The following is a 54,634-nucleotide window of genomic DNA, read 5'->3' on the forward strand; positions in this document are numbered from 1 at the left end:
TGCGGCTAGCTTCCTAGTTTGCTTTTTGATTTTCATTGAGTATTACTTTCTATGAGCTAGGTATTTGATAAGAATATCAAGATAAGAAAAAACAGCCGAGGGTAATCCTTTCGGCTGTTTTTGATGGGGGAAACTAAAGTGTGATGCTATTGCTTTTAGAGATTTTCATAAACAAGAGCAAGGAGCCTACTGTTAGAACAGTCAAGATAGTTGACAAGGCTGCGGCTACACCGTAATTCCCTCTGAGAACCTCTGTATAAATAGCTACAGTCATTGTTCTTGTTTTGACATTGTAGAGGAGGATAGAAGTAGAGAGTTCTGAAATCATTGTGACCCAAGATAGGATGGCTCCAGAAATAATACCAGATAGCATCATTGGAGTTGTAATCTTGGCAAAGGTATTGAGACGGCTACTTCCTAAGCTTTCCGCGGCTTCTTCAATACTTGGGGCTATTTGTTGCAAACTAGCAACAGATGAGCGAATTGTATAAGGTAATCTTCTGACAGATAGTGACATAATCAAGATGAAAGCAGTTCCTGTAATCATAAGAAATCCACTTCCAAATAGACCAGTATTGAAGGAAGAAATGAAGGCAATCCCTAGAACGGTTCCTGGTACAATATAAGGAACCATACTGAGGCTGTCAATTAAGTTTGTAAACAAATTCCGTTTTCTAACGGCTAGGTAGGAGATAAATGTTGCGAATAGGACAACTAGGACTAAGGCAATCAAAGGGATACGAATGGTATTGAAAATAGCAGAGCCCATACGATTGAAAGCTACCTTGTAACTGTTTAGAGAATAACCTTTGACAAATACCATACCTGATGTTTTTAGAAAAGAAGTATAAATCAAGTAAATTTGAGGTAAAACAGAGATAAAGATAATTCCGTAGACTGTTGCATAAATGGCAGCCATTTTTCCTTTTGTAGTTTTTTTAGGCTCAATTGGATGGAGCGAATTCATGCTGAAACTGTAGCGATTTGCAATGTATTTTTGGATAAGGAAAATTGCCAAGGCAATGATAATCGCCATAATGGCTAAAGCAGATGCAAAAGCAGAATTTCCTCCAACCTCGCTAATGAATTGGGTATAAATCAAGACGGGGAAAGTCCGATATCCTTCACCAATTAACATAGGCGTTCCAAAGTCTGAGAATGCTCTCATAAATACAAGCAAGGCAGCAGCTAGTAAGGTTGGAACGAGGAGAGGTAAAACAACCGTTACGATACGCTTAAATCCGAAGGACCCCATGCTTTCAGCAGCTTCAAGTAGAGAATTGTCAATACTTTTCATTGTCCCAGCAACGTATAGAAATACCAGTGGGAATAGTTGCAGTGTAAAGACAAGTACAATTCCTTTGAATCCATAAATATCGATAGCTGGAAGATGAAGGGCATTTGTCAGGAATTTAGTAATGACCCCGTTTCGTCCCAGTAAGAGAATCCAGGAGTAGGCTCCCACGAAAGGAGCTGACATGGAAGCAATGATAATCAATATTTGTAGAAATTTCTTCCCCTTGAAGTCATACATAGAGAAGAGATAAGCTAATAGGGTTCCTACAACTAAGGAAGTGACAGTAGCGGTAATGGAAACCTTGAAACTGTTGACAAGTGTCTCAGAGTAGTAGGCTTTACCAAAGAAAGTGACAAAATTAGCTAGTGAGAATTGCCCTTCATGTATAAGTGCTTGCTTGAGCACGGTAACGATAGGATAAACGAGAAAGACAAGATAGGTAAGAAAGATGAAGAAAGAGGAGGCTGTCCAAATATTTAGTTTTTTACGTTCCATGGTTGACTCCTTTTATCAGGTTTTGGGAACCATCTGCAGAAAAGACGTTTAATTTTTGAGTATTGATTCGTAGACGAATACGATCGCCTTTTTGTAGATCTTCTTCAAAAGTTGATTCTTCGCTAACTTGAATTTTTGAGGCAAAGCCTGTTTCAATGAAATACTCCGTATTTAGTCCAAGATAGACGCTATCACTAATAGTTCCTTCAATATCTCCAGATTCATCTTTGATAAACTCTTCAGGACGAATACTTACATGAATAGCTTGTTCCTCAGCCTGATCAAGAGCTGGTATTCGAAGGGCATAGCCATCTGAAAAGACGATATAAGCGCCGTCGCTCCGTTTTTCAAGATTAGCAGGGATAATATTTGTGCGTCCGATAAAGGTTGCTACAAACTCATTAGCTGGTTTATGATAGAGTTCTTTTGGCCGACCGATTTGTTGGATCACCCCATCTTTCATAACAGCAATTTGGTCTGAAATCGCCATGGCTTCTTCTTGGTCGTGGGTCACATAGACGGTTGTAATTCCCACTTCGTGTTGGATTTCTCGAATGGCTTGACGCATATCCAAGCGAAGTTTGGCATCCAGATTACTAAGTGGCTCGTCCATGAGGAGAACACTTGGATTAACAGCTAAGGCGCGTGCCAAGGCGACACGTTGTTGTTGTCCACCACTGAGTTTATCGGGCTTCCGATCCGCATATTGAGCAATTTGCATGAGTTCAAGATACTTGTTGGTCTGTTGAATCAATTCTTCTTTTGGAACCTTCTTTTGCTTGAGACCAAAAGCGACATTATCTCGGACAGTCAAATGTGGGAAAATAGCGTAGTTTTGGAAAACCATCCCGATATTGCGTTTGCTGGGTTCCATATTATTGATTTTTGTATCATCGAAGTAAAATTCTCCACCTTCGATACTGTTGAAACCTGCAATCATACGAAGAAGGGTCGTTTTCCCACACCCTGAAGGCCCAAGAAGGGTAAAGAGACTTCCTTTTGGAATTGTAATGTTCAAATTCTCAATAACAGGGACATCGTGGTAGATTTTTTTGGCGTTAATAATTCTGATCTCACTCATAGTGAACCTCTTTTACTGTTTAGATTGGATATCTGTAAAGACTTCGTTGTATTTCTTAACGATATCTGATTTATTTTTGATGACATAATCATAATCTTCAGTGAGTGTTTTGATTTTGTCAATTGGTTTCATGTTTTCGCTTGTTTTGGCATTTTTACGAACAGGACGGTTAGTAGTGGTTGTACCAAGTGTATCTTGTACTTCTTGAGAGATAATAAAATCGATAAATTTCTTGGCATTTTCCATATTTTTCGCTTTTTTAACGATAGCAGCACTAGCAGGTAGGAAGACGGTTCCTTCTTTTGGATAGACTACCTTGATATTAGCTCCGTCATTTAAGAGTTTAACTGCTGGATCTTCATAAGAGAGACCAACAGCCATTTCTCCGTCAGCGACTGCTTTATAGACACCAGATGAGCTTGAACCGATTTTCCCATCAATAAGTGTGAAGAGATCTTTTACATAAGACCAAGCCTTATCGTCTTTGTAACCACCTTGAGCTTGTAGCATATTTGTTAATTGAGCAAAGGCGCTAGAAGAGTTTGCTGGGTCAGCAGTTGCAATTTTTCCTTTTAGTTCAGGTTTGAGAAGGTCGCTATATCCTTCGATGTTCATGCCTTTCGTTAAATCAGGATTGACGATTAAAACACTACCATCTAGTGTATAAGGAGTAGAGTAGCCAGTTGTGTTTTGATATTCTTTGATAACATTATCATTTTCTTTTGAAGTATAGTTTTCAAAGAGTTCTCCGTGGGTAGCATATTGTGTATAAGAACCACCAAAGATGACATCAGCTACAGGAGCTTCTTTTTCTGACTCCAGTTTTTTGAAAAGTTCTCCAGTACCAGCTTGAATCAGTTCTACTTTGATACCATATTTTTCTTCAAAGGCAGGAATAGTTGCTCCGATTAAGCCCTCTGAGTTTGGTGAATAAACGACTAGCGAACCGCCGTCTCCTTTATCAGATGAACCGCCATCGGCAGATTCATTAGAAGAACAAGCAGCAAGACCAAAAAGGGCTAGTCCGCAAGCAGCATAATACATCCATTTCTTTTTCATGATGGATACCTCCGTTGTGTTATTTAAGTTTATTTTAAAACAATATAAGCGTTTTTAAAACCGACAATTCTATTCTATTAGAGTAAAATTCTCTACAAAAAGAAGAATAGCTTATTTTACTATTCTTCCGAGTGATTTCAATTCCTTTGGGGAAATATGGAGATACTTTTTAAATACTTTGGCAAAATATTTATAGTCTGAAAATCCAACTTGATCAGAGATGTCGCTTAGAGGGGAGTTGGGAGATTCAGCCATCTTATCTATAGCTTGTTTCAGACGATATTGTAAGATATATTCATTTAGAGTCATGGGGAAGTCTTCTTTGATAACTTTATATAGATAGCTTTCGCTATAGTTTAAAGCTTCAGCAATAGTCGCAATCGTAAAATGCTCTGCATAATGCTTGTGGACAAAGGAAATAATTTGTTGAATGATTTGGTTTTGTGTATCAACCTGTTGGATAGAGGTGAGTAAAGTTTGATATTCTTCTAAAAAAGGAGTTTCTTGATAGGTACTACCTTGTAATCGCAAAACAATGTTTTGAAGACATTCTGTCAATTCCTTGGTATCAATTGGCTTGGATAAGAAATCAACTGCTCCGTATTGCATGGCTTTTTTGGCATTTTGAAAATCGTTATAACCTGATAAGATAACTTTTTCATAGGAAAGGGTACGAGTGGCTTCGAACATCATAAAAGCATCCATAATTGGCATGGTGATGTCTGTTAAGACAATATGAGGTTCTTTTTCTTGGATGAGTTTCATTCCCTCTTGACCGTGACTGGCAGTTCCTACGACTTGGATACCTACGGCAGAGTAGTCTACGGCAATCTCTAGCCATTTTCGGATGAGGTGTTCGTCTTCTACGATAATGAGCTTAAACATGAGTTAGTCCTTTCGTTATAAATTTGACCCAAGTTTCTCCTTGGCGATTGACTCCTAAATCTAGCTGGACATCAGAAAAGAAATTGCTCAATCGTTTGTAGCTGTTCACGATGCCATGCTGGGTATGAGGGCTTTCTAAAGAGTCTAAAATAGCGAGTCGCTCTTGTTTTGTGAGCCCTCCGGCATTATCCTTGATTAAAAAAGTCAGAGAATCTGCTTCCAAGGTAATTTGGATATCAATATGAAGATCAATACGGTATTGCATCCCATATTTTATAGCATTTTCTACTAGAGGAAGTAAGAAAAGTTTAGGGATAGGCTGATTATCGACAGTTTCTGGACAGACAATATCATAAGAAAAGTGCTCAAAACGAATCTTATGAATCATAAGGTAATCCTCTATAATCTTTAAATCCTGACAAATGGTTGTTTCTTTTTCTAAATCCGTGATACTGTAGCGAAGAATGCGCGTGAGATTTTGAATTAGGTCTTGTGTGAGGGCGGCATCCATTAAAGAAGTGATTTTAATCGTCTCAAGTGTATTGTAGAGAAAATGAGGATTGAACTGAGCTTCCAGCATTTTTCTTTCAAAAATCCATTTTTCTTTTTCTATGGTCAACATTTTTTGATGAAGTTGATCTAATTCGTACAACATATTGTTGATTTTTTCTGCCATAAACTCAAACTCATCACCTGTTTGTAGAGAAAGCCTTTTTTCTGCTTGTTTAGGAATTTCTTGAAGTTGGTAAACCAAACTTTCAATAGGAACAGCATTGTGTGTGGCAATCTTATGAGCAATTCGTCTTGCTTGCCAGAAGTAGAGGAAGAATATACACAAGGTGAGAATGGAGGCTAGACCAAGTAAGCTAGGAATGGGAAAGAAGGATTGAAAAGTATAGATTGAAAAAATAGCACCGACTTTTTCTTTTTGAACAATAAGCGGTTCATTCGCATACCAGTGGGTGCGAGAGTGTAGGAGTTTTTCATCCAATTTTTCAAGAGTGGAGCGAGTAAACTGATTTGTATTGTTGGAAAACATATTTCCAAAGCTATCGGTAATGATGTATTTGGAATTGATCATTGGGAAGCTTGAGATGAAATCATTCTCATTTACGAAAGCAATAGTATAGGCCTTAACTCGTTGGTTTTGAAGTAGTGGTTTGATAAAGAGTGTGTAATGTTGCTTATCTGAAGAGAGTGCAATTTTTTCTGTCACTTTTTCTTGAGAAGGATTTTGAATGAGCAGTTTTAGATAGTAGGGTGATAAAATACTTTCTTGATGATTTCGATTGGTACTAAATAGTAATTCACCTGTATCGTTTAGAATAATGAGGTCAGAACTAAGCTTCAATCTAGCTTTTGTCTCGTAAAATAAGCTAAAGACTTCTCTCTCTGTGTGTTTGCCGTCCAAAAATTCAGGAATCATTTTATGGTTCATAGTAGTCAGGAGCTCATTATTTGCTTCTTTCATTTCTTGAACCTGTTTGACAATCTGTCTCGTATCTTTGGAGAGTTGCTGCTTTTGTAAAAAATAGGAAAAACCAAAAAGTAAAATGAGTAGTAAAAGAGAGGTCACAAAGGCTGCGATAGAGCTTCTATGGAGAATTTCTTTTTGGAGCGATTTTTTAAAGGAATGAGACATCTGCTACCTCCTTGGAAGGGTTTTCTGTTATAAGTATAGCAGTTTAAAAATTTTAGAGCAAGGTAAAATAGAAAAGTATAGAATAGAACGAGACCAAATTCCCTCAAAAATGGTATAATAGTAACATCACAAAATTGGAGAGAGACCATGAGTTTTTACAATCATAAAGAAATTGAGCCTAAGTGGCAGGGCTACTGGGCAGAACATCATACATTTAAGACAGGAACAGATGCATCAAAACCTAAGTTTTATGCTCTTGATATGTTCCCTTATCCGTCTGGAGCTGGTCTGCACGTAGGACACCCAGAAGGTTATACTGCAACCGATATCCTCAGTCGTTACAAACGTGCGCAAGGCTACAATGTTCTTCACCCAATGGGTTGGGATGCTTTTGGTTTGCCTGCAGAGCAATACGCTATGGATACTGGTAATGACCCAGCAGAATTTACGGCGGAGAACATTGCCAACTTCAAACGCCAAATCAATGCGCTTGGATTTTCTTATGACTGGGATCGTGAAGTCAACACAACAGATCCAAACTACTACAAGTGGACGCAATGGATTTTCACCAAGCTTTACGAAAAAGGCTTGGCCTATGAAGCGGAAGTGCCAGTAAACTGGGTTGAGGAATTGGGAACAGCCATCGCCAACGAAGAGGTCCTTCCTGATGGAACGTCTGAGCGTGGAGGCTATCCAGTTGTCCGCAAGCCAATGCGCCAATGGATGCTCAAAATCACGGCTTACGCAGAGCGCTTGCTCAATGACTTAGATGAACTAGATTGGCCAGAGTCTATCAAGGACATGCAACGCAACTGGATCGGGAAATCAACTGGTGCTAATGTAACCTTCAAGGTTAAGGGAACTGATAAGGAATTCACAGTCTTTACCACTCGTCCTGATACTCTTTTCGGTGCGACTTTCACTGTTTTGGCTCCTGAGCATGAATTAGTAGACGCTATCGTAAGTTCAGAGCAAGCAGAAGCAGTTGCAGACTACAAACACCAAGCTAGCCTCAAATCTGACTTGGCTCGTACAGACCTTGCCAAGGAAAAAACTGGGGTCTGGACAGGTGCTTATGCCATCAACCCTGTCAATGGCAAGGAAATTCCAATCTGGATTGCGGACTATGTTCTTGCTAGTTATGGAACAGGTGCGGTTATGGCTGTGCCTGCCCACGACCAACGTGACTGGGAATTTGCCAAACAATTTGACCTTCCAATCGTCGAAGTACTTGAAGGTGGAAACGTTGAAGAAGCTGCCTACACAGAAGATGGCCTTCATGTTAATTCAGACTTCCTAGATGGATTGAACAAAGAAGACGCAATTGCCAAGATTGTGGCTTGGTTGGAAGAAAAAGGCTGTGGACAAGAGAAGGTTACCTACCGTCTCCGTGACTGGCTCTTTAGCCGTCAACGTTACTGGGGTGAACCAATTCCAATCATTCATTGGGAAGATGGAACTTCAACAGCTGTTCCTGAAAGTGAATTGCCACTTGTCTTGCCTGTAACCAAGGATATCCGTCCTTCAGGTACTGGTGAAAGTCCACTAGCTAACTTGACAGACTGGCTTGAAGTGACTCGTGAAGATGGTGTTAAAGGTCGTCGTGAAACCAACACCATGCCACAATGGGCAGGTTCAAGCTGGTACTACCTCCGCTATATCGATCCACACAACACTGAGAAATTGGCTGATGAGGGCCTTCTCAAACAATGGTTGCCAGTAGATATCTACGTGGGTGGTGCAGAGCATGCTGTACTTCACTTGCTTTATGCTCGTTTCTGGCACAAATTCCTCTATGACCTCGGTGTGGTTCCAACAAAAGAGCCATTCCAAAAACTCTTTAACCAAGGAATGATTTTGGGAACAAGCTACCGTGACCACCGTGGGGCTCTTGTGGCAACCGATAAGGTTGAAAAACGTGACGGTTCTTTCTTCCATGTGGAAACAGGAGAAGAGTTGGAGCAAGCACCAGCCAAGATGTCTAAATCTCTTAAGAACGTTGTCAACCCAGACGATGTGGTGGAACAATACGGTGCCGATACCCTTCGTGTTTATGAAATGTTCATGGGCCCACTTGATGCTTCAATCGCTTGGTCAGAAGAAGGTCTGGAAGGAAGTCGTAAATTCCTTGACCGTGTTTACCGTTTGATTACAAGTAAGGAAATTATTGCGGAAAACAATGGTGCTCTTGACAAGGTTTATAACGAAACCGTTAAAGCTGTCACAGAACAAATTGAGTCCCTCAAATTCAACACAGCCATTGCCCAACTTATGGTCTTTGTCAACGCGGCTAACAAGGAAGAAAAACTTTATGTAGACTACGCCAAAGGCTTTATCCAATTGATTGCACCGTTTGCTCCTCACTTGGCAGAAGAACTCTGGCAAACTGTTGCAGCAACAGGTGAGTCAATCTCTTACGTGGCTTGGCCAACATGGGACGAAAGCAAATTGGTTGAAGACGAAATCGAAATCGTCGTCCAAATCAAAGGAAAAGTCCGTGCCAAACTCATGGTCGCTAAAGACCTATCACGCGAAGAATTGCAAGAAATTGCTCTAGCGGATGAAAAAGTCAAAGCAGAAATTGACGGTAAGGAAATCGTGAAAGTAATTGCGGTACCGAATAAATTGGTTAACATTGTTGTGAAATAAAAAGAAGTAACTCTAGAGTATGAACTTTAGAATAGGTCAGAATGAATAGATTAGTGAACGATAGCAGGAAGTGTGAAATTTTATTATTTAAGATTTCTATTATTGTAGTGTCAGTTATAGTATTAGTAATGTCAATAGTGGGTGCATATTATTTTAAAAATTGTCTTTGGGACAAGGAAAGTTTAAATTTGACACTCACTTTAGACACTCTCTTTGCAGTTTTTATTACTTTCTTTAGTTTTTCAAATGATAAATCAAGCAATATTTTTGGAATATCTCCAAATGAAATTATAAGGACACAGTCTGAAGTGTATCAATTTTTATTTACAAAATCTTTTGCAACTCTATTAATAGTGACAAATTTGTTATCCATTATTCATTATTTTGGAGCCAAAAATTTAATAGTTTCTTTTAATGAAACTTATCCTCGTATTCAATCCAGTGTTGGTATCATGTGGCTACCACTGTTTGGTATTCTGATAATCTATTTTATTTGGCTCTTAATAGAGGGATTAAAATATATCAGAAAAATAAATTATATTATTCAAAATAGGGAAATAATCTATTTTTATTCGCAGGTAAAAGTTGTAGATAAACTTACTGATTCTGAATCGAAAAAATACGGTGAATATATTGATTTGTACGAATCGTGTCGTCAGAACAATTTAAGTGTTCTACTTAACTTTCTTCAAAATTCGGATGATAAACGAGGAGTTATTGCTAGTAACTCAGTGAGAATTATGTTTGAATCTTTGGATAAAGCAGACCAAATTGCGGCCCTGAATATTTGTAGAAACTATGTAGCACGAGAAAATGTTTTAAATAAAGAAGATGCAGAAAAATTGTTAAATGAAATTGATAAAAAACTTGAAATTAGCAGATAGGACAATTCAAATAGAGTTGAGTAAAAAGTTTGAAAAGTGAAACAAGGAGAAAGCTATGCCAGTAAATGAATATGGTCAGATGATTGGTGAGTCAATGGAAGGTTATACACCCGGTGCACTGCCTTCTATTGATTTCTTAGAAGGGCGTTATGCTAGGATAGAGGCTCTCTCGGTAGAAAAACATGCGGAGGATTTGCTAGCTGTTTATGGCCCGGATACTCCTCGGGAGATGTGGACCTATCTTTTTCAGGAGCCAGTAGCAGATATGGGGGAGCTGGTTAGCCTTTTAAATCAGATGTTGGCTCGTAAGGACCGTTTTTACTATGCAATCATAGACAAGGCGACTGGTAAGGCTTTGGGAACTTTTTCTCTCATGCGCATTGACCAGAATAACCGAGTAATAGAAGTCGGAGCAGTCACTTTTTCTCCAGAGCTAAGGGGTACACGGATAGGAACTGAGGCTCAGTATCTCCTAGCTCGCTATATTTTTGAGGAGCTAAACTATCGTCGCTATGAGTGGAAATGCGATGCTCTTAACCTGCCATCCAGACGAGTTGCGGAGCGTTTGGGATTTGTCTATGAAGGAACCTTCCGCCAGGCGGTGGTTTATAAGGGACGGACGAGGGATACGGATTGGTTGTCTATGATTGATAAGGACTGGCCTCAAGTCAAAGATCGTTTGGAAACATGGCTGCGTCCTGAAAATTTTGATAAAAATGGACAGCAGTACAAGAGCTTGAGAGAACTTTAAGAGGTGTTGAGATGATTACTATTAAAAAGCAAGAAATTGTCAAGCTAGAGGATGTTTTGCATCTCTATCAGGCTGTCGGTTGGACAAATTATACCCATCAACCAGAGATGCTGGAGCAGGCCTTATCGCATTCATTAGTAATTTATCTGGCACTTGATGGTGATGCTGTGGTGGGCTTGATTCGTTTGGTTGGAGATGGATTCTCATCAGTTTTTGTACAGGATTTGATTGTTTTACCAATCTATCAGCGTCAAGGGATTGGTAGTGCCCTAATGAAAGAGGCCTTAAAAGATTACAAAGATGCTTATCAAGTCCAGCTGGTGACAGAAGAGACAGAAAAAAACGTGGGATTTTATCGTTCTATGGGCTTTGAAATCTTATCCACCTATAATTGTATAGGGATGACTTGGGCGAATCGAGAAAAATAACAAAACTTGTTTTTTCTTAAGCAAAGTTTAAGGATGGTCTAGTATTATATAGTCATTAAATAAAGACCTCCTAACTTTATTTAATGAAATCCTAAAACTTTTTTTCATCATAATCTCCTAATGAAGTCACCTAATCAGGTGGCTTTTTGTGAGGTGATAGTGATAGTGATTTTCTGCAAAATGGTAGAATCTGAGAAAAGTTAAGCTAGTTTTAAGCTTCGTCTTGTATCATATAGTTATTAAATAAAGACCTCCTAACTTTATTTAATAAAATCCTAAACTTTTCTTTTTCATAATAATCTCCCTTAACTCCACCCGATCAGGTGGAGTTTTTTGGCTCTATTTCAGGCTTTTGGGGACTATTCTAAAAATCATTTTTCGATATTTTTCGGATTTTGGTCGGGGAATTGGCGGGGGCTTTTTTAGCGAATATGATTAAGAAATAGGTCTGTTGTACCTTCAGCTACTTCAACCTCACTTTGAATGTAAGTGACTGTTAATTGAAGGACTAGAACTACTGTAATAATGATTTTGCTTGTCCAGTAGTGGCGTATTAAATGAGGAGTGACATATAAGATTGTCTCTTCGTTTACTAAATCAAAATTTCTATGAAATTGATAGAATCCCTAATTTTCTCTTAAACTTGAAAGTCTTGTTGTAAAGTGGTTAAAGCTTGAGAAGCTGAGGATGTAAAGTTTTGACAAATTTTGTGAACTGTGAGATAATGGAGAGGAATTAAGGATTAGTTCTATATCATGGACTAGAAAAGACCCCAAGCTAACTTCCACATTAAGCTTGGGGTCTTTTTTGACACTATCTATCTTTGTTTAGCCATTTATCGACTAAGCGAAGGATGACACCGACCACAATCGGTCCGATGATAGTTTTAAGGATTAGTTCCATCATGGGCTATCTCACCTCCTTTCGCAGGCGGTGTAGCAGTGCCGTAGAATATTATACCATAAAGTAATCTACTCTCTCATATTATACTAAAGTCAAAAAACATCTTATAATAGTAGTTATGAAACTCACAAACGAAGAAACACAAAAAATTGAAAAACTCCTAAGAGATTCATCGTACGCCGAATACCACAAACGTCTATAGATTATATTTTATTCAAAAGAGTTATAAGGAAATCATGGATCTGCTAGATTGCAATAAAACAACTGTTTGGAGGAATTTGAAAAATATAAGGAGTTTGTATGCTCTTCTTCAAGAGACTCGTGGTGGACGTCATAGAGAATATAGGACTTACGAAGAAGAACAAGCATTTCTAAAACGTCATATAGAAACTGCTCAAGCTGGGGAATTTGTAACTGTCAATCAGTTATTTGCATCCTATCAAAAAGAGATTAGTCGCACTTCTACACGTGATGGTTGCTATTATCTCCTGAAATGCCATGGTTGGCGAACGGTCACTCCTCGACCTGAACATCCCAAGAAGGCAGACGCTCAGACAATTGAGTATGAACAAGAATCACCTCATTTGTCTTAGAGTGCTATATTTTAGAAAAATTGAAATGGCAAAGTTCTTTTGAGATAATTTTGTTAGTTGAAATTGTTTAGCTAGGCTCAGTGATTGAAACTTTTTAAATCGCATTTATTTAAAAAAATTAAAATTACCCTCAAAAATGCTTTTTTTTTTTAGGAAATATAATATAATAGTTGAAAAAGATTAAAGGAGATTTCTTATGGCTAAGAAAATCAAAGATGAAAATGGGAATGTATATGTGAAAAAACACCTTTTTATAAAAAATGGTGGTTCATATTGATTGTTATTATTGTTGTATTTGGTGTAGTTAAAGGTGGAAGTGGAAGTAACTCCACTAAGCAGGAAGTTGCATCTAGTTCAAGTACGCAAACAGCAGCATCAGAAGAAACTGCTCAAACAAAGGCAACAGAAAAAAATAAAAATAAGGAAGAGGAGACAAAAGCTAAGGCAGAGAATAAAATCGGAGAAGTTGTTAAAGTTGGAGATGTTGAATATATCGTGAATTCAAAATCTCTGTCTCAAAATGTTGGAGGAGAATTTGGCAAAAACGCAAATGGTATTTATTTAATTCTGAATGTGACGGTAAAAAATAATGGTAAAAAATCTATAACTGTTACGGATGATTTCTTTAAGCTTTTAAAAGATGATACAGAGTACTCAACTGATAGTACAGCTGGTATCTATGCAAATCAGGAAGCAAAATTCTTTTTGTCAGAATTAAACCCTGAAAATAGTATCACAGGAAATGTGGTATTTGATGTGAATACGGAGACTGCAGATGCTTCAGGCTTACAGTTACAAGTACAAACAGGTGTTTTTGGAACTCAAAGAGGAAAAATTAGTCTAGATTAGTCTGAATTAAAAATGCAAAATGTCTATTTTTTAGTAGATGTTATGCATTTTTTCTTATTCTTTACATTTGTTTTTATGTTATGGTTTTAAAAAATTAGTAATCTAGGAATTATGTTGAAGTGGAGAAAATGGTGCAAATTGGATTTTGAAGCCTTATCCACCTATAATTGTATAGGGATGACTTGGATCAACAGAGAAAAATAATAAAACTTGTTTTTGCTTAAGCAAAATTTAAGGCTAGTCTAGTATTATATAGTCATTAAATAAAGACCTCCTAACTTTATTTAATAAAATCCTAAACTTTTCTTTTTCATCATAATCTCCCTTAACTCCACCGGAACTGGTGGAGTTTTTTTGCTCTATTTCAGGCTTTTCGGAAGTTTTCTAAATATCATTTTTCAATAGCTTTCTCTAAATCTTATAAACTTTATTGGACAGATTCTAAAGTTGGAGAAGCTGAATGGATGAGGATATAAACCTTTGACAAAATTCGTGAACTATGGGATAATAAAAAGGAATTGAGTACTAGCTCTATATCATAGGCTAGAAAAGACCCCAAGCTCACGACCAAATAAGCTTGAGGTCTTTTTTGACACTATTTGTCCTTGTTTAGCCATTTATCGACTATACGAAGAACGACACTGACCACAATTGGTCCGATGATAGTTTTGAGTACTAATTCCATCATGGGCTATCTCACCTCCTTTCGTAGGCGGTGTAGAAGTTCCGAACAATATTATACCACATAAGTGCTAGACTCGGGAGTCACAATCCAGTGGCTTTTTTGTTTGTGGCTTGGTTTTTTGATATAATAGAGCCATGAGTAGAATTTTAGATAATGAGATAATGGGGGATGAGGAGTTAGTAGAACGCACGCTCCGTCCTCAGTATTTACGTGAATATATCGGACAGGATAAGGTCAAGAACCAGCTCCAAATCTTTATCGAAGCTGCCAAAATGCGGGATGAAGCGCTGGATCATGTGCTCTTATTTGGCCCTCCAGGCTTGGGAAAAACGACCATGGCTTTTGTTATTGCCAACGAACTAGGTGTCAATCTCAAGCAAACGTCTGGGCCTGTCATTGAAAAAGCCGGTGATCTGGTAGCGATTTTGAATGACTTGGAGCCTGGGGATGTCCTTTTTATTGATGAGATTCATCGCTTGCCCATGTCTGTGGAAGAGGTGCTTTATAGTGCCATGGAGGACTTCTACATTGATATCATGATTGGTGCTGGTGAAGGCAGTCGCAGCGTTCATTTGGAGTTGCCACCTTTTACCTTGATTGGGGCGACGACTCGGGCTGGTATGCTCTCAAATCCGCTACGGGCACGTTTTGGGATTACAGGTCATATGGAGTATTATGCTCATGTTGATTTGACGGAAATTGTTGAGCGGACGGCAGATATTTTTGAGATGGAAATCACTCATGAGGCAGCATCTGAGTTGGCCCTACGTAGTCGTGGGACCCCTCGTATTGCCAATCGTCTCCTCAAGCGCGTGCGCGATTTTGCCCAGATAATGGGGGATGGGGTTATCGATGATCTTATTACGGATAAGGCTTTGACCATGCTGGATGTTGACCATGAAGGTCTGGACTATGTGGACCAGAAAATCCTTCGGACCATGATTGAGATGTACGGTGGTGGCCCTGTTGGATTAGGAACTCTTTCTGTTAACATTGCAGAGGAGCGAGAGACGGTGGAAGACATGTATGAGCCTTACTTGATTCAAAAAGGTTTTATCATGCGGACACGTTCTGGACGAGTGGCGACTGCTAAGGCATATGAGCACTTAGGTTATGAATACAGTGAAAAATAAGCAAGAAATTCTGGAAGTTTTCAGAGAAAATCGGGATATGATGGCTATTCTGACTATTATCCGAAACCTTGGTTTGAAAGATTCTTGGTTGGCAGCAGGTTCTGTCAGAAATTTTATCTGGAATCTCTTGTCAGACAAGTCCCCTTTTGACTGTGAAACAGATGTAGATGTAATTTTCTTTGATCCAGATATTTCTTATGAGGAAACCTTGTCTCTAGAGAAAAAGTTGAGAGAGGATTTTCCTCAGTACTAGTGGGAATTGAAAAATCAGGTCTGTATGCATCAGCACAGTCCTCATACTGCTCCCTATAGCAGCTCTTGTGATGCCATGAGTAAGTATCCAGAACGATGTACGGCTGTTGGACTGCGCTTGAATGAAGATTCTACTTTAGAACTCTTTACTCCTTACGGACTCGAGGATATTTTGAATTTTCAAGTTCGTCCAACTCCTCATTTCTTAGAAAATGAAGACCGAATGGAGCTTTATCAAACACGTTTATCCAAGAAAAATTGTCAGGAGAAATGGAAAAATTTGATTTTTAAAACTTCTTAAGGAAACTTTAAGCTAGGGAGTGTATACTGAGTTCATAAGTTAAGAAGACCTTAACTTAAACTCCTAAAACTTTTTCATAATAATCTCCCTATAAAAAATAAAGTCGCCCAATCAGGCGGCTTATTTTTTTGAAAAATGGGCTTGGTGCCTGAGAATAATACTCAATGAAAATCAAAGTGTAAACTAGGAAGCTAACCGCAGGTTGCTCAAAACACTGTTTTGAGGTTGCAGATAGAGCTGACGTGGTTTGAAGAGATTTTCGAAGAGTATAAATAGCTTAGTGATAGAAGAAAATAGGGAAATATGGTATAATGAAACGATAGATTTTTGAATAGGAATAAGATCATGTTTGGATTTTTTAAGAAAGATAAGGCTGTGGAAGTAGAGGTTCCGACACAGGTCCCTGCTCATATTGGCATCATCATGGATGGCAATGGCCGTTGGGCTAAAAAACGTATGCAACCGCGAGTTTTTGGACATAAGGCGGGCATGGAAGCATTGCAAACTGTGACCAAGGCAGCTAACAAACTAGGCGTTAAGGTTATTACGGTCTATGCTTTTTCTACAGAAAACTGGACCCGTCCAGATCAGGAAGTCAAGTTTATCATGAACTTGCCAGTAGAGTTTTATGATAATTATGTTCCAGAACTACATGCGAATAATGTTAAGATTCAAATGATTGGGGAGACAGACCGCCTGCCTAAGCAGACTTTTGAAGCTTTAACCAAGGCTGAGGAATTGACTAAGAACAACACAGGTTTGATTCTTAATTTTGCCCTCAACTATGGTGGACGTGCTGAGATTACACAGGCGCTTAAGTTGATTTCCCAGGATGTTTTAGATGCCAAAATCAACCCAGGTGACATCACAGAGGAATTGATTGGTAATTATCTTTTTACCCAGCATTTACCTAAGGAGTTACGAGACCCAGACTTGATTATCCGTACTAGTGGAGAATTGCGTTTGAGCAATTTCCTTCCATGGCAGGGAGCCTATAGTGAGCTCTATTTTACGGACACCTTGTGGCCTGATTTTGACGAGGCGGCCTTGCAGGAAGCCATTCTTGCCTATAATCGTCGTCATCGCCGATTTGGAGGAGTTTAGGAGGAAATATGACCCAGGATTTACAGAAAAGAACCTTGTTTGCAGGGATTGCCCTGGCTATTTTCCTACCAATTTTAATGATTGGGGGCCTCTTGCTTCAGATAGCAATCGGAATCATAGCCATGCTAGCCATGCATGAACTTTTGAAGATGAGAGGTCTAGAGACCATGACGATGGAGGGCCTCTTGACCCTCTTTGCAACCTTTGCATTGACCATTCCCTTGGAGAATTACCTGACTTTTTTGCCAGTTGATGGGAATGTGGTTGCCTATAGTGTTTTGATTTCAATCATGTTAGGAACGACCGTTTTTAGCAAGTCTTATACGATTGAGGATGCGGTTTTCCCTCTTGCTATGAGCTTCTACGTGGGCTTTGGATTTAATGCTTTACTAGATGCTCGTGTTGCAGGTTTGGACAAGGCTCTCTTAGCCTTGTGTATCGTCTGGGCGACAGACAGTGGTGCCTATCTTGTTGGGATGAACTATGGGAAACGAAAGTTAGCACCAAGGGTATCGCCTAATAAAACCCTTGAGGGTGCCTTGGGTGGTATTTTAGGAGCAATTTTAGTAACCATTATCTTTATGATAGTTGACAGTACAGTTGCTCTTCCATATGGAATTTACAAGATGTCAGTCTTTGCTATTTTCTTTAGCATTGCTGGACAATTTGGTGATTTACTAGAAAGTTCGATCAAACGTCATTTTGGTGTTAAGGATTCTGGGAAATTTATCCCTGGACATGGTGGTGTTTTGGATCGTTTCGATAGTATGTTGCTTGTATTTCCAATCATGCACTTATTTGGACTCTTTTAATCAAAAGACGGAGGAAACGCTATGCTCGGAATTTTAACCTTTATTCTGGTTTTCGGGATTATTGTAGTGGTGCACGAGTTCGGGCACTTCTACTTTGCCAAGAAATCAGGGATTTTAGTACGTGAATTTGCCATCGGTATGGGACCTAAAATTTTTGCTCACATTGGCAAGGATGGAACGGCCTATACCATTCGAATCTTGCCTCTGGGTGGCTATGTCCGCATGGCCGGTTGGGGTGATGATACAACTGAAATCAAGGCAGGAACGCCTGTTAGTTTGACACTTGCTGATGATGGTAAGGTTAAACGCATCAATCTCTCAGGTAAAAAATTGGATCAAACAGCCCTCCCTATGCAGGTGACCCAGTTTGATTTTGAAGACAAGCTCTTTATCAAAGGATTGGTTCTGGAAGAAGAAAAAACATTTGCAGTGGATCACGATGCAACGGTTGTGGAAGCAGATGGTACTGAGGTTCGGATTGCACCTTTAGATGTTCAATATCAAAATGCGACTATCTGGGGCAAACTGATTACCAATTTTGCAGGTCCTATGAATAACTTTATCTTAGGGGTTGTTGTTTTCTGGATTTTAATCTTCATGCAGGGTGGTGTCAGAGATGTTGATACCAACCAGTTCCATGTCATGCCCCAAGGGGCCTTGGCTAAGGTGGGAGTATCAGAAACGGCACAGATTACCAAGATTGGCTCACATGAGATTAGCAACTGGGAAAGTTTGATTCAGGCTGTGGAAACGGAAACCAAAGGTAAGACGGCCTCGACTTTGGATGTGACTATTTTTGAAAATGGGAGTGACAAACAAGTCACTGTTACTCCGGAAGAAAGTCAAGGCCGTTACCTTCTAGGTGTTCAACCGGGAATTAAGTCGGACTTTCTATCCATGTTTGTAGGTGGTTTTACAACTGCTGCTGACTCGGCCCTACGAATTTTATCAGCACTGAAAAATCTGATTTTCCAACCGGATTTGAACAAGTTGGGTGGACCTGTTGCCATCTTTAAGGCAAGTAGTGATGCTGCTAAAAATGGAATTGAGAATGTCTTGTACTTCTTGGCAATGATTTCCATCAATATCGGGATTTTTAATCTTATTCCGATTCCAGCTCTGGATGGTGGTAAGATTGTGCTCAATATCCTAGAAGCTATCCGCCGCAAACCATTGAAACAAGAAATTGAAACCTATGTCACCTTGGCCGGAGTGGTCATCATGGTTGTCTTGATGATTGCTGTGACCTGGAATGACATTATGCGACTCTTTTTTAGATAATCGAGGAATATTATGAAACAAAGTAAAATGCCTATCCCAACGCTTCGCGAAATGCCAAGCGATGCTCAAGTTATCAGCCATGCTCTTATGTTGCGTGCTGGTTATGTTCGCCAAGTATCTGCAGGTGTTTATTCTTACCTACCACTTGCTAATCGTGTGATTGAAAAAGCTAAAAATATCATGCGCCAAGAATTCGACAAGATTGGTGCCGTTGAGATGTTGGCTCCTGCCCTTCTCAGTGCAGAATTGTGGCGCGAATCAGGTCGTTACGAAACTTACGGTGAAGACCTTTACAAACTAAAAAACCGTGAAAAATCAGACTTTATCCTAGGTCCAACACACGAAGAAACCTTTACAGCTATTGTCCGTGATTCTGTTAAGTCTTACAAGCAATTGCCACTCAACCTTTACCAAATCCAGCCTAAGTATCGTGATGAAAAACGCCCACGTAATGGACTTCTTCGTACACGTGAGTTTATCATGAAGGATGCTTATAGTTTCCACGCTAACTATGATAGTTTGGATAGTGTTTATGATGAGTACAAAGCAGCCTATGAGCGTATTTTCACTCGTAGTGGTTTAGACTTCAAGGCTATTATTGGTGACGGTGGAGCCATGGGTGGTAAGGATAGCCAAGAATTTATGGCCATTACATCTGCTCGTACAGACCTTGACCGCTGGGTTGTCTTGGACAAGTCAGTTGCCTCATTTGACGAAATTCCTGCAGAAGCGCAAGAAGAAATCAAGGCAGAATTGCTCAAATGGATAGTCTCTGGTGAAGATACCATTGCTTACTCAAGTGAGTCTAGCTATGCAGCTAACTTAGAAATGGCAACAAACGAGTACAAACCAAGCAACCGTGTTGTCGCTGAAGAAGAAGTGACTCGTGTTGCAACGCCGGATGTTAAGTCAATCGATGAAGTTGCAGCCTTCCTCAACGTTCCAGAAGAACAAACGATTAAAACCCTCTTCTACATGGCAGATGGTGAGCTTGTTGCAGCCCTTCTAGTTGGAAATGACCAACTCAACGAAGTCAAGTTGAAAAATCACTTGGGAGCAGATTTCTCTGACGTTGCTAGCGAAGAAGAAGTGGCGAATCTTGTTCAAGCAGGATTTGGTTCACTTGGCCCGGTTGGTTTGCCAGAGAATGTTAAAATCATCGCAGACCGTAAGGTGCAAGATGTTCGCAATGCAGTTGTCGGTGCTAACGAAGATGGCTACCACTTGACTGGTGTGAATCCAGGCCGTGATTTTACTGCAGAATATGTGGATATCCGTGAAGTTCGTGAGGGTGAAATTTCCCCAGACGGGCAAGGAGTCCTTAACTTTGCGCGTGGTATCGAAATTGGTCACATCTTTAAACTTGGCACTCGCTATTCAGCAAGCATGGGAGCAGATGTTTTGGATGAAAATGGCCGGGCTGTGCCAATTATCATGGGATGTTACGGTATCGGTGTCAGCCGTCTCCTTTCAGCAGTGATGGAGCAACACGCTCGCCTCTTTGTTAACAAAACGCCAAAAGGTGAATACCGTTACGCTTGGGGAATCAATTTCCCTAAAGAATTGGCACCATTTGATGTGCACTTGATCACTGTCAATGTCAAGGATGAAGAAGCGCAAGTCTTGACAGAAAAGCTTGAAGCAAGCTTGATGGGAGCTGGTTACGAAGTCTTGACAGACGACCGTAATGAACGTGTCGGAGTTAAATTTAGCGACAGTGACTTGATTGGATTGCCAATCCGTATCACTGTTGGGAAGAAAGCGGCCGATGGCATCGTAGAAGTGAAGATTAAAGCGACTGGTGACACTATCGAAGTTCATGCAGATAACGTGCTCGAAACGCTTGAAATCCTCAGCAAGACATAAAAACTATAATCAGAAGAAAAACAAGGAAAAAATGTAACTAGTTTTTACCTTGTTTTTTCTGTATAATGGGAAAAATGAGTAGATAAAGAGGTAAATGTATGCTAAGATTTCCAAAGGATTTTGTCTGGGGATCCTCTACTTCTGGGCCGCAGACAGAAGGACGTATAGCTGGTGACGGTAAGGGAGATAATTTCTGGGATTATTGGTACCAAGTGGAGCCAAATCGCTACTATAATGGAATTGGTCCAGATAAAACATCAAGCTTTTATGAAAACTGGGAAAAGGATATTGAGCTACTGTTAGAAACTGGTCACACGGCCTTTCGGACTTCTATTCAGTGGTCACGGATTTTTCCACAAGGGCGTGGAAAAGTCAATTCTCAAGGTGTAGATTTTTACCGTAAGGTCTTTGAGGCTATTAAGGCCAAAGGGATTCGTCTTTTAGTCAATCTTTATCATTTTGATTTGCCTTTTGCCCTTCAAGAAGCTGGTGATGGTTGGGAAAATAAGGCGACTGTCTCAGCCTATGAAGACTATGCTCGTTTTTGTTTTGAGACTTATGGAGATTTAGTGGATCAATGGATTACCTTTAATGAGCCAATCGTTCCAGTAGAATTTGGCTATTTTTACGATGCCCATTATCCACATAAGGTGGATGCAGAGGCAGCCGTTAAAGTAGCTTATCATACACAATTGGCCAGCAGTCGGGCGGTTAAGGCCTGTCATGAACTCTTGCCTGATTCCAAGATTGGGATTGTCCTCAACTTGACACCGGCTTATCCACGTAGCCAGCATCCTGCTGATGTCAAGGCTGCTCGCATTGCGGACCTTTTTCAGGCCCAATCTTTCTTAGATCCGTCTGTTTTGGGGACTTATCCACAGGAGTTGGTAGAAATCTTGCATGAACATGGGCTCTTACCTGATACTACGGAGGAGGAGTTGGAGCTCATTCGTGACAATACGGTGGACTTCCTTGGTGTCAACTACTATCAACCTTTGCGTGTTATGGCGCCTCGATTTGCTAAGCATCCAGAGAGTCCACTCTTACCAGAACATTTTTACGAGCCTTATGTGATGCCTGGACGTAAAATCAATCCTCACCGTGGCTGGGAGATTTATGAGCAAGGGATTTATGATATTGCCCAAAATATCAAGGAAAATTATGGTAATATTGAGTGGATGTTGACAGAGAATGGTATGGGTGTTGAAGGGGAAGAAAAATTCCGTGAGAATGGAATGATTCAAGATGATTACCGTATTGACTTTGTAAAAGGTCATCTTCGTGAACTGCACCGTGCCATTGAAGACGGTGCCAATTGTAAGGGCTACTTGATTTGGACCTTTATTGATTGCTGGTCATGGCTCAATAGCTATAAAAATCGCTATGGCTTGGTCGAATTAGACTTGGAAACGCAAGAACGACGTCTGAAGAAATCAGGGCACTGGTTCAAGGAATTAAGCGATAATAATGGATTTTAAAAAGGACTCTGACTGATTATCCTAATTGGTCAGAGTCTTTTGCTTACAGGAGCGTAATTTGAACTATACCAATTTTTACTCTTGACAAGTGAAAGAAACAAGTATATACTGTTTTTGCTGATTCTATAAAAGAGGAATTAGACTATACCAATTTTAAGGAGAAAGCACAGCTGGTCTGTGTCGTATATACTATGTGTGGAATTGTTGGTGTTGTTGGAAACACAAATGCAACTGATATTTTGATTCAAGGGCTTGAAAAGCTCGAATACCGTGGCTATGATTCTGCGGGGATTTTTGTCCTAGGTGGTGCTGAAAATCACCTAGTCAAGGCTGTCGGTCGTATCGCAGAATTATCTGCTAAGACAGTTGGTGTTGAGGGTACAACTGGTGTCGGACATACTCGTTGGGCGACTCACGGGAAACCAACTGAAGATAATGCTCACCCACATCGCTCTGAGACAGAACGTTTTGTCTTGGTTCACAATGGAGTGATTGAGAACTACCTTGAAATCAAGGAAGAATATCTTGCAGGTCACCACTTCAAAGGGCAAACAGATACAGAAATCGCTGTTCACTTGATTGGAAAATTTGCAGAAGAAGATGGCTTGTCAGTTCTTGAAGCCTTCAAAAAAGCTCTTCACATCATTCGTGGTTCTTATGCTTTTGCCTTGATTGACTCTGAAAATCCAGATGTCATCTATGTAGCGAAAAACAAATCTCCACTTTTGATTGGTCTTGGGGAAGGCTACAATATGGTCTGCTCAGATGCTATGGCTATGATTCGTGAAACCAACCAATACATGGAAGTTCATGACCAAGAGTTGGTAATCGTCAAGGCTGATAGCGTGGAAGTTCAAGACTATGATGGTAACAGTCGTGAACGTGCTAGCTACACTGCTGAGCTTGACTTGTCAGATATCGGTAAGGGAACTTATCCTTACTACATGCTCAAGGAAATTGAAGAGCAGCCAACAGTTATGCGTAAACTCATCCAAGCCTACACAGATGAGGCTGGTCAAGTAGTAGTAGACCCAGCTATCATCCAGGCTGTTCAAGACGCAGACCGTATCTACATCCTTGCAGCTGGAACATCTTACCACGCAGGATTTGCTTCTAAGAAAATGTTGGAAGAATTGACAGATACACCAGTTGAACTTGGAATCTCATCTGAGTGGGGCTACGGTATGCCACTTCTCAGCAAGAAACCACTTTTCATCTTTATCAGCCAGTCTGGTGAAACAGCGGACAGCCGTCAGGTTTTGGTCAAGGCTAATGAAATGGGAATTCCAAGCTTGACAGTGACAAACGTACCAGGTTCAACTCTTTCACGTGAAGCCAACCATACCATGCTCCTTCACGCAGGTCCTGAAATTGCCGTAGCCTCAACCAAGGCCTATACAGCGCAAATTGCAGCCCTTGCCTTCCTTGCAAAAGCAGTCGGAGAAGCAAATGGCAATGCCAAAGCGCAAGCCTTTGATTTAGTTCATGAGTTGTCAATCGTAGCTCAGTCTATCGAATCAACTCTTTCAGAGAAAGAAACCATTGAAGTCAAGGTTCGTGAGCTACTTGAAACAACTCGTAACGCCTTTTACATCGGACGTGGTCAAGATTACTACGTAGCCATGGAAGCAAGTCTCAAACTTAAAGAGATTTCTTACATCCAGTGTGAAGGCTTTGCGGCAGGAGAACTCAAGCACGGAACTATTGCCTTGATTGAAGAAGGAACACCTGTTTTGACTCTCTTGTCAGATCCAGTCCTTGCCAACCACACTCGTGGAAATATCCAAGAGGTGGCAGCCCGTGGTGCAAAAGTCCTCACTATCGCAGAAGAAAATGTTGCTAAAGAGACAGACGATATCGTCCTTACGACTGTACACCCTTACCTCTCACCAATTTCAATGGTCGTACCAACACAATTGGTCGCTTACTTTGCAACCCTCCACCGTGGTCTTGATGTGGACAAACCACGTAACCTTGCTAAATCGGTAACGGTAGAATAGAATCTATGAATATACGGGCGTAAAGCCATAGGTTTATCCTATAAGGTTTTACAGCCTATTTTTTATGTTACAAATGATGATAGGGGTTTACTTTTCAATAATTATAGCAGATTGAATTTAGAACAGTACACAGGAATACTAAAATATTTCTAGAAATTAATTTGAATTTTCCAATTGATTTGTTCGTATCTTATTTCAAACTACTATAAAAAGAGGAAGCTGGGCAAAAACTCAATTTGAAGAGAAAATTCAGTAAATCTTTCCATGATAAAACGCATCATATTAAGGTTTTGTACACCTGATATGATGCGTTTTATCATTTTTAAGCCTTTTTGCCCAGCCTCGTCAAAAGTAAAGTTTTGGCACAAAATCTGTGACAAAACTTTAGTTTTAAAGGTTTTTAACTTTGTATATACTAGTTTTAAGAAAAGGAGGATGATCCTAATGGAAGAAAAAGTATCATTGAAAGTCAGAGTTCAAAAACTAGGGACATCGCTTTCAAATATGGTTATGCCCAATATTGGAGCATTTATTGCTTGGGGAGTGTTGACTGCCCTCTTTATCGCTGATGGCTATCTGCCAAATGAACAGTTAGCTACTGTTGTTGGTCCTATGTTAACGTATTTATTGCCAATCCTGATTGGTTACACAGGTGGATATATGATCCATGGTCAACGTGGTGCCGTTGTAGGAGCTATTGCTACTGTTGGTGCAATCACAGGTTCTAGTGTTCCTATGTTTATCGGAGCTATGGTAATGGGCTCACTGGGAGGATGGACTATCAAGAAATTTGATGAAAAGTTCCAGGAAAAAATTCGTCCCGGATTTGAAATGTTAGTTAATAATTTCTCAGCTGGTCTCGTTGGTTTTGCATTATTGCTTTTGGCTTTCTACGCAATCGGTCCAGTCGTATCGACTCTTACTGGAGCTGTTGGGAATGGTGTTGAGGCTATTGTTAATGCTCGCCTCCTTCCTATAGCTAATATTATCATCGAACCGGCTAAAGTCCTTTTCCTCAATAATGCCCTCAATCATGGCATTTTTACTCCTCTGGGAGTAGAACAGGTAGCTCAAGCTGGTAAGTCAATTCTCTTCCTATTGGAAGCTAATCCTGGACCAGGCCTGGGAATTCTATTAGCTTATGCTGTATTCGGTAAAGGTTCTGCTAAATCTTCTTCTTGGGGGGCAATGCTTATTCATTTCTTCGGAGGGATTCATGAAATTTACTTTCCTTATGTTATGATGAAGCCTACTCTATTTTTAGCTGCTATGGCAGGAGGTATCTCTGGAACTTTTACTTTTCAACTCTTAGACGCTGGTCTTAAATCTCCAGCTTCACCAGGTTCTATTATTGCGATTATGGCTACGGCGCCAAAAGGCGTTTGGCCCCATCTAAATGTTCTTCTAGGTGTTTTAGTGGCAGCAGTTGTTTCTTTCCTTGTAGCAGCCCTTATTCTTCATGCAGACAAGTCAACTGAGGATTCGCTCGAAGCTGCTCAGGCGGCTACCCAAGCAGCTAAGGCTCAGTCTAAAGGTCAGTTAGTATCAACTTCTGTTGATGCAGTTGTTTCGACAGACTCAGTGGAAAAAATCATTTTCGCCTGCGATGCTGGTATGGGAAGCTCTGCTATGGGAGCTAGTATTCTTCGAGATAAGGTTAAAAAAGCAGGTCTAGAGATTCCAGTATCTAATCAGGCAATCTCAAATTTGCTTGATACACCAAAAACATTAATTGTTACTCAGGAAGAACTGACACCAAGAGCTAAAGACAAGAGTCCAAGTGCTATTCATGTTTCTGTTGATAATTTCTTAGCGTCCCCTCGTTATGATGAAATTGTAGCTTCATTAACAGGAGCTTCTCCAATAGCAGAAATTGAAGGAGATATATCAACTTCAGCATCAGTAGATAGTCAGGAAATTGACCTTAACCATATTGATGCTGTAGTAGTTGCTTATGGTAAAGCACAGGGATCTGCAACTATGGGCTGTGAAACGATTCGGGCTATCTTTAGAAACAAAAATATTCGTATTCCAGTTTCTACTGCCAAAATTTCAGAATTAGGTGAATTTAATTCTAAAAACATAATGATTGTAACAACTATTTCTTTACAGGCAGAAGTGCAGCAAACAGCACCGAATTCTCAATTTCTTATTGTGGATAGTTTAGTAACAACACCAGAATATGACAAAATGGCTGTTAGAATGTACAAATAGAACTAGAGGTTTCTAAATTACGAATGCTATTAACCAAACGAGAAGAACAATTATTGAAGGCTTTCCTACATGTAGGGAAGCTTTCAATGCAAGACATGACTGAAATCTTACAGGTTTCATCTAGAACAATTTATCGAACTTTATCAGATTTGACAGATAGCATGGAGCAATATGGAATCGAAATAACGAAGCATGGGAAATACTATATTTTGACTGGAGAGTTGGATGATTTGCCGACAGAACTTGAAGTGTTAGTTGAGTATAGTCCCCAAGAAAGACAAGAGTTGATTACCTATCGCCTTCTGACTGAGAGTGGTTTTGTCACCAATGAAGCATTGCAAGAATGCATGAAAGTCAGTAATGTAACTATTATTCAGGATATTTCAGATATTGATAAGCGTCTTTTAGACTTTGATCTGAAAATTGAACGACAAAAAGGTTATCGTATTTCTGGTGATTCAGTTGGTAAGAGAAGATTTTTGGCTATTTTACTGACAAACTGTATCTCAGTAGCAGATTTTTCAACCGGTAATTTTGGGAGCTTTGATATTTTAGAAGCAGATAGAACTAGGCTGGCCAGTCAGATTGTTAATAAGCAACTGTCAGGTTTTCCAGATATGGATGCTAGGATGAAGATGTTTTTTGCGATTTTGTTATCTCTTATAGGTCAGGAGCAAAACATTGAAAATTCACCTAATACTAGTAAGCAGGCTTTGGAAATTTCTCAAAAAATTTTTCAAGCTTACTCTAAGCAGACTGCACAATTTTATAGTATTCAGGAAATTATCTATTTTGCGAGCATCTTGGATGAATTAATCATTAAACGTCAGGACAATCCGCTCTTTACGGAGAAATTTGATGGTGAATTTTTCTACAATATTTCAAATCTGATTGATACGGTTTCCATGTATACCAAGATTGACTTTTTTAAGGACAAGGTTTTATTCAATTTTCTTTTCCATCATATTCGGCTCAGTTTAGGCGTCCCTATCCTTTTTCAGGGTGAAAATTTGCCAGAATCTGTCCAGATTTTAGTTGAAAGGAATAAATTTCTTTATACAGTCATCAGTCTTTTAGTGAATGATATTTTTCCGAAATATCTTCATACAGAGTATGAGTATGGCATGATTGCCCTACATTTTATCTCTAGCTTAGGCCGTAGTCCAGAGATTTATCCAGTCCGTGTTTTGCTTTTAACGGATGAACGTCGGGTCACTAGAGATTTATTAGTCAGTAAAATTAAGAGTGTTGCTCCTTTTGTAGAGTTGATAGATATTCAGTCTCTAGTAGATTACCATAGTATTGATCTCAGTCAGTATGATTATATTTTATCTACCAAGCCGCTGACTAATCAGGAAATCGATGTAATTTCTAGTTTTCCAACCGTCAAAGAATTGCTTGAATTACAGGAACGACTTCAGTATGTACAGGCACATCGTACAATTGTCGCGCGTGATGCTATCGCTCCAGAGAAAAGTTATGACTTGCAAGATTATTTAATATCTAGTAGTCAGCTTTTGAGTCAATTCGAGTTGGTTCAATTGGAGAATAATCAATCATTTGAGCACACGGTAGAACAAATCATCCAATATCAGAAGAATGTGAGTGACAGAGATTACCTAACAAGAAAATTGTTATCTCACTTCCAGAATAGTCCTATGGCTATTCCTAATACTGGTCTGGTGCTTTTACATAGTCAGTCTAGCAAAGTAACAACAAATAGTTTTACTATGTTTGAACTCAAACTACCTATCTCCGCATTGTCAATGAAACGAGAGGAAGAAGAGGTCAAAAGGTGTCTGCTAATGCTAATGTCTAAAGAAGCTAGCGAGGAAGCGAGAGATTTAATGACAGCTATCAGTCAGTCGATTATTGAAAATCATCTTTATACAGAGATTTACAAGACGGGAAATCAATCCATTATTTATCAGATGCTAAATACTATTTTTAACGAAAAAATTAAGAAATTGGAGAACTAATATGAAACTTGAAAAACATTTGATTAAGCTTAATAAACAATTTTCTAACAAGGAGGAAGCTATTTGTTATTGTGGGCAAGTTCTTTATGAGGGTGGATATGTTAATGAAGACTATATTGAAGCCATGATTGAGCGAGATAAAGAGCTATCTGTTTACATGGGTAACTTTATCGCCATACCGCATGGAACAGATGCAGCAAAAAATGATGTCCTCAAGTCTGGTATTACAGTCGTTCAAGTCCCTAGAGGGGTTGATTTTGGGAATGTATCTAACCCTCAAGTGGCAACGGTTCTTTTTGGTATTGCTGGTATTGGTAATGAACACTTAGAAATTATTCAGAAAATTTCTATCTTCTGTGCAGATGTAGATAATGTTCTTAAACTAGCAGATGCTCAGTCAAAAGAGGAAGTGTTGCGCTTATTTGATGCTGTTGAATAATTGAATTTCGTCATTTGTCATCTAGTATATATGTCCCTCAAATAGGAAAAGGAGAAATTGAATGAAACATTCTGTTCATTTTGGTGCCGGTAATATCGGTCGTGGTTTTATAGGTGAAATTCTATTTAAAAATGGTTTCCATATTGATTTTGTGGATGTCAATAATCAGATAATTCATGCTCTAAATGAAAAGGGCAAGTATGAAATTGAAATTGCACAGAAAGGACAGTCTCGTATAGAAGTAACTAATGTGGCTGGCATTAATAGCAAAGAAGACCCTGAGCAAGTCATTGAAGCGATTCAAAAGACGGATATTATTACTACTGCAATCGGACCTAATATACTCCCTTTTATCGCTGAACTTCTAGCCAAAGGAATCGAAGCTCGCCGAGTTGCAGGAAATACACAGGCATTGGATGTTATGGCCTGTGAAAATATGATTGGCGGGTCTCAATTTCTTTATCAAGAAGTCAAGAAATATTTAAGTCCGGAAGGTTTGACATTTGCTGATAACTACATAGGTTTTCCAAATGCTGCAGTAGACAGGATTGTTCCAGCACAAAGTCACGAGGATTCCCTTTTTGTTGTGGTCGAGCCCTTTAATGAATGGGTCGTGGAAACCAAGCGTCTTAAAAATCCAGATTTACGTCTAAAAGATGTGCATTATGAAGAAGATTTAGAACCCTTTATTGAGCGAAAACTTTTTTCAGTCAATTCTGGACATGCAACTTCAGCTTACATTGGTGCGCATTATGGTGCCAAGACAATTTTGGAAGCTCTTCAAAATCCTAATATCAAATCTCGGATTGAATCTGTATTAACTGAAATTCGGAGTCTCTTGATTGCCAAATGGAACTTTGATAAAAAAGAATTGGAGAATTATCACAAAGTCATTATAGAACGGTTTGAAAATCCTTTCATAGTGGACGAGGTTAGTCGCGTAGCTCGTACTCCAATCCGAAAATTAGGCTATAATGAACGATTCATCCGGCCGATACGTGAATTGAAAGAACTTGGTTTGTCATATGAAAACCTACTTAAAACAGTTGGCTATGCCTTTGACTATCGCGATGTAAATGATGAAGAAAGTATTCGATTAGGTGAATTGTTGGCTAAACAATCAGTCAAAGATGTTGTTATACAAGTTACAGGTTTAGACGACCCAGAATTGATTGAGCAAATTGTAGAGTATATTTAATATTTTTCGAAAATCTCTTCAAATCAGGTTAGCATCCATCTGCAACCTCAAAACAGTATTTTGAGCTGACTTCATCAGTTCTATCTACCACCTCAAAGCAGTGCTTTGAGCAGCCTGCGGCTAGCTTCCTAGTTTGCTCTTTGATTTTCATTGAGTATTAGAATAATTTTTCAAATTGAAGGACAGAGTAGATAGGGAGAATCACAATGGTAGAATTGGGAATTTCAACATTTGGGGAAACAACGGAGCTTGAAGGGATTGGGCAAACTTACAGTCATGACGAACGCATTCGCCAGTTGCTAGCAGAGGTTGAACTGGCTGACAAGGTTGGTTTGGATGTGTATGGGATTGGTGAGCACCATCGAGAGGATTTTGCAGTATCAGCCCCAGAGATTGTCCTGGCAGCTGGGGCAGTCAATACCAAGAAAATCCGTTTGACCAGCGCAGTCAGCATTCTCTCAAGTATGGACCCCATTCGCTTGTTCCAACAGTATGCCACTATCGATGCTTTGTCAAATGGACGTGCGGAGATTATGGCTGGAAGGGGCTCTTTCACGGAATCTTTCCCCTTGTTTGGCTATGATTTGAAAGACTACGAAGCCCTTTTTGATGAGAAATTAGACTTGCTTCAGTTAGTCAATGAAAAGACCAAGTTAGACTGGCAAGGTCGCTTGACCCAAACAATCTCTGGCAAAGAAGTCTATCCTCGTCCAGTTCAGGACAAATTGCCCTTGTGGATAGCGACAGGTGGTCATGTCGAATCAACAGTGAAGATTGCTCAGGCTGGTCTACCGATTGTCTATGCCATTATTGGTGGTAACCCTCGTTATTTTAAAAAGTTGATTCAGGCTTATCGTGAGATTGGAAGCGAAGCGGGTCATGCCAGTCAGGAACTAAAGGTTGGAGCTCATTCTTGGGGTTGGATTGATGAGGATGGCGAGCAGGCTGTGAAAGATTATTTTCATCCTACCAAGCAAGTAGTGGATGCTATCTCTAAAGACCGTCCGCACTGGCAGGAATTGCGTTATAAGCAATATTTGGAGCAAGTTGGATCAAATGGTGCTATGTTTGTGGGCAATCCAGATCAGGTGGCAGAAAAATTGATTCGCATGATTGAAGACTTAGGTTTGGACCGCTTCATGCTCCATCTACCGCTTGGTTCCATGCCTCATGAACAAGTTCTGAGAGCTATTGAACTCTTCGGCACACAAGTTGCACCCAAAGTACGGACTTATTTTGCCATGAAAGAGGCTTAATAAAAAATCCTAATCAGGCTGATAAAAAATCTATATAACAACTATTTTAAAAAAGCAATAAACAGAAAAAATCTCTGAAAAGCTAGTAAAATCAAGCTTTTCAGAGATTTTTTTCTCTATTGATATAAACAATCCCAATCAAGTCGATAGTCAATATATATTGGGAAAAGGTCAAAAGGAGTGGTAAGATGGTTTCAATCCAAATGGAAGGAGAGAAGTATGACAAGTAAAAGAGAGCTAGTTTTTAGAGCTATTCGAGGAGAAGAGGTGGAACGGGTTCCTGTTGGCTTTTGGTTTCATTTTGTAACACTGGAGGAAAAAGGACAAGGTTTAAATAATCCACGTATCTTTCAAAAAAGTGTAGAGGGACATCGGAAGTACGTGGAAAGAATCCATCCTGATTTTGTCAAAATGATGAGTGACGGATTTTTCATTTATCCAAGTAATGTCTACAGTCCTAAGGTTACAAGTCTTCAGGAATTAGCTTCTATTGAGTCGATTGGTGAAAACCATCCTTGGATTCAGCAACAAGTAGAAGTGGTAGAGGCTATTCGAGCAACCTTCACTGAGGACATTGCATCATTTTACAATATTTTTTCTCCGATCTCCTATTTGAAAAGGTGGTTTCGTACAGAGACTTCTAGAGGTGATAAGGAGGTTTCAGATCTTTTTCTTGAAAATCCAGAGCTATTCAGGGATGTTTTAGACGTGATAGCTGAGGATATCGCTATCCTAACTAAAAAAATCATTCAGGATGGTGGAGCAGATGGAATCTATCTCAGTACACAAGAAATTCAGGATGAGCGTATCACAGCAGAATTGTATCAGACCTATATTGAGCCAAGCAACATAAAGGTTTTAGAAGCTGCCAATCAGGTAGGTGGGATAAATATCCTGCATATCTGCGGTTTCCAAGGTGCCAGTAACAATGTGACTATTTTTAAAGATTATCCAGCCCAGGTTTTCAACTGGGCAACCCACCATGAAGCAGTCAGTTTACCTCAAGGTCAGGAGTTATTTCATGGCCAAGCGGTCTTGGGTGGTTTTGAAAATGGGAAGCAGAGCCTGCTTTACGGAGGTAGAAAGGCTGCACTACAAGAGGAAACCAAACGATTGTTGGCTGAAGCTGGGACTAGAGGAGTCCTTCTTGGAGCGGATTGCACGGTTCCAGATGACTTTGAATTAGAAAGATTGGACTGGATTCGTCAGGCTGCTATGTTAGAATAGGAGAGCCTTATGAAAAGAAAAAAGTGGCTATTGGTAGGGACGGCCCTCGGCTTTGTCATTTTACTTGCGATCAGTCTTACAAAGGGACTTGCTTGTAAGGAAGGGCCAAGATGTCATGGGATTCAGGATTTTCAGAAGAGAAGTCTTCCCTTTATTCAAACCAATGATATTGCCAGTGTTTTATTAGTTGAAAAAGAAAGAAATGGAGAATAGAGATGTTAGAAAAAAGAGAATGGGTTTTAAAAGCATTTAGAGGAGAAGTGGTTGACCGTGTACCTGTAGGTTTTTGGCACCACTTTACATCAGAAGAGGAATGGTTAAAGGGATTTTCCAATCCTGTGATTATTGAAAAGAACATACAAGGTCACAAACGTTTTATCCGTGACCTACATCCAGACTTTATCAAGTTGATGAGTGATGGCTATTTTGTTTATCCAAATCCAGTTATTGCCAAAGGGAAGTCACTCCAAGAGCTGTCGGAGATTCAACCTCTGGGTAAAGATCATCCGTGGATTAGAGAGCAGGTAGAATTAGTGAAGAAGATTAAGCAGGAGTTTACGGAAGATATTGTTGCTATTTACAATATTTTTGCGCCTGTGACCTACCTCAAATGGTTACTTGGAGAAGTGTCTGGTGGAGATAATCTCATTGCAGATTTCTTAGTTCAAGATTCTCAGAAATTGAAAAAAGTCCTTGATGTGATTGCGCAAGATATCGCTAGCTTGAGTCAAGCTATTATTAAAGATGCAGGAGTAGATGGTATTTATCTCAGTGTGCAAAGTATTCAGGATGCGCGTGTTTCTGCTGAAGCCTATCAGGAGATTATTGAGCCGAGTGAACTGACTGTTTTAAATGCGGCTAAGTCGGTTGGTGGGGTAAATATCCTTCATATCTGTGGCTATGAAGGAGCTCGAAACGATATTCATATCTTTGCAGACTATCCAGCTCATGTTTTTAACTGGGCAGTTGGTCCAGAAGGGATTAGTCTAAAAGAAGGTCGTGAGATTTTCAAGGGTCGTGCTGTTCTGGGAGGATTTGAAAACGGTAAAGATGGCCTTCTCTATCGAGGCAGTAAGGAAGAAATTCAGGCTGAAACCAAACGATTGGTAGAAGAAACAGGGAAAGATGGCCTCATACTCGGAGCAGATTGTACCATTCCAAACGATATTGCAGTGGAGCGTATCCAGTGGGTGAGAGAAGCAGTAGCTAAATAAAGGAGAAGAATATGAGTAAGAAAACATGGATTGTTGGTGGAGTTGCGGTTGTGGCAGTGCTTGGAGCAACGATTATTGGTAGGACTTTGTCGGGAGCATCTGCTAAAGGTGCAGATGCAGCTTCGTCTGGACAAGTAACAACTTTAAAAGTTGCCCATACTCAAAACTATGTCCCTTATGATTTTATTGACGAAAAAGGGGAATCAGATGGTTATGAAGTCGCTGTTTTAAAGGCGGTTGATGAGAAATTAGCAGATTATAAATTTGAGTATACTGGAACTAGTGATGATGATCTCTTGATTGGACTTGAGTCTGGCAAGTACGATATTGGAACTAAAGGTGCTTGGTATACAGATGAACGGGCTAAGAAATTCATTATTCCATCTGAGCCAGTAGGAGCCAGCATTATTGGTTTTACTGTCAGAAAAGGAGATGAAGCTAAATATAAGAATATTGATGATTTCGCCAAAAATAAAGGAAAATTAGTACCCATCTCTCCTCAAAATGCCCAGTGGAATGTGATTAATAGCTATAATGACAAGCACAAGGATACACCAATTGAGTTGACAGCTGCTGAATCTTTCAAGGTGGCAGATGCTTATGCTTGGGTTTTAGAAGGACGTTATGATGCTTTCTTTGACATCAAGTTGTCTTTTGAAAAAGCGGTGACAACAGATGATGGTTCTTACCACCAATATGCGGACAAACTTAGCTGGTTCCCTTATAAAGGAATTCCAACCTATCCCTTGATTCACCGTGATGAAAAGGGTGAGAAGTTTGCTAAAGAGTATGAAAAAGCGATTAAAGAATTAAAAGAAGACAGTACTCTAGCTAAACTTTCTCAAAAATACTTTAAAGAAGATGTCTTTAGCTACGTTGATAAAGATTAGATGAGCAATCAGGCATGTTATGCTCTTCGAAAATCTCTTCAAACCGCATCAACGTCGCCTTGCCGTAGGTATGGTTACTGATTTTGTCAGTTCTATCCACAACCTCAAAACACTGTTTTGAGCAACCTGCGGCTAGTTTGCTTTTTGATTTTCATTGAGTATTAGAAAGAGGTTTATATGGTTTCATATGATTTTTCAAGAGTGTTCCAATTTTTACCAACCTTATGGCAGGCTCTTCCTATGACCTTGTCCATTCTCTTTTTTACTACAGTCCTCGGTTCCCTTTTCGGTGGCTTACTGGCTTGGGCTCAAGTGGGAGAAGACAAGACTTTTGCAGGTCTTTCTAAGGGCTATATTTTCACTCTTCGCTGTACTCCCCCTATTGTTTTACTATTCCTTGTCTTTTATGGTTTACCTGAATTTTTAAAATGGTGGCTGAATTTAGATATCAACAACTGGTCTAAGACGGTCTTCGTCTTATTCACCATGGTCTTGCTATTTGCGGCTATCATTGCAGAAGTATTTAAGGCGTCCTATCAGGCAATTCCCAAAGGTCAGATGGAAGCTGGAGCCAGTATTGGTCTGACCCCTAGTCAGACATTTTGGAGAATCATTTTTCCTCAGGCTTTTCAAGTGGCTCTTCCAAATATGACGACCGCTATTCTAAATTTGATGCGGGACGCTGCCCTAGCCTATACGATTGGTTTTGTGGATGTCATGGGAGCTGGGAATCTCTTAATCAGTCGCAATTTGGGGAATTACTCTCTTGAAACCTATACAGCGGTTGCCATTCTTTATTGGGGTGTAGCCTTGGCTGTTTCCTTCTTGAGTCGCTTGTTAGAAAAATCTTTGGAAACGAAAGGGAGATAGGATATGGATTTAGACTATATTGCGAAAACTTTTTTAGAGACCTTAAAAGGGGTGCCAACCACCTTAATCATTATGATTGTAGCCATGGTCTTAAGTTTTGGACCAGCCTTGTTTTTAGCTCTGGGACAAATATATAAAGTCAAAGGTGTTCGAACTTTCTCTCTCGTGTATCTAGCTTTTATAAGAGCAACACCTCCGATTTTGCTGATTCTTTTCTTTTATAGTTTGTTTCCGAGTTTGCTCAATCAATTTCTCAAAAGCATAGGGAGTGATGTTGATATCTTTAAACTCAATCCGATCTATTATGCTTTTATTATCTATAGTTTGATGACAACAGGTAGTTTATCAGAAATCTTACGTTCGGCTATTTTGACTGTGGATAAGGGACAATTAGAAGCTGCACAAGCGATTGGTTTAACCACTAGTCAGGCTTATGTGAGGATTGTTTTTCCACAGGCCTTGCAATCAGCCTTGCCCAATCTGGCTAATCTAGTCATAAATATTGTAAAAGGAACCTCTTTGGTCTTTGTGATGACCATTAAGGATATTACAGCCATTGCCCGTGTTGAAGCGTCTTATGGTTATCAGTATTTTGAATCCTATTTTGTGATCTTTTTACAGTACATTCTTATTTGCGGATTGATTCAATGGGGCTTTTCAATCTTAGAGAAACGCTATATTCAAAGAAGAAAGGGACAAGTAGTGCCCAGTACAGGTTTAGCATAGGAGGAGACAATGTTACAAGTAGAACATGTTGCAAAAAAATTTGGAGACAGACAAGTCCTGGGAGATGTTAATCTCAAGGTCAACCAAGGGGATGTGGTTGTAATATTGGGGCCATCTGGATCAGGTAAAACGACTTTTCTCAGATGTCTCAATCATTTAGAAAAAGCCGATAGTGGCTCTTTGAAGCTTGCTGATAAAGAATACGACCTTGGAAAATTGACTAAAAAAGATATTTTAGAAATTCGCAAGAAGACTGCTTTCGTTTTTCAACATTATAATTTATTTGCTAATAAAACGGCCTTGGAAAATATTTTGGAGGGCTTGATTATTGCTCGGAAAATTCCTAAGGAAGAAGCAACAAAACGTGCGGAAGCTGCCTTAGAAAAAGTTGGTTTACTAGCTTATAAAGCTTACTATCCCTCTCAGCTTTCTGGAGGCCAGCAACAACGAATCGGTATTGCGCGTGCCATTGCTGTGAAACCAGAGGTCATTTTATTAGATGAGCCAACATCGGCCTTGGATCCAGAGTTGGTAGGGGATGTTTTAGATGTTTTAAAACAGTTAGCTAAAGAAGGAGTTACTATGGTAGTAGTGACTCATGAGATGGGTTTTGCTAGAGATGTAGCCAATCATGTTATTTTTATGGACGGTGGGAAAATTGTTGAAGAAAATAATGCCCATGATTTCTTTAGTCGTCCAAAAGAAGAACGAACCAAGCAATTTTTGGCACGAATACTCTCGGATGCGACCTATAGTGTAGAATATATGATTTGATAGATAGACTTATCAGGGCAAAAATCAATCCCCCGGGCGTTAAGGCTTGGGGGATAGTTCTATAGGAGGGCTAGTTTAGTTCTCTTTTTTATTTTTTAGTAAGAAACCGAGACCAAGGAGCGTAAGGAGGCTGATTCCTGCAAATAGGAGTTTGTTTTCGTTTTTGATTCCTGTATTTGGAAGTTCAGCTTGTTTATCTGGGGTTGCAGGTATATTTTCCTTGCTAGAGCTTTCTACCGATTCGTTTCGAACCGCTTCTTTTACAGATGATGCTTGTGCTTCTTGTGCTGGTTGTTCAGCTTGTGAATCAGTTGTAGCTTGGCTAGGTTTATTTTCTGAATCAGCTACTGTTGCAGATGGTTTAGTAGAATCAGGTTTAGCTTGTGGAGCTGGGTCTTGATGTTCAGGCTTGGAAGGGGTTGAGTCTGGTTTCTCTTCTGCAGTTGACTCATGGCTAGTTCCATTTTGAGAGACTCGAAGAACAGTAGCTGTAAGGGCATTCAATTTCAAGCCTTTTTCAGTCCATTCAAGTCCTTTCGGGTTGGCAATTCCGACTGGTCCTGCTTGGTTCTCATCTGCCAAAACTTCAGCATTTCTTAGATGGGCAAAGGCAGTTCCCAAATTAAATTCGCGAGCTTTTTCGTCCGCATTGACAAAGACTGCGTAGATATCACCGTTTGGAGCAGTGATTTGGTAGCCAATCACTACATCCTCTTTTTCTACACCATTTTGGCCTGGAACAGTTATGAGGTGTACACGGTCTTTGATATCTTGGAGACTCTTAAGTCGGAAGGCATCTGTAGATTGACGAAGGGCAATCAAACCTTTCATGTAGTCACGGCTCTTGACATTTTCAGGATATGCTTTTCCATCTGTAGCCTTAGTCCAGTCAAACTTGTTGACTGCATCGCTAGAATCGTAAGAGTCATGGATGAAGTAAGGATAGTCAAACGGATTGCCATCCTTATCACGCAACAAGTGAGATTTGTTTGGTTGTTTGTCCTCTGCTACTGGAGTCTTGTAGGCTGGGTCACGGAATTGTTTGGTACGCCCGTATTCCTGACCAGAGTGGATAAACGGAGTTCCTTGAGCTGTCAAGACCATGAGGTTTCCAAGTCGCAAACGACGGTGGATTTCAGCATAGTTCTCAGCCTTGCTTGGGTCTTTTTTGATAGACTGGGCAATGATGTCAAAGAGGGTCAAGTTATCATGGGCTGCGATGTATTGGATGACATCTCCAGGACTGTCTGCTTCAAAGTTGGTTGGTTGAGCAATGAGATTTTTGAAGATAGTGTTGATATCACGCTTGCCACCTGTGATAAAGGCAGGTTGACCTTCGTTTGGATAACCAGACTTGAGGTTGTTACGGATGTCATCTGAGAAGACAGCGACAGTATCGGTATGTTTCATCCAATCTTGGTCAGCAGCTTTAGTAGGCATATTTTCATCACCAGCATAGGTTCTCCAACCTTCACCAAGCATGATTAGGTTTGGATTGAGGGCGCGTGCAGCCTTGTAAGCTTCTTCGATAGAAGCGGCGTCATGGTCTCCCATCATATCGAAACGGAAGCCATCCACTTTGTAGGTATCAACTAGATATTTGATAGAGTCAACTAGGATCCGTTTGCTCATATGGTGGGTTGTCCCCAAGCGTCCACCACCAAAGCTAGTTCGAGGTGTCCCATCAGCATCCATAAAGTGGTAGTAGTTTGGTTCTAAATCTTCAAAGAGATCGACTTTGGCTGTATGGTTATAAACTACGTCTAGGATAGCTCCCATGCCACGTTTGTGGATTTCGTTGATGAGGTTTTTAAATTCTGCGATTCGTTTTTCTGGATTCTTAGGATCGCTTGAGTACATACCAGTCAATGAGAAGTAGTTTTGAGGGTCATATCCCCAGTTGTAGTTGCTGTTGCTTGAAGCATAGTCAGACAAGCGTTCATGGTTTTTCAATTCATTGACAAAGTAGTAAGACAAGACTGGAAGGAGCTGGATGTGGGTCACACCTAAGTCTTTGAGGTAGTCTAGTTTTTCAATAAAGGCTTCAAAGGTACCAAATGGTTTGGTTAAGTCTTTTGCAATGGCAGGATCTGAAGTGAAATCACGCACATGAGCTTCGTAGATAACGGCGTCTTCACGAGTCTTGAAATTGTGAATCTTACCATAAGTTAAGTCTTGAGGTCCGAGTTTAGCTGGATCTACAAAGGCGGCTTTAGCCACTTTATGGGCATCGTCAATCTTGGCATCGTCGCTATTCCAAGCAGCAAGAGATTTAGCGTAAGGATCGAGTGCAAGAACAGTTTTACCTTGACGCTCGATTTGGTATTGATAGTAGTATCCAGTGAAATCGGTGATTCCGAGTTTGTTTGTGCTGTCTAGAGTTTGTTTCCAAGTTCCTCTTTCCCCTTTTTCAAGAGCGACAGTTCCAACTACCTTGTCAGGGTCATTCTTGTCGTAGACAACGACAGAAACCTTATCAGCACTTGGTGACCAGAGGGTCAAATCAACTTGTTTTCCTTCTTCTTTAAGATCAGCTCCAAGTTTACCATCATAGCTGTAAGCCTCATCTTTCAGGCGCCAGCTTGTTTTGGTAGTGAATTGGCCGGAATTGTAGCTAACAGTATATGGGTGTTTTGTGTCAGAGAAATCTCCGCTGTAGGTCACTTTTTTACCAGCTTCATCTATTGCAACATCGGTGATAGCTACTTTATTTCCTAGGTGATTAGTGATGTTGGAGTGTTTGAGGATATCCTCTTTTTTAGCACCGACAAGTGTTGAAAAACTACTTTCAATGCTAGAAGTTCCTACGTGTTGGGCACCTGTCATACGGATATCATGGACATAGTATGGATTTGTGTAAATTGATTCGTCATCGTCTTTTAGGAAAATTTGGCTATGATTTTTCAAATCTGTAAACTTATAATCTTCTTTACGGATTTTCACGTCGTCTCCTTCTTTGCTCTCATCTAGTAATAAAAATCCAAATTCTCTTGCGGCTTCATTAAGAGGAATGTCGATATAGCGGCCATATTTGCCTGTAGCCGTAAAGTCTGTTCCGTCAGGCCATTGAGCGCTACTTGGATTTTTCACATCTCCCCAGTACCAGAGAGATTTCTTGTCATAGTTGCCATCTGTGCGGTAGTAGTTGACGCGAACAGTTCCTGCAGGCTGTGGCTCGTAAGAGAAAACCTTGTAATCTTGGTCTAACCAAGCCTCGTTCATTTTTGGAACTAGTTTTTCTATAGATTTATCGCCGGTTAGATTTTTTCCAGCTGTATTGTTGATGAGGAAGCTAATTTTCTTGGCTTCTTCTCCCTTTAATTTGACATCTAGGTAATAGCCGTAGTCATCTTTTTTGGCATCCTTGAAGGACAAGGCTCCGTTTGGCCAATTTTCAGATGGTTTTTCAACATCGTCCCAAGTCCATAGTCCTTGAGCATCCTTGTTTTTTTCAGGAAGTTTTTTGACATGGATACGGAAGTAGTTATCTTCGATGGGCTCTTCTGCCTTAGTTTCAGTCGTTACTGGACTAGTGGAAGTAGTTGTCTCACTTGAACGATCTTGTCCAGTTTGTGGTGCTGGATCGGCTGGGCTTGCAACAGGAGTGGTCGCCTCTGTTGCAGGTTTTTCTTCTTTCTCTAGGGAAGCGCTTGCATTATTAGGTGAAGAAAAATCGCTTTCTTTCTTACCAGTGCTAGTTGCTGTATCAGTAAGAGGCTGGGCAAGGGCAGTAGTAGTTTCACTATTATTTGCGTTAGTGGTTGGTGTACTTTCGTCTGCTGAGATAGTTGGTGTAGCCATGGCAAGCAAGACAAGGCTTGCGCCGATAAGGACAGAACCAGTTCCATTTTTGAGGGAACGGATGCTGTAGACCATTTTTTTCTCAGTTTGAGCTGGTGTTTTTCTCATGATGATTCTCCAATCAATAAATTTCTATACCAGTATAGCATGTAGTAAAACAATATGCAAGCGTTTTCTTTGGTTTGTCAAAGAAATTCTTACTTTTGAGAAGTTTTCCGTATTATTTTATATATCAGTATAAATAATGGAAATAATACTCAATGAAAATCAAAGAGCAAACTAGGAAACTAGCCGCAGGCTGTACTTGAGTACGGCAAGGCGACGTTGACGTGGTTTGAATTAGTATAAAAATGTCACATAAGCAAAGCCGTATTATTAGGAAGATGATGTGTTCCCAGCTATTTTTATTCAGAAATTGCTCTCTAATATTTCTTTTAAAAAGCTCATCTAGTGAAACTATAAATAGGAAAAGAAAAAAGCTAGCGCTTCTCAAGTTTTATCTAGTTTCCAAACTATAGTATTTACTGGAAATCGAAAGAAAATATCAGAAAAATTCAGCAAACGTTTTCTTCTTATTTTCTTGACTTTTTTGCTGGTTTGTGCTTGACTTTTACTTGAAATTTGATAAACTATAGACAAATAGGAAAACGTATTCATTTAAAAACGGAGGAATAAGGAATGAATCAGGAAAAACGTTTGCATCGCTTTGTCAAAAAGTGTGGACTCGGTGTGTGTAGTGCTGTTGTTGCGGCATTTTTATTGAACGCTCAGGGAGTAGCTTTGGCTACAGAGCAAGGGAATCGTCCAGTTGAGACAGAAAACATCGCTCGTGGAAAACAAGCTAGTCAAAGTTCTACTGCTTATGGAGGAGCTGCTACACGAGCAGTGGATGGTAATGTTGATAGTGACTATGGGCACCATTCTGTAACGCATACAAACTTTGAAGACAATGCTTGGTGGCAAGTTGATCTTGGAAAAACAGAGAATGTTGGAAAAGTTAAACTTTACAATCGTGGAGATGGGAATGTAGCTAATCGTCTTTCCAATTTTGATGTTGTTTTGTTAAATGAAGCAAAACAAGAAGTTGCTCGTCAACACTTTGATAGTTTGAATGGGAAGGCAGAACTTGAAGTTTTCTTCACCGCCAAAGACGCTCGTTATGTAAAAGTGGAGTTGAAAACTAAAAATACCCCATTGAGCTTGGCAGAAGTGGAAGTATTCCGTTCAGCAACAACTCAAGTTGGACAGGATAGAACTGCACCAGTAGTAGATCAAACATCAGCATTGAAAGACTACCTTTTTGGCTTAACTTATAATCCTTTGGATATTTTAACTCGCAAAGGAGAAACCTTAGAAAATCGCTACAACACAAGTGCTAAGGAACAAAATGGAGAGTTTGTCGTTGTAGAAAAAATCAAGAAAACCCTCTCTACAGGCACAGCAGATGTTTCCATCAATGGAAATCAAAATGTCTTCCTAGGTGGCTTGTATAAGGCAAACCAAAATCTGCTAGAAAATCAGCCAGAATTGATTAGTCTTGCCCGTGCAAAGGGGACAGTCAGCGTCGATTTACCTGGTATGATTCAGTCTGACAGCCGAATTGAAGCAGATCCTACAACTAGTGGTATGCAGTCTGCGATGAATACCTTGGTTGAAAGATGGACAAAGAATTACTCATCTAGCCATTCCGTTCCTGCACGTGTTCAGTATGAATCAACTACAGCCTATAGCATGAATCAATTGAAAGCAAAATTTGGTGCAGACTTTGAAAAAGCAGGTGCACCGCTTAAGATTGACTTTGAGGCTGTACAAAAGGGTGAAAAGCAAATTGAAGTTGTAAACTTTAAACAAATCTACTATACAGCGACATTTGATGCACCGACCAATCCAGCGGCTGTATTTGACAAGAGTGTGACACCTGAAGATTTAAAACAGAGAGGCGTTGATTCACAAACTCCACCTGTATATGTATCAAACGTTTCTTACGGACGTCAAATCTATGTTAAGTTTGAGTCAACAAGTAAGTCTACTGAATTAAAAGCAGCTATCAATGCGGTTATCAAAGGCGCAACAATTGCTCCAAATTCTGAATGGAGCCGTCTATTGAAGAACACTTCTGTAACAGCGGTAATTGTAGGAGGTAATGCTAGCGGTGCCGCCAAAGTTGTCACAGGAACAGTCGAAAACTTGAAGGAACTCATCAGAGAAGGAGCTAACTTTAGCGCTCAAAGTCCAGCTGTGCCAATCTCATATAAGACTGCCTTCCTAAAAGATAATGCCCAAGCAACTTTACAAAATAGTACAGACTATATCGAAACGAAGGTTACTTCTTACAAAAATGGTTTCTTGAAACTTCATCATAAGGGTGCTTATGTTGCGCGTTATTACATCTATTGGGATGAAATTACATATGATGAACAAGGAAATCCAGAAATCCGTTCACATCAATGGGAAGATAACGGAAAAAACAGAACTTCAGGCTTCCAAACAGAGATTCAATTTAGAGGAAATGTCCGTAATCTTCGCATCAAGGTTCAAGAAAAGACGGGTCTTGTATGGGAACCATGGCGTACAGTTTACAACCGCACAGACTTACCACTAGTACAACAGCGTACAATTACACATTGGGGAACAACTCTAAATCCTAAAGTTGATGAAAAAATTGTGAATGAGTAACGATTTGATTTACTTGATTCGATAGTAAACAGTGAAGAGGAGGAACTTCGATTTCTCCTCTTTTATGATTGGCTTTTGAGAGAATGAAAAGATGAAAAGGGGAACTTCTATAGCAGCTTGAAACTAGAATAGTACGTTATTGCTATTAAAACATTTCTAGAAATTAAGTTGACTTTTCCAATAGATTTGTTCATATCTTATTTCAATTCAATATAAAACTAACTTCCAGTTTTCCACAACCTAGCTTTTGGTATGAGAAAAACGCGTTGTTACAGACATAGGGAGCTTTTTGAGAAGTGGGCAATCCGTGCAATCAGATTTGACGGATGTTGGGTGCATGATGCGATTGCGCTTGATTTCTTTTGAAATCGTTGACGGGTCTTTTCCGTCTTCTCAATGATGGAACGGAAAGTCTCAGACTTAATTCCACCATAAAAATCCGTTTTAGACTAATTTCCACTTCGGTTAGGTAAGTATAAGTTACTTTGAGAAGTTACCCCAGTGAAAAGATTAGCAATAAAAAAGAAAAATATCTTGACAACCAATGGAAAATTTTGTTACAATAATAGACGGTACTTTTTACTTTTGGTCTCTCAAGAGTGTACAGGGACGTGCTGACAAATGTTGCAAAAGTACACACAGATGATAGCTGTCACCAAGTGTATCATCACCAAAAATAAAAAAACACAGGAGAATGTAGATGCCTACAATTAACCAATTGGTTCGCAAACCGCGTAAATCAAAAGTAGAAAAATCTAAATCACCAGCTTTGAACGTTGGTTACAACAGTCATAAAAAAGTTCAAACAAACGTTTCTTCACCACAAAAACGTGGTGTTGCAACTCGTGTTGGAACAATGACACCTAAAAAACCTAACTCAGCCCTTCGTAAATTCGCTCGTGTACGTTTGAGCAACCTTATCGAAGTTACTGCCTACATCCCAGGTATCGGACACAACTTGCAAGAGCACAGCGTGGTGCTTCTTCGTGGTGGACGTGTAAAAGACCTTCCAGGGGTACGTTACCATATCGTCCGTGGTGCACTTGATACTGCAGGTGTTAACGATCGTAAACAAGGCCGTTCTAAATACGGTACTAAACGTCCAAAAGCATAAGGAAAGGGGATAAAGAGAAATGAGTCGTAAAAATAGAGCTCCAAAACGTGACGTATTGCCAGATCCGCTTTACAATTCACAACTAGTTACTCGTCTTATCAACCGCGTTATGCTTGACGGTAAACGTGGTACAGCTGCTTCAATCGTTTACGGTGCTTTTGAGCAAATCAAAGAAGCTACTGGCAACGATGCACTTGAAGTATTTGAAACAGCTATGGAAAACATCATGCCTGTACTTGAAGTACGTGCACGTCGTGTTGGTGGTTCTAACTACCAAGTCCCAGTTGAAGTTCGTCCAGAACGTCGTACAACACTTGGACTTCGTTGGTTGGTAACAATCGCTCGTCTTCGTGGTGAACACACAATGCAAGACCGTCTCGCAAAAGAAATCTTGGATGCTGCTAACAACACTGGTGCAGCTGTTAAGAAACGTGAAGACACTCACCGTATGGCTGAAGCTAACCGTGCATTCGCACACTTCCGTTGGTAAGATTAAGATACTAAGGGCGTTAAAAAAGCGACTGAAAATTAGGAAGCTTGACGAAGAATCGAAGATTCTAGGAGAGCTTATCTATTTTCCAAGCTTTTAGCCTGGGTTCAAATTAGCTAAATCGATTAGTATTAGCTATAACTCAACTTACCATCTCGTAAGTTGAAACCAACAATAGCATGAAAACATTGAGAACGGGTAGGTCCTGCCTATCCGTTTTTATTAAAATCGTGTTATAATAGAATAGAAATCAAAAATAAATAGGAGAAACAAACCTCATGGCACGCGAATTTTCACTTGAAAAAACTCGTAATATCGGTATCATGGCTCACGTCGATGCTGGTAAAACAACTACAACTGAGCGTATCCTTTACTACACTGGTAAAATCCACAAAATCGGTGAAACTCACGAAGGTGCGTCACAAATGGACTGGATGGAGCAAGAGCAAGAGCGTGGTATCACTATCACATCTGCTGCGACAACAGCTCAATGGAACAACCACCGCGTAAACATCATCGACACACCAGGACACGTGGACTTCACTATCGAAGTACAACGTTCTCTTCGTGTATTGGACGGTGCGGTTACAGTTCTTGACTCACAATCAGGTGTTGAGCCTCAAACTGAAACAGTTTGGCGTCAAGCAACTGAGTATGGAGTTCCACGTATCGTATTTGCCAACAAAATGGACAAAATCGGTGCTGACTTCCTTTACTCTGTAAGCACACTTCACGATCGTCTTCAAGCAAATGCCCACCCAATCCAATTGCCAATCGGTTCTGAAGATGACTTCCGTGGTATCATCGACTTAATCAAGATGAAAGCTGAAATCTATACTAACGACCTTGGTACAGATATCCTTGAAGAAGACATCCCAGCTGAATACCTTGACCAAGCTCAAGAATACCGTGAAAAATTGATTGAAGCAGTTGCTGAAACTGACGAAGAATTGATGATGAAATACCTCGAAGGTGAAGAAATCACTAACGAAGAATTGAAAGCTGGTATCCGTAAAGCGACTATCAACGTTGAATTCTTCCCAGTATTGTGTGGTTCAGCCTTCAAAAACAAAGGTGTTCAATTGATGCTTGATGCGGTTATCGACTACCTTCCAAGCCCACTTGACATCCCAGCAATCAAAGGTATTAACCCAGATACAGACGCTGAAGAAACTCGTCCAGCATCTGATGAAGAGCCATTTGCAGCTCTTGCCTTCAAGATCATGACTGACCCATTCGTAGGTCGTTTGACATTCTTCCGTGTTTACTCAGGTGTTCTTCAATCAGGTTCATACGTATTGAACACTTCCAAAGGTAAACGTGAACGTATCGGACGTATCCTTCAAATGCACGCCAACAGCCGTCAAGAAATCGACACTGTTTACTCAGGTGATATCGCTGCTGCCGTTGGTTTGAAAGATACTACAACTGGTGACTCATTGACAGATGAAAAAGCTAAAATCATCCTTGAGTCAATCAACGTTCCAGAACCAGTTATCCAATTGATGGTTGAGCCAAAATCTAAAGCTGACCAAGACAAGATGGGTATCGCCCTTCAAAAATTGGCTGAAGAAGATCCAACATTCCGCGTTGAAACAAACGTTGAAACTGGTGAAACAGTTATCTCTGGTATGGGTGAGCTTCACCTTGATGTCCTTGTTGATCGTATGCGTCGTGAGTTCAAAGTTGAAGCAAACGTAGGTGCTCCTCAAGTATCTTACCGTGAAACATTCCGCGCTTCTACTCAAGCTCGTGGATTCTTCAAACGTCAGTCTGGTGGTAAAGGTCAATTTGGTGATGTATGGATTGAATTTACTCCAAACGAAGAAGGTAAAGGATTCGAATTCGAAAACGCAATCGTCGGTGGTGTGGTTCCTCGTGAATTTATCCCAGCGGTTGAAAAAGGTTTGGTAGAATCTATGGCTAACGGTGTTCTTGCAGGTTACCCAATGGTTGACGTTAAAGCTAAACTTTACGATGGTTCATACCACGATGTCGACTCATCTGAAACTGCCTTCAAGATCGCGGCTTCACTTGCTCTGAAAGAAGCTGCTAAATCAGCACAACCAGCTATCCTTGAACCAATGATGCTTGTAACAATCACTGTTCCAGAAGAAAACCTTGGTGATGTTATGGGTCACGTAACTGCTCGTCGTGGACGTGTAGATGGTATGGAAGCACACGGTAACAGCCAAATCGTTCGTGCTTACGTTCCACTTGCTGAAATGTTCGGTTACGCAACAGTTCTTCGTTCTGCATCTCAAGGACGTGGTACATTCATGATGGTATTTGACCACTACGAAGATGTACCTAAGTCAGTACAAGAAGAAATCATTAAGAAAAACAAAGGTGAAGACTAATCAGTCCTCGCTCTAAAAGGAAGTCACTTAGTGGCTTCCTTTTGTCTTTAGAAAATACCTCTAAATATGGTAAAATAGTAGGAGAATAATGTGAGGAAAATGAATGTCAAACAGTTTTGAAATTTTGATGAATCAATTGGGGATGCCTGCTGAAATGAGACAGGCTCCTGCTTTATCACAGGCTGATATTGAGCGAGTTGTAGTTCATAAAATTAGTAAGGTATGGGAGTTTCATTTCATATTTTCTAATATTTTACCGATTGAAATCTTTTTAGAATTAAAGAAAGGTTTAAGCGAAAAATTTTCTAAGACAGGCAATAAAGCTGTTTTTGAGATCAAGGCTCTGTCTCAAGAATTTTCAAATCAGCTCTTGCAGGCCTATTATAGAGAAGCTTTTTCTGAAGGGCCATGTGCTAGTCAAGGTTTTAAATCTCTTTATCAGAATTTGCAAGTTCGTGCTGAGGGCAATCAACTCTTTATTGAGGGTTCAGAGGCGATTGATAAGGAACATTTTAAGAAGAATCATCTTCCTAATTTAGCGAAACAACTTGAACAATTTGGCTTTCCAACTTTTAATTGTCAAGTAGAGAAAAATGATGTGCTGACCCAAGAGCAAGAGGAAGCCTTTCATGCTGAAAATGAGCAGATTGTTCAAGCTGCCAATGAGGAAGCGCTTCGTGCTATGGAACAACTGGAACAGATGGCACCACCTCCAGCTGAAGAGAAACCAGCCTTTGATTTTCAAGCCAAAAAAGCTGCAGCTAAACCCAAGCTGGATAAGGCGGAGATTACTCCTATGATCGAAGTGACGACGGAGGAAAATCGTTTGGTATTTGAAGGGGTTGTTTTTGATGTGGAGCAAAAAGTGACCAGAACAGGGCGTGTTTTGATCAACTTTAAAATGACGGACTACACTTCAAGTTTTTCTATGCAAAAGTGGGTTAAAAATGAGGAAGAAGCTCAAAAGTTTGATCTCATCAAGAAGAATTCTTGGCTCCGAGTGCGTGGGAATGTGGAGATGAATAACTTCACACGAGATTTGACGATGAACGTACAGGATGTGCAGGAAGTTGTTCACTATGAGCGGAAGGATTTGATGCCAGAAGGTGAGCGTCGGGTTGAGTTTCATGCTCATACTAACATGTCGACTATGGATGCTTTGCCAGAGGTAGAAGAAATCGTTGCAACAGCTGCTAAGTGGGGACACAAGGCGGTTGCCATCACGGATCATGGAAATGTCCAGTCCTTCCCACATGGCTATAAGGCGGCTAAGAAAGCGGGAATCCAGCTGATCTATGGGATGGAAGCCAATATCGTGGAGGACCGTGTCCCTATCGTCTATAACGAAGTGGAGATGGACTTGTCAGAAGCGACCTATGTGGTCTTTGACGTGGAAACGACGGGACTTTCAGCTATCTATAATGATTTGATTCAGGTTGCGGCCTCTAAGATGTACAAGGGGAATGTCATTGCTGAATTTGATGAATTTATTAATCCTGGACATCCCTTGTCAGCGTTTACTACTGAGTTGACTGGAATTACAGATGACCATGTCAAAAATGCTAAACCACTGGAACAAGTGTTACAGGAATTTCAAGAATTTTGCAAGGATACGGTCCTAGTCGCCCACAATGCGACCTTTGACGTTGGCTTTATGAATGCCAATTATGAGCGTCATGGTCTGCCAAAGATTAGTCAGCCAGTGATTGATACGCTGGAGTTTGCTCGAAACCTCTATCCTGAGTACAAACGTCATGGTTTGGGGCCTTTGACTAAGCGTTTTGGTGTGGCTTTGGAACATCACCACATGGCCAACTACGATGCGGAAGCTACTGGTCGTCTGCTTTTCATCTTTATCAAAGAGGTGGCAGAAAAACATGGTGTGACCGACTTGGATAGACTAAACATTGATTTGATTAGTCCAGATTCTTATAAAAAAGCTCGGATTAAACATGCGACCATTTATGTCAAGAATCAAGTAGGGCTAAAAAATATCTTTAAGCTGGTTTCCTTGTCTAATACCAAGTACTTTGAAGGGGTACCACGGATTCCGAGAACGGTTCTAGATGCCCATCGGGAGGGCTTGATTTTAGGATCAGCTTGTGCAGAAGGCGAAGTTTTTGATGCAGTCGTTTCCCAAGGTGTGGATGCGGCGGTTGAGGTGGCTAAGTATTATGACTTTATCGAGGTTATGCCACCTGCTATTTATGCTCCCTTGATTGCCAAGGAGCAGGTCAAGGATATGGAGGAACTCCAGACCATTATCAAGAGTTTGATAGAGGTTGGAGACCGCCTTGGCAAGCCTGTTCTGGCTACGGGAAATGTCCACTATATCGAACCGGAAGAAGAGATTTATCGTGAAATTATCGTCCGTAGTTTGGGACAGGGGGCTATGATTAACCGAACCATTGGTCATGGTGAACATGCCCAACCCGCTCCTCTTCCCAAGGCTCATTTTCGAACGACTAATGAGATGTTGGATGAATTTGCCTTCTTGGGAGAGGAACTGGCTCGTAAACTGGTTATTGAAAATCCCAATGCCTTAGCAGAAATCTTTGAACCTGTTGAGGTCGTTAAGGGTGACTTGTACACGCCTTTCATCAACAAGGCTGAAGAAACAGTTGCCGAATTAACCTATAAGAAGGCCTTTGAGATTTATGGAAATCCGTTGCCAGATATTGTTGATTTGCGGATTGAAAAAGAACTAACCTCTATTTTGGGGAATGGATTTGCCGTGATTTATCTAGCCTCGCAGATGCTGGTGCAACGTTCCAATGAACGGGGTTACTTGGTTGGTTCCCGTGGATCTGTTGGTTCCAGTTTCGTTGCGACTATGATTGGGATTACGGAGGTTAATCCTCTCTCTCCTCACTATGTCTGTGGTCAGTGTCAGTATAGTGAGTTTATCACCGATGGATCTTACGGTTCAGGTTTTGATATGCCCAATAAGGACTGTCCAAACTGTGGTCACAAACTCAGCAAAAATGGGCAAGATATTCCTTTCGAGACCTTCCTTGGTTTTGATGGGGATAAGGTTCCTGATATTGACTTGAACTTTTCGGGAGAAGACCAGCCTAGCGCCCACTTGGATGTGCGTGATATCTTTGGTGAGGAATATGCCTTCCGTGCAGGAACGGTTGGTACGGTGGCTGCCAAGACTGCCTATGGCTTTGTAAAGGGCTATGAGCGAGATTATGGCAAGTTTTATCGTGACGCAGAGGTAGAACGCCTCGCTCAAGGTGCCGCTGGTGTCAAGCGGACAACAGGACAACACCCGGGGGGAATCGTTGTTATTCCTAACTACATGGATGTCTATGATTTTACGCCTGTCCAGTATCCAGCAGATGATGTGACGGCTGAATGGCAGACCACTCACTTTAACTTCCACGATATCGATGAGAATGTCCTCAAGCTAGATGTTCTAGGACATGATGATCCGACCATGATTCGGAAACTTCAGGATTTGTCTGGGATTGACCCTAATGAAATTCCTATGGATGACGAAGGCGTGATGGCACTCTTTTCTGGGACTGATGTGCTAGGAGTAACACCTGAGCAAATCGGAACGCCTACGGGTATGCTGGGGATTCCAGAGTTTGGAACCAACTTTGTCCGAGGCATGGTAGATGAAACCCATCCGACGACTTTTGCGGAGTTGCTTCAGCTCTCAGGTCTATCCCATGGTACAGATGTCTGGTTGGGAAATGCCCAAGATTTGATTAAGCAAGGAATAGCAGACCTATCGACTGTTATTGGTTGTCGGGACGACATCATGGTTTACCTCATGCATGCTGGTCTGGAACCTAAGATGGCCTTTACCATCATGGAACGGGTACGTAAGGGATTGTGGCTCAAGATTTCCGAAGAGGAACGCAATGGCTACATCGAAGCCATGAAGGCTAATAAGGTACCAGAGTGGTATATCGAATCCTGTGGGAAAATTAAGTACATGTTCCCTAAAGCCCATGCGGCAGCCTACGTTATGATGGCCTTGCGCGTAGCTTACTTCAAGGTTCATCATCCCATTTATTACTACTGTGCTTATTTCTCAATCCGTGCTAAGGCTTTTGATATCAAGACCATGGGGGCGGGCTTGGAGGCTATCAAGCGCAGAATGGAAGAAATCTCTGAAAAACGGAAGAACAATGAAGCCTCTAATGTAGAAATTGATCTTTATACAACTCTTGAGATTGTCAATGAGATGTGGGAGCGTGGCTTTAAGTTTGGCAAACTCGATCTCTACCGCAGTGATGCGACTGAATTCCTCATCGATGGAGACACCCTCATCCCGCCATTTGTAGCAATGGATGGTCTGGGAGAGAACGTTGCTAAGCAGTTGGTGCGAGCGCGTGAAGAGGGAGAATTCCTCTCTAAAACAGAACTACGCAAGCGTGGTGGACTCTCATCAACCTTGGTTGAAAAGATGGATGAGATGGGGATTCTTGGAAATATGCCAGAGGATAACCAGCTCAGCTTGTTTGATGATTTGTTTTAATAGTTTGAAATGTCTTGTGTAGGTTTGAGGTTGTATCATGATGGAAAAGAAAAAAAGAGCAACACCCTGGAAACCAGGGAAAGTTATTTCCATACGTTTGCGAAATGGCGTTTATGTATTAGCACAAATGGTGCGTGATCCCTATCTGGTATTTTTCAACCATTTTAATGAGGAAAATAACTGGAAGGGAGTGACCTTGAAAGATGAAGATATCCTCTTTTGTAAGGCTGTTACTCGCCAGTTTCTACGCTATAGTCCTGTAGCGATTGTCAAAGAAGTTACCCCCCTGTTAAATTATGAACTGCCTAAAGAATGGATTTATAGCCATATTGGAGGGCATCCTATTACTGTTTCGGTAAAGGGAAGGGAGCGCCAACTTGCTGGTTTTGGTAGACGTTGTTCTTTGGTCCTGGCGGATAAAGACAGTGGACTACCAGAAGATAATCCACTTATGGGACTCTTCCAAACCTATATCATATCAGATATCAAAGAACAGGATTGGGATCGGGTAGGTCAGGCTGAACTTATGTCTATTGAAGTATTTCCAACACTCAACGAACGTCTCTATCTTTGCTTTCTTTATGGGAAAAATATAAATCCAGAACAAGATATCTCTTTAGGAAAGCCTCTGCCTGATGACTATGAAACCTATATAGATATCCTCACAAATAGTCCAGAGGCACGACGCCTCTACCTAGGAGAGCATGAAGAATAAGAAAGGACATTTCATGAAACTAAGAATTTTTGCGGAAGACAAACCAGCTGAAAAAGTCTTTGAGTATCAATTAGACCTTGCTGATCAGACAATTCTTCTATCAACAGCACTTTTGTCAGGTGTCATTGCTTTAGCAGGATTATTCTCTGCTGTGAAAGAAAAATAAAAATAGAAAAGAGAAAATTACATGGTTTTACCAAATTTTAAAGAAAATCTAGAAAAATATGCGAAATTGTTGGTTGCGAACGGAATTAACGTGCAACCTGGTCACACTTTGGCTCTCTCTATTGATGTGGAGCAACGTGAATTGGCACATCTAATCGTGAAAGAAGCTTATGCCTTGGGTGCGCATGAGGTCATCGTTCAGTGGACAGATGATGTGATTAACCGTGAGAAATTCCTCCATGCCCCGATGGAGCGTTTGGACAATGTGCCAGAATACAAGATTGCTGAGATGAACTATCTCTTGGAGAACAAGGCTAGCCGTCTTGGAGTTCGTTCATCTGATCCAGGTGCCTTGAACGGAGTGGACGCTGACAAGCTTTCAGCTTCTGCTAAAGCTATGGGACTTGCCATGAAGCCAATGCGAATCGCAACTCAATCTAACAAGGTTAGCTGGACTGTAGCAGCCGCTGCTGGACTTGAGTGGGCCAAGAAAGTCTTTCCAAATGCTGCGAGCGACGAAGAAGCAGTCGATCTCCTTTGGGACCAAATCTTCAAAACTTGCCGTGTTTACGAAGCAGATCCCGTTAAGGCTTGGGAGGAACATGAAGCTGTCTTAAAGAGCAAGGCCGATATGCTCAATAAAGAGCAATTTTCAGCCCTTCACTACACAGCGCCAGGGACAGATTTGACCCTTGGCTTGCCGAAGAACCACGTTTGGGAATCAGCTGGTGCTGTTAATGCACAGGGCGAAGAATTCTTGCCAAATATGCCGACAGAAGAGGTCTTCACAGCGCCTGACTTCCGTCGTGCAGATGGTTATGTCACTTCTACAAAACCGCTTAGCTACAACGGAAATATCATTGAAGGCATTAAGGTGACCTTTAAGGATGGACAAATCGTAGATATCACTGCTGAGAAGGGTGATCAGGTTATGAAAGACCTTGTCTTTGAAAATGCGGGTGCGCGTGCCTTGGGTGAATGTGCCTTGGTACCAGATCCAAGTCCAATTTCTCAGTCAGGCATTACCTTCTTTAACACCCTTTTCGATGAAAATGCGTCAAACCACTTGGCTATCGGTGCAGCCTATGCGACTAGCGTTGTTGATGGAGCGGAGATGAGCGAAGAGGAGCTTGAAGCTGCAGGGCTTAACCGTTCAGATGTTCACGTAGACTTTATGATTGGTTCTAACCAAATGGATATCGATGGTATTCGTGAGGATGGAACGCGAGTACCTCTTTTCCGTAATGGGAATTGGGCAAATTAAGGAGATAATATGTTAGGAAGTATGTTCGTTGGTCTCCTAGTGGGATTTTTAGCAGGTACTCTGACCAATCGTGGAGAGCGAATGGGATGTTTTGGAAAAATGTTTCTCGGTTGGATCGGAGCCTTTCTAGGTCACTTGCTCTTTGGAACTTGGGGGCCAGTTTTATCAGGAACAGCTATTATCCCAGCTGTTTTAGGTTCCATGATTGTCTTAGCAATTTTCTGGAGACGAGGAAGTTAATTTCTTAAATCTGATACTCAATGAAAATCAAAGAGCAAACTAGGAAACTAGCCGCAGGTTGCTCAAAGCACTGCTTTGCGGTTGTAGATAGAACTGACG

Annotated in this window: 41 protein-coding genes and 3 pseudogenes; 35 read left to right on the plus strand and 9 right to left on the minus strand. The window is 40.5% G+C overall.

Going from position 1 to position 54,634, the window contains the following annotated elements:
- Window positions 1-133: 133 nt before the first annotated feature.
- From HT693_RS02310 to HT693_RS02330, 5 genes are all read right to left on the minus strand, one after another.
- The gene (locus HT693_RS02310) at window positions 134-1,792 is read right to left on the minus strand and encodes an iron ABC transporter permease (RefSeq protein ID WP_172924750.1); all 1,659 of its coding nucleotides are present in this window, start codon (window positions 1,790-1,792) and stop codon (window positions 134-136) included.
- Window positions 1,782-2,873 carry an ABC transporter ATP-binding protein gene (locus tag HT693_RS02315; RefSeq protein WP_172924752.1) on the minus strand — a complete coding sequence of 364 codons (1,092 nt, stop codon included), beginning with the start codon at window positions 2,871-2,873 and terminating at the stop codon, window positions 1,782-1,784. Before HT693_RS02315 ends, HT693_RS02310 begins: the two co-directional genes overlap by 11 nt.
- Window positions 2,874-2,885: 12 nt before the next feature.
- Entirely contained in the window at window positions 2,886-3,932 is a 1,047-nt protein-coding gene (locus HT693_RS02320; protein WP_000731166.1) for an ABC transporter substrate-binding protein, read from the minus strand.
- Between the two features lie 111 nt (window positions 3,933-4,043).
- Window positions 4,044-4,817, minus strand: coding sequence for a response regulator (locus HT693_RS02325; protein ID WP_000475415.1), 774 nt, complete (start codon window positions 4,815-4,817; stop codon window positions 4,044-4,046).
- On the minus strand, window positions 4,810-6,459 hold the full coding sequence (locus tag HT693_RS02330; protein ID WP_000019712.1) for a histidine kinase: 1,650 nt from the start codon (window positions 6,457-6,459) through the stop codon (window positions 4,810-4,812). The genes HT693_RS02325 and HT693_RS02330 overlap by 8 nt, the downstream gene beginning before the upstream one ends.
- Before the next feature lie 147 nt (window positions 6,460-6,606).
- On the opposite strand from HT693_RS02330, the gene leuS reads away from it, so the two are divergent.
- The 4 genes from leuS to HT693_RS02350 are packed head-to-tail and all read left to right on the plus strand — an operon-like array spanning window position 6,607 to window position 11,171.
- Window positions 6,607-9,108, plus strand: coding sequence for a leucine--tRNA ligase (gene leuS, locus HT693_RS02335; RefSeq protein WP_000011746.1), 2,502 nt, complete (start codon window positions 6,607-6,609; stop codon window positions 9,106-9,108).
- 41 nt (window positions 9,109-9,149) lie between these two features.
- Entirely contained in the window at window positions 9,150-9,992 is an 843-nt protein-coding gene (locus HT693_RS02340) for a hypothetical protein (RefSeq protein WP_001081167.1), read from the plus strand.
- 55 nt (window positions 9,993-10,047) lie between these two features.
- Window positions 10,048-10,743, plus strand: coding sequence for a GNAT family protein (locus HT693_RS02345; RefSeq protein WP_001144903.1), 696 nt, complete (start codon window positions 10,048-10,050; stop codon window positions 10,741-10,743).
- 11 nt (window positions 10,744-10,754) lie between these two features.
- The gene (locus tag HT693_RS02350) at window positions 10,755-11,171 is read left to right on the plus strand and encodes a GNAT family N-acetyltransferase (RefSeq protein WP_000628388.1); all 417 of its coding nucleotides are present in this window, start codon (window positions 10,755-10,757) and stop codon (window positions 11,169-11,171) included.
- 813 nt (window positions 11,172-11,984) lie between these two features.
- Here HT693_RS02350 and HT693_RS02355 read toward each other — a convergent pair.
- The gene (locus HT693_RS02355) at window positions 11,985-12,077 is read right to left on the minus strand and encodes a type I toxin-antitoxin system Fst family toxin (protein ID WP_000970294.1); all 93 of its coding nucleotides are present in this window, start codon (window positions 12,075-12,077) and stop codon (window positions 11,985-11,987) included.
- A gap of 115 nt (window positions 12,078-12,192) precedes the next feature.
- On the opposite strand from HT693_RS02355, the pseudogene HT693_RS11830 reads away from it, so the two are divergent.
- Window positions 12,193-12,634 (plus strand): annotated as a pseudogene (locus HT693_RS11830) (IS630 family transposase); the annotation flags it as partial.
- A gap of 306 nt (window positions 12,635-12,940) precedes the next feature.
- Window positions 12,941-13,516, plus strand: coding sequence for a DUF4352 domain-containing protein (locus HT693_RS02365; RefSeq protein WP_240151837.1), 576 nt, complete (start codon window positions 12,941-12,943; stop codon window positions 13,514-13,516).
- A gap of 595 nt (window positions 13,517-14,111) precedes the next feature.
- Here HT693_RS02365 and HT693_RS02370 read toward each other — a convergent pair.
- On the minus strand, window positions 14,112-14,204 hold the full coding sequence (locus HT693_RS02370; RefSeq protein WP_172924754.1) for a type I toxin-antitoxin system Fst family toxin: 93 nt from the start codon (window positions 14,202-14,204) through the stop codon (window positions 14,112-14,114).
- Between the two features lie 131 nt (window positions 14,205-14,335).
- On the opposite strand from HT693_RS02370, the gene ruvB reads away from it, so the two are divergent.
- The 20 genes and pseudogenes from ruvB (at window position 14,336) to HT693_RS02475 (ending at window position 37,215) form a co-directional block, all read left to right on the plus strand.
- On the plus strand, window positions 14,336-15,334 hold the full coding sequence (gene ruvB, locus HT693_RS02375; RefSeq protein ID WP_345890224.1) for a Holliday junction branch migration DNA helicase RuvB: 999 nt from the start codon (window positions 14,336-14,338) through the stop codon (window positions 15,332-15,334).
- A pseudogene (locus HT693_RS02380) lies at window positions 15,315-15,887 on the plus strand (nucleotidyltransferase family protein). Before ruvB ends, HT693_RS02380 begins: the two are co-directional and overlap by 20 nt.
- Before the next feature lie 345 nt (window positions 15,888-16,232).
- On the plus strand, window positions 16,233-16,991 hold the full coding sequence (locus HT693_RS02385) for an isoprenyl transferase (RefSeq protein WP_000466722.1): 759 nt from the start codon (window positions 16,233-16,235) through the stop codon (window positions 16,989-16,991).
- A gap of 8 nt (window positions 16,992-16,999) precedes the next feature.
- Window positions 17,000-17,803, plus strand: a complete 804-nt coding sequence (locus HT693_RS02390; protein ID WP_000189857.1) for a phosphatidate cytidylyltransferase — start codon at window positions 17,000-17,002, stop codon at window positions 17,801-17,803.
- A 21-nt stretch (window positions 17,804-17,824) separates the two neighbouring features.
- Complete coding sequence (gene rseP / locus HT693_RS02395; RefSeq protein ID WP_172924756.1) at window positions 17,825-19,084, plus strand: RIP metalloprotease RseP; 1,260 nt, start codon at window positions 17,825-17,827, stop codon at window positions 19,082-19,084.
- 12 nt (window positions 19,085-19,096) lie between these two features.
- Window positions 19,097-20,950, plus strand: a complete 1,854-nt coding sequence (locus HT693_RS02400; protein WP_172924758.1) for a proline--tRNA ligase — start codon at window positions 19,097-19,099, stop codon at window positions 20,948-20,950.
- 98 nt (window positions 20,951-21,048) lie between these two features.
- On the plus strand, window positions 21,049-22,428 hold the full coding sequence (gene bglA, locus HT693_RS02405) for a 6-phospho-beta-glucosidase (RefSeq protein WP_172924760.1): 1,380 nt from the start codon (window positions 21,049-21,051) through the stop codon (window positions 22,426-22,428).
- Window positions 22,429-22,619: 191 nt separating this feature from the next.
- Window positions 22,620-24,428 (plus strand): glutamine--fructose-6-phosphate transaminase (isomerizing), encoded by a 1,809-nt coding sequence (glmS, locus tag HT693_RS02410; RefSeq protein WP_172924762.1) that lies wholly within the window; start codon window positions 22,620-22,622, stop codon window positions 24,426-24,428.
- A gap of 444 nt (window positions 24,429-24,872) precedes the next feature.
- Complete coding sequence (locus HT693_RS02415; RefSeq protein ID WP_000391684.1) at window positions 24,873-26,642, plus strand: PTS mannitol-specific transporter subunit IIBC; 1,770 nt, start codon at window positions 24,873-24,875, stop codon at window positions 26,640-26,642.
- 23 nt (window positions 26,643-26,665) lie between these two features.
- The gene (locus HT693_RS02420; protein ID WP_001864364.1) at window positions 26,666-28,621 is read left to right on the plus strand and encodes a transcription antiterminator; all 1,956 of its coding nucleotides are present in this window, start codon (window positions 26,666-26,668) and stop codon (window positions 28,619-28,621) included.
- A 1-nt stretch (window position 28,622) separates the two neighbouring features.
- Complete coding sequence (locus HT693_RS02425) at window positions 28,623-29,060, plus strand: PTS sugar transporter subunit IIA (protein ID WP_000764149.1); 438 nt, start codon at window positions 28,623-28,625, stop codon at window positions 29,058-29,060.
- 61 nt (window positions 29,061-29,121) lie between these two features.
- Complete coding sequence (locus HT693_RS02430; protein ID WP_138700356.1) at window positions 29,122-30,258, plus strand: mannitol-1-phosphate 5-dehydrogenase; 1,137 nt, start codon at window positions 29,122-29,124, stop codon at window positions 30,256-30,258.
- Window positions 30,259-30,464: 206 nt separating this feature from the next.
- The gene (locus HT693_RS02440; protein ID WP_050222820.1) at window positions 30,465-31,514 is read left to right on the plus strand and encodes an LLM class flavin-dependent oxidoreductase; all 1,050 of its coding nucleotides are present in this window, start codon (window positions 30,465-30,467) and stop codon (window positions 31,512-31,514) included.
- A gap of 219 nt (window positions 31,515-31,733) precedes the next feature.
- Window positions 31,734-32,741: a uroporphyrinogen decarboxylase family protein gene (locus HT693_RS02445; RefSeq protein ID WP_172924764.1), complete on the plus strand. Its 1,008-nt coding sequence runs from the start codon at window positions 31,734-31,736 to the stop codon at window positions 32,739-32,741.
- Between the two features lie 9 nt (window positions 32,742-32,750).
- A complete protein-coding gene (locus tag HT693_RS02450; RefSeq protein WP_000823548.1) occupies window positions 32,751-32,954 on the plus strand; it encodes a hypothetical protein in 204 nt (67 codons plus the stop codon).
- 2 nt (window positions 32,955-32,956) lie between these two features.
- Window positions 32,957-33,955 carry a uroporphyrinogen decarboxylase family protein gene (locus HT693_RS02455; RefSeq protein WP_172924766.1) on the plus strand — a complete coding sequence of 333 codons (999 nt, stop codon included), beginning with the start codon at window positions 32,957-32,959 and terminating at the stop codon, window positions 33,953-33,955.
- An 11-nt stretch (window positions 33,956-33,966) separates the two neighbouring features.
- Window positions 33,967-34,845 (plus strand): transporter substrate-binding domain-containing protein, encoded by an 879-nt coding sequence (locus HT693_RS02460; protein ID WP_000039543.1) that lies wholly within the window; start codon window positions 33,967-33,969, stop codon window positions 34,843-34,845.
- A gap of 177 nt (window positions 34,846-35,022) precedes the next feature.
- Window positions 35,023-35,715 carry an amino acid ABC transporter permease gene (locus HT693_RS02465; RefSeq protein WP_000255467.1) on the plus strand — a complete coding sequence of 231 codons (693 nt, stop codon included), beginning with the start codon at window positions 35,023-35,025 and terminating at the stop codon, window positions 35,713-35,715.
- 3 nt (window positions 35,716-35,718) lie between these two features.
- Window positions 35,719-36,441 (plus strand): amino acid ABC transporter permease, encoded by a 723-nt coding sequence (locus HT693_RS02470; RefSeq protein WP_000362517.1) that lies wholly within the window; start codon window positions 35,719-35,721, stop codon window positions 36,439-36,441.
- A 9-nt stretch (window positions 36,442-36,450) separates the two neighbouring features.
- Window positions 36,451-37,215, plus strand: coding sequence for an amino acid ABC transporter ATP-binding protein (locus tag HT693_RS02475; RefSeq protein WP_000942261.1), 765 nt, complete (start codon window positions 36,451-36,453; stop codon window positions 37,213-37,215).
- Window positions 37,216-37,290: 75 nt separating this feature from the next.
- Here the strand turns inward: HT693_RS02475 and spuA are convergent, their stop codons facing one another.
- Window positions 37,291-41,124 carry an LPXTG-anchored pullulanase SpuA gene (spuA, locus tag HT693_RS02480; RefSeq protein ID WP_172924768.1) on the minus strand — a complete coding sequence of 1,278 codons (3,834 nt, stop codon included), beginning with the start codon at window positions 41,122-41,124 and terminating at the stop codon, window positions 37,291-37,293.
- Between the two features lie 570 nt (window positions 41,125-41,694).
- Here spuA and HT693_RS02485 point away from each other — a divergent pair.
- Window positions 41,695-43,692, plus strand: coding sequence for a thiol-activated cytolysin family protein (locus HT693_RS02485; RefSeq protein ID WP_172924770.1), 1,998 nt, complete (start codon window positions 41,695-41,697; stop codon window positions 43,690-43,692).
- Between the two features lie 265 nt (window positions 43,693-43,957).
- Here HT693_RS02485 and HT693_RS02490 read toward each other — a convergent pair.
- Window positions 43,958-44,117: pseudogene (locus HT693_RS02490) on the minus strand (helix-turn-helix domain-containing protein); the annotation flags it as partial.
- Between the two features lie 275 nt (window positions 44,118-44,392).
- Between HT693_RS02490 and rpsL the strand changes: the two are divergent.
- From rpsL to HT693_RS02530, 8 genes are all read left to right on the plus strand, one after another.
- Window positions 44,393-44,806, plus strand: coding sequence for a 30S ribosomal protein S12 (gene rpsL, locus HT693_RS02495; protein ID WP_001142332.1), 414 nt, complete (start codon window positions 44,393-44,395; stop codon window positions 44,804-44,806).
- Between the two features lie 19 nt (window positions 44,807-44,825).
- Window positions 44,826-45,296 (plus strand): 30S ribosomal protein S7, encoded by a 471-nt coding sequence (rpsG, locus tag HT693_RS02500; protein ID WP_000087873.1) that lies wholly within the window; start codon window positions 44,826-44,828, stop codon window positions 45,294-45,296.
- A gap of 278 nt (window positions 45,297-45,574) precedes the next feature.
- Window positions 45,575-47,656: an elongation factor G gene (gene fusA, locus HT693_RS02505; RefSeq protein WP_000090345.1), complete on the plus strand. Its 2,082-nt coding sequence runs from the start codon at window positions 45,575-45,577 to the stop codon at window positions 47,654-47,656.
- Window positions 47,657-47,759: 103 nt separating this feature from the next.
- Complete coding sequence (locus HT693_RS02510; RefSeq protein ID WP_172924773.1) at window positions 47,760-52,151, plus strand: PolC-type DNA polymerase III; 4,392 nt, start codon at window positions 47,760-47,762, stop codon at window positions 52,149-52,151.
- 37 nt (window positions 52,152-52,188) lie between these two features.
- Complete coding sequence (locus HT693_RS02515; RefSeq protein WP_000970259.1) at window positions 52,189-52,866, plus strand: hypothetical protein; 678 nt, start codon at window positions 52,189-52,191, stop codon at window positions 52,864-52,866.
- A gap of 13 nt (window positions 52,867-52,879) precedes the next feature.
- Complete coding sequence (locus HT693_RS02520) at window positions 52,880-53,032, plus strand: hypothetical protein (protein WP_031222513.1); 153 nt, start codon at window positions 52,880-52,882, stop codon at window positions 53,030-53,032.
- Between the two features lie 21 nt (window positions 53,033-53,053).
- Window positions 53,054-54,295: an aminopeptidase gene (locus HT693_RS02525; protein WP_172924775.1), complete on the plus strand. Its 1,242-nt coding sequence runs from the start codon at window positions 53,054-53,056 to the stop codon at window positions 54,293-54,295.
- Between the two features lie 9 nt (window positions 54,296-54,304).
- Window positions 54,305-54,535 carry a GlsB/YeaQ/YmgE family stress response membrane protein gene (locus HT693_RS02530; protein WP_023932538.1) on the plus strand — a complete coding sequence of 77 codons (231 nt, stop codon included), beginning with the start codon at window positions 54,305-54,307 and terminating at the stop codon, window positions 54,533-54,535.
- Window positions 54,536-54,634 lie beyond the last annotated feature (99 nt).

This window comes from Streptococcus sp. 2154 (genome assembly GCF_013277255.1).
Lineage (GTDB): Bacteria > Bacillota > Bacilli > Lactobacillales > Streptococcaceae > Streptococcus > Streptococcus pseudopneumoniae.

Bases quoted from the DNA above. Each gene is read 5' to 3' on its own strand.
- HT693_RS02450 (WP_000823548.1), top strand. From the start codon at position 32,751: ATGAAAAGAAAAAAGTGGCTATTGGTAGGGACGGCCCTCGGCTTTGTC.
- HT693_RS02330 (WP_000019712.1), bottom strand. From the start codon at position 6,459: ATGTCTCATTCCTTTAAAAAATCGCTCCAAAAAGAAATTCTCCATAGA.
- HT693_RS02530 (WP_023932538.1), top strand. From the start codon at position 54,305: ATGTTAGGAAGTATGTTCGTTGGTCTCCTAGTGGGATTTTTAGCAGGT.
- HT693_RS02355 (WP_000970294.1), bottom strand. From the start codon at position 12,077: ATGATGGAACTAATCCTTAAAACTATCATCGGACCGATTGTGGTCGGT.
- HT693_RS02320 (WP_000731166.1), bottom strand. From the start codon at position 3,932: ATGAAAAAGAAATGGATGTATTATGCTGCTTGCGGACTAGCCCTTTTT.
- HT693_RS02370 (WP_172924754.1), bottom strand. From the start codon at position 14,204: ATGATGGAATTAGTACTCAAAACTATCATCGGACCAATTGTGGTCAGT.
- rseP (WP_172924756.1), top strand. From the start codon at position 17,825: ATGCTCGGAATTTTAACCTTTATTCTGGTTTTCGGGATTATTGTAGTG.
- fusA (WP_000090345.1), top strand. From the start codon at position 45,575: ATGGCACGCGAATTTTCACTTGAAAAAACTCGTAATATCGGTATCATG.
- HT693_RS02525 (WP_172924775.1), top strand. From the start codon at position 53,054: ATGGTTTTACCAAATTTTAAAGAAAATCTAGAAAAATATGCGAAATTG.
- HT693_RS02385 (WP_000466722.1), top strand. From the start codon at position 16,233: ATGTTTGGATTTTTTAAGAAAGATAAGGCTGTGGAAGTAGAGGTTCCG.
- HT693_RS02485 (WP_172924770.1), top strand. From the start codon at position 41,695: ATGAATCAGGAAAAACGTTTGCATCGCTTTGTCAAAAAGTGTGGACTC.
- HT693_RS02400 (WP_172924758.1), top strand. From the start codon at position 19,097: ATGAAACAAAGTAAAATGCCTATCCCAACGCTTCGCGAAATGCCAAGC.
- HT693_RS02390 (WP_000189857.1), top strand. From the start codon at position 17,000: ATGACCCAGGATTTACAGAAAAGAACCTTGTTTGCAGGGATTGCCCTG.
- HT693_RS02510 (WP_172924773.1), top strand. From the start codon at position 47,760: ATGTCAAACAGTTTTGAAATTTTGATGAATCAATTGGGGATGCCTGCT.
- HT693_RS02520 (WP_031222513.1), top strand. From the start codon at position 52,880: ATGAAACTAAGAATTTTTGCGGAAGACAAACCAGCTGAAAAAGTCTTT.
- HT693_RS02420 (WP_001864364.1), top strand. From the start codon at position 26,666: ATGCTATTAACCAAACGAGAAGAACAATTATTGAAGGCTTTCCTACAT.
- HT693_RS02415 (WP_000391684.1), top strand. From the start codon at position 24,873: ATGGAAGAAAAAGTATCATTGAAAGTCAGAGTTCAAAAACTAGGGACA.
- HT693_RS02460 (WP_000039543.1), top strand. From the start codon at position 33,967: ATGAGTAAGAAAACATGGATTGTTGGTGGAGTTGCGGTTGTGGCAGTG.
- HT693_RS02325 (WP_000475415.1), bottom strand. From the start codon at position 4,817: ATGTTTAAGCTCATTATCGTAGAAGACGAACACCTCATCCGAAAATGG.
- rpsL (WP_001142332.1), top strand. From the start codon at position 44,393: ATGCCTACAATTAACCAATTGGTTCGCAAACCGCGTAAATCAAAAGTA.
- HT693_RS02350 (WP_000628388.1), top strand. From the start codon at position 10,755: ATGATTACTATTAAAAAGCAAGAAATTGTCAAGCTAGAGGATGTTTTG.
- glmS (WP_172924762.1), top strand. From the start codon at position 22,620: ATGTGTGGAATTGTTGGTGTTGTTGGAAACACAAATGCAACTGATATT.
- rpsG (WP_000087873.1), top strand. From the start codon at position 44,826: ATGAGTCGTAAAAATAGAGCTCCAAAACGTGACGTATTGCCAGATCCG.
- bglA (WP_172924760.1), top strand. From the start codon at position 21,049: ATGCTAAGATTTCCAAAGGATTTTGTCTGGGGATCCTCTACTTCTGGG.
- HT693_RS02470 (WP_000362517.1), top strand. From the start codon at position 35,719: ATGGATTTAGACTATATTGCGAAAACTTTTTTAGAGACCTTAAAAGGG.
- HT693_RS02440 (WP_050222820.1), top strand. From the start codon at position 30,465: ATGGTAGAATTGGGAATTTCAACATTTGGGGAAACAACGGAGCTTGAA.
- HT693_RS02315 (WP_172924752.1), bottom strand. From the start codon at position 2,873: ATGAGTGAGATCAGAATTATTAACGCCAAAAAAATCTACCACGATGTC.
- HT693_RS02475 (WP_000942261.1), top strand. From the start codon at position 36,451: ATGTTACAAGTAGAACATGTTGCAAAAAAATTTGGAGACAGACAAGTC.
- HT693_RS02340 (WP_001081167.1), top strand. From the start codon at position 9,150: ATGAATAGATTAGTGAACGATAGCAGGAAGTGTGAAATTTTATTATTT.
- HT693_RS02425 (WP_000764149.1), top strand. From the start codon at position 28,623: ATGAAACTTGAAAAACATTTGATTAAGCTTAATAAACAATTTTCTAAC.
- ruvB (WP_345890224.1), top strand. From the start codon at position 14,336: ATGAGTAGAATTTTAGATAATGAGATAATGGGGGATGAGGAGTTAGTA.
- HT693_RS02345 (WP_001144903.1), top strand. From the start codon at position 10,048: ATGCCAGTAAATGAATATGGTCAGATGATTGGTGAGTCAATGGAAGGT.
- spuA (WP_172924768.1), bottom strand. From the start codon at position 41,124: ATGAGAAAAACACCAGCTCAAACTGAGAAAAAAATGGTCTACAGCATC.
- HT693_RS02310 (WP_172924750.1), bottom strand. From the start codon at position 1,792: ATGGAACGTAAAAAACTAAATATTTGGACAGCCTCCTCTTTCTTCATC.
- leuS (WP_000011746.1), top strand. From the start codon at position 6,607: ATGAGTTTTTACAATCATAAAGAAATTGAGCCTAAGTGGCAGGGCTAC.
- HT693_RS02445 (WP_172924764.1), top strand. From the start codon at position 31,734: ATGACAAGTAAAAGAGAGCTAGTTTTTAGAGCTATTCGAGGAGAAGAG.
- HT693_RS02455 (WP_172924766.1), top strand. From the start codon at position 32,957: ATGTTAGAAAAAAGAGAATGGGTTTTAAAAGCATTTAGAGGAGAAGTG.
- HT693_RS02515 (WP_000970259.1), top strand. From the start codon at position 52,189: ATGATGGAAAAGAAAAAAAGAGCAACACCCTGGAAACCAGGGAAAGTT.
- HT693_RS02465 (WP_000255467.1), top strand. From the start codon at position 35,023: ATGGTTTCATATGATTTTTCAAGAGTGTTCCAATTTTTACCAACCTTA.
- HT693_RS02430 (WP_138700356.1), top strand. From the start codon at position 29,122: ATGAAACATTCTGTTCATTTTGGTGCCGGTAATATCGGTCGTGGTTTT.